Source organism: Lysinibacillus piscis (assembly GCF_026012395.1).
In the GTDB taxonomy this organism is placed as follows: domain Bacteria; phylum Bacillota; class Bacilli; order Bacillales_A; family Planococcaceae; genus Lysinibacillus; species Lysinibacillus piscis.
The window spans coordinates 115,344-173,014 of record NZ_BRZA01000005.1; the positions used below are offsets into that span (position 1 = coordinate 115,344).

At 35.1% G+C, this 57,671-nt stretch carries 53 protein-coding genes and 1 pseudogene (2 of these 54 cut by a window edge); 14 read left to right on the plus strand and 40 right to left on the minus strand.

What is annotated here, in order from left to right:
* From gnd to OPF91_RS16170, 3 genes are all read left to right on the plus strand, one after another.
* A protein-coding gene (gnd, locus tag OPF91_RS16160; RefSeq protein WP_264989965.1) for a decarboxylating NADP(+)-dependent phosphogluconate dehydrogenase crosses the window boundary here: on the plus strand, positions 1 to 573 show its 3' portion. The gene continues 828 nt to the left of window position 1, outside the view; the window shows 573 of its 1,401 coding nt (coding positions 829-1,401); the start codon falls outside the window, past its left edge; it ends in the stop codon at positions 571 to 573.
* A 120-nt stretch (positions 574 to 693) separates the two neighbouring features.
* The gene (locus OPF91_RS16165) at positions 694 to 1,200 is read left to right on the plus strand and encodes a sigma-70 family RNA polymerase sigma factor (protein WP_264989966.1); all 507 of its coding nucleotides are present in this window, start codon (positions 694 to 696) and stop codon (positions 1,198 to 1,200) included.
* Positions 1,197 to 2,507 (plus strand): DUF4179 domain-containing protein, encoded by a 1,311-nt coding sequence (locus OPF91_RS16170; protein WP_264989967.1) that lies wholly within the window; start codon positions 1,197 to 1,199, stop codon positions 2,505 to 2,507. The genes OPF91_RS16165 and OPF91_RS16170 overlap by 4 nt, the downstream gene beginning before the upstream one ends.
* 100 nt (positions 2,508 to 2,607) lie before the next feature.
* On the opposite strand, the gene yidA is transcribed toward OPF91_RS16170, so the two are convergent.
* Positions 2,608 to 3,417: a sugar-phosphatase gene (gene yidA, locus OPF91_RS16175; protein ID WP_264989968.1), complete on the minus strand. Its 810-nt coding sequence runs from the start codon at positions 3,415 to 3,417 to the stop codon at positions 2,608 to 2,610.
* A 136-nt stretch (positions 3,418 to 3,553) separates the two neighbouring features.
* The gene (locus tag OPF91_RS16180) at positions 3,554 to 4,144 is read right to left on the minus strand and encodes a TetR/AcrR family transcriptional regulator (protein ID WP_264989969.1); all 591 of its coding nucleotides are present in this window, start codon (positions 4,142 to 4,144) and stop codon (positions 3,554 to 3,556) included.
* Positions 4,145 to 4,354: 210 nt separating this feature from the next.
* On the opposite strand from OPF91_RS16180, the gene OPF91_RS16185 reads away from it, so the two are divergent.
* Positions 4,355 to 5,089, plus strand: a complete 735-nt coding sequence (locus tag OPF91_RS16185; RefSeq protein ID WP_264989970.1) for a glucose 1-dehydrogenase — start codon at positions 4,355 to 4,357, stop codon at positions 5,087 to 5,089.
* Positions 5,090 to 5,164: 75 nt separating this feature from the next.
* On the opposite strand, the gene OPF91_RS16190 is transcribed toward OPF91_RS16185, so the two are convergent.
* The 4 genes from OPF91_RS16190 to OPF91_RS16205 all read right to left on the minus strand — a co-directional run bounded on the left by OPF91_RS16190 (position 5,165) and on the right by OPF91_RS16205 (position 8,174).
* A complete protein-coding gene (locus OPF91_RS16190; RefSeq protein WP_264989971.1) occupies positions 5,165 to 5,644 on the minus strand; it encodes a methylated-DNA--[protein]-cysteine S-methyltransferase in 480 nt (159 codons plus the stop codon).
* Positions 5,628 to 6,524: a DNA-3-methyladenine glycosylase family protein gene (locus OPF91_RS16195; protein WP_264989972.1), complete on the minus strand. Its 897-nt coding sequence runs from the start codon at positions 6,522 to 6,524 to the stop codon at positions 5,628 to 5,630. Before OPF91_RS16195 ends, OPF91_RS16190 begins: the two co-directional genes overlap by 17 nt.
* A complete protein-coding gene (locus OPF91_RS16200) occupies positions 6,511 to 7,083 on the minus strand; it encodes a bifunctional transcriptional activator/DNA repair enzyme AdaA (RefSeq protein ID WP_264989973.1) in 573 nt (190 codons plus the stop codon). The genes OPF91_RS16195 and OPF91_RS16200 overlap by 14 nt, the downstream gene beginning before the upstream one ends.
* A gap of 137 nt (positions 7,084 to 7,220) precedes the next feature.
* Positions 7,221 to 8,174: a helix-turn-helix transcriptional regulator gene (locus tag OPF91_RS16205; protein ID WP_264989974.1), complete on the minus strand. Its 954-nt coding sequence runs from the start codon at positions 8,172 to 8,174 to the stop codon at positions 7,221 to 7,223.
* Between the two features lie 104 nt (positions 8,175 to 8,278).
* Between OPF91_RS16205 and OPF91_RS16210 the strand changes: the two genes are divergently transcribed.
* The 3 genes from OPF91_RS16210 to OPF91_RS16220 all read left to right on the plus strand — a co-directional run bounded on the left by OPF91_RS16210 (position 8,279) and on the right by OPF91_RS16220 (position 13,383).
* A complete protein-coding gene (locus OPF91_RS16210; protein WP_264989975.1) occupies positions 8,279 to 8,764 on the plus strand; it encodes a GyrI-like domain-containing protein in 486 nt (161 codons plus the stop codon).
* A 124-nt stretch (positions 8,765 to 8,888) separates the two neighbouring features.
* The gene (locus OPF91_RS16215) at positions 8,889 to 10,073 is read left to right on the plus strand and encodes a helix-turn-helix domain-containing protein (RefSeq protein ID WP_264989976.1); all 1,185 of its coding nucleotides are present in this window, start codon (positions 8,889 to 8,891) and stop codon (positions 10,071 to 10,073) included.
* Positions 10,074 to 10,404: 331 nt separating this feature from the next.
* Positions 10,405 to 13,383 carry an InlB B-repeat-containing protein gene (locus OPF91_RS16220; RefSeq protein WP_264989977.1) on the plus strand — a complete coding sequence of 993 codons (2,979 nt, stop codon included), beginning with the start codon at positions 10,405 to 10,407 and terminating at the stop codon, positions 13,381 to 13,383.
* Positions 13,384 to 13,537: 154 nt separating this feature from the next.
* Here the strand turns inward: OPF91_RS16220 and OPF91_RS16225 are convergent, their stop codons facing one another.
* The 4 genes and pseudogenes from OPF91_RS16225 to OPF91_RS16240 all read right to left on the minus strand — a co-directional run bounded on the left by OPF91_RS16225 (position 13,538) and on the right by OPF91_RS16240 (position 17,246).
* Positions 13,538 to 14,485, minus strand: coding sequence for an L-lactate dehydrogenase (locus tag OPF91_RS16225; RefSeq protein ID WP_264989978.1), 948 nt, complete (start codon positions 14,483 to 14,485; stop codon positions 13,538 to 13,540).
* Positions 14,486 to 14,776: 291 nt separating this feature from the next.
* A pseudogene (locus OPF91_RS16230) lies at positions 14,777 to 15,526 on the minus strand (class I SAM-dependent methyltransferase).
* Between the two features lie 21 nt (positions 15,527 to 15,547).
* A complete protein-coding gene (locus OPF91_RS16235) occupies positions 15,548 to 16,129 on the minus strand; it encodes an O-methyltransferase (RefSeq protein WP_264989979.1) in 582 nt (193 codons plus the stop codon).
* Between the two features lie 268 nt (positions 16,130 to 16,397).
* Complete coding sequence (locus OPF91_RS16240) at positions 16,398 to 17,246, minus strand: MBL fold metallo-hydrolase (protein ID WP_264989980.1); 849 nt, start codon at positions 17,244 to 17,246, stop codon at positions 16,398 to 16,400.
* A 348-nt stretch (positions 17,247 to 17,594) separates the two neighbouring features.
* Between OPF91_RS16240 and OPF91_RS16245 the strand changes: the two genes are divergently transcribed.
* Positions 17,595 to 18,776, plus strand: coding sequence for a NupC/NupG family nucleoside CNT transporter (locus tag OPF91_RS16245; protein ID WP_264989981.1), 1,182 nt, complete (start codon positions 17,595 to 17,597; stop codon positions 18,774 to 18,776).
* Between the two features lie 593 nt (positions 18,777 to 19,369).
* On the opposite strand, the gene OPF91_RS16250 is transcribed toward OPF91_RS16245, so the two are convergent.
* The 18 genes from OPF91_RS16250 to OPF91_RS16335 all read right to left on the minus strand — a co-directional run bounded on the left by OPF91_RS16250 (position 19,370) and on the right by OPF91_RS16335 (position 38,577).
* A complete protein-coding gene (locus OPF91_RS16250; protein WP_264989982.1) occupies positions 19,370 to 20,092 on the minus strand; it encodes a hypothetical protein in 723 nt (240 codons plus the stop codon).
* Positions 20,085 to 20,528 carry a hypothetical protein gene (locus OPF91_RS16255; RefSeq protein WP_264989983.1) on the minus strand — a complete coding sequence of 148 codons (444 nt, stop codon included), beginning with the start codon at positions 20,526 to 20,528 and terminating at the stop codon, positions 20,085 to 20,087. Before OPF91_RS16255 ends, OPF91_RS16250 begins: the two co-directional genes overlap by 8 nt.
* Positions 20,529 to 20,570: 42 nt before the next feature.
* Positions 20,571 to 21,110, minus strand: coding sequence for a hypothetical protein (locus OPF91_RS16260; protein ID WP_264989984.1), 540 nt, complete (start codon positions 21,108 to 21,110; stop codon positions 20,571 to 20,573).
* A gap of 392 nt (positions 21,111 to 21,502) precedes the next feature.
* Positions 21,503 to 22,426 (minus strand): hypothetical protein, encoded by a 924-nt coding sequence (locus OPF91_RS16265; protein WP_264989985.1) that lies wholly within the window; start codon positions 22,424 to 22,426, stop codon positions 21,503 to 21,505.
* Positions 22,427 to 22,459: 33 nt separating this feature from the next.
* Positions 22,460 to 22,729, minus strand: a complete 270-nt coding sequence (locus OPF91_RS16270) for a Mor transcription activator family protein (RefSeq protein WP_264989986.1) — start codon at positions 22,727 to 22,729, stop codon at positions 22,460 to 22,462.
* 213 nt (positions 22,730 to 22,942) lie between these two features.
* Positions 22,943 to 23,794 (minus strand): DUF6612 family protein, encoded by an 852-nt coding sequence (locus OPF91_RS16275; protein WP_264989987.1) that lies wholly within the window; start codon positions 23,792 to 23,794, stop codon positions 22,943 to 22,945.
* A gap of 156 nt (positions 23,795 to 23,950) precedes the next feature.
* The gene (locus OPF91_RS16280) at positions 23,951 to 24,415 is read right to left on the minus strand and encodes a hypothetical protein (RefSeq protein ID WP_264989988.1); all 465 of its coding nucleotides are present in this window, start codon (positions 24,413 to 24,415) and stop codon (positions 23,951 to 23,953) included.
* A 54-nt stretch (positions 24,416 to 24,469) separates the two neighbouring features.
* On the minus strand, positions 24,470 to 25,372 hold the full coding sequence (locus OPF91_RS16285; protein WP_264989989.1) for a hypothetical protein: 903 nt from the start codon (positions 25,370 to 25,372) through the stop codon (positions 24,470 to 24,472).
* On the minus strand, positions 25,369 to 28,470 hold the full coding sequence (locus OPF91_RS16290) for a sacsin N-terminal ATP-binding-like domain-containing protein (RefSeq protein WP_264989990.1): 3,102 nt from the start codon (positions 28,468 to 28,470) through the stop codon (positions 25,369 to 25,371). The genes OPF91_RS16285 and OPF91_RS16290 overlap by 4 nt, the downstream gene beginning before the upstream one ends.
* Positions 28,471 to 29,011: 541 nt before the next feature.
* Positions 29,012 to 29,491: a 23S rRNA (pseudouridine(1915)-N(3))-methyltransferase RlmH gene (rlmH, locus tag OPF91_RS16295; protein WP_264989991.1), complete on the minus strand. Its 480-nt coding sequence runs from the start codon at positions 29,489 to 29,491 to the stop codon at positions 29,012 to 29,014.
* A 90-nt stretch (positions 29,492 to 29,581) separates the two neighbouring features.
* Entirely contained in the window at positions 29,582 to 29,746 is a 165-nt protein-coding gene (locus OPF91_RS16300) for a CxxH/CxxC protein (RefSeq protein WP_264989992.1), read from the minus strand.
* 203 nt (positions 29,747 to 29,949) lie between these two features.
* Positions 29,950 to 31,233: a S1C family serine protease gene (locus OPF91_RS16305; protein WP_264989993.1), complete on the minus strand. Its 1,284-nt coding sequence runs from the start codon at positions 31,231 to 31,233 to the stop codon at positions 29,950 to 29,952.
* Between the two features lie 140 nt (positions 31,234 to 31,373).
* Positions 31,374 to 32,162: an MBL fold metallo-hydrolase gene (locus tag OPF91_RS16310; protein ID WP_264989994.1), complete on the minus strand. Its 789-nt coding sequence runs from the start codon at positions 32,160 to 32,162 to the stop codon at positions 31,374 to 31,376.
* Between the two features lie 3 nt (positions 32,163 to 32,165).
* Entirely contained in the window at positions 32,166 to 32,993 is an 828-nt protein-coding gene (locus OPF91_RS16315; protein ID WP_373877068.1) for a two-component system regulatory protein YycI, read from the minus strand.
* The gene (locus OPF91_RS16320) at positions 32,971 to 34,290 is read right to left on the minus strand and encodes a YycH family regulatory protein (RefSeq protein WP_264989996.1); all 1,320 of its coding nucleotides are present in this window, start codon (positions 34,288 to 34,290) and stop codon (positions 32,971 to 32,973) included. The genes OPF91_RS16315 and OPF91_RS16320 overlap by 23 nt, the downstream gene beginning before the upstream one ends.
* A complete protein-coding gene (gene walK, locus OPF91_RS16325; protein WP_264989997.1) occupies positions 34,287 to 36,155 on the minus strand; it encodes a cell wall metabolism sensor histidine kinase WalK in 1,869 nt (622 codons plus the stop codon). The genes OPF91_RS16320 and walK overlap by 4 nt, the downstream gene beginning before the upstream one ends.
* Before the next feature lie 5 nt (positions 36,156 to 36,160).
* Entirely contained in the window at positions 36,161 to 36,871 is a 711-nt protein-coding gene (yycF, locus tag OPF91_RS16330; RefSeq protein ID WP_264989998.1) for a response regulator YycF, read from the minus strand.
* 254 nt (positions 36,872 to 37,125) lie between these two features.
* Positions 37,126 to 38,577, minus strand: a complete 1,452-nt coding sequence (locus OPF91_RS16335; RefSeq protein WP_264989999.1) for a M23 family metallopeptidase — start codon at positions 38,575 to 38,577, stop codon at positions 37,126 to 37,128.
* Positions 38,578 to 38,913: 336 nt separating this feature from the next.
* Here OPF91_RS16335 and OPF91_RS16340 point away from each other — a divergent pair, with 336 nt between their 5' ends.
* The 5 genes from OPF91_RS16340 (at position 38,914) to OPF91_RS16360 (ending at position 45,482) form a co-directional block, all read left to right on the plus strand.
* Positions 38,914 to 39,726: a YitT family protein gene (locus tag OPF91_RS16340; RefSeq protein ID WP_264990000.1), complete on the plus strand. Its 813-nt coding sequence runs from the start codon at positions 38,914 to 38,916 to the stop codon at positions 39,724 to 39,726.
* 305 nt (positions 39,727 to 40,031) lie between these two features.
* On the plus strand, positions 40,032 to 41,909 hold the full coding sequence (locus OPF91_RS16345) for a beta-glucoside-specific PTS transporter subunit IIABC (RefSeq protein WP_264990001.1): 1,878 nt from the start codon (positions 40,032 to 40,034) through the stop codon (positions 41,907 to 41,909).
* 11 nt (positions 41,910 to 41,920) lie between these two features.
* Positions 41,921 to 43,324: a glycoside hydrolase family 1 protein gene (locus tag OPF91_RS16350; protein WP_264990002.1), complete on the plus strand. Its 1,404-nt coding sequence runs from the start codon at positions 41,921 to 41,923 to the stop codon at positions 43,322 to 43,324.
* A 69-nt stretch (positions 43,325 to 43,393) separates the two neighbouring features.
* Entirely contained in the window at positions 43,394 to 44,239 is an 846-nt protein-coding gene (locus tag OPF91_RS16355) for a PRD domain-containing protein (RefSeq protein WP_264990003.1), read from the plus strand.
* A gap of 76 nt (positions 44,240 to 44,315) precedes the next feature.
* Positions 44,316 to 45,482 (plus strand): MFS transporter, encoded by a 1,167-nt coding sequence (locus OPF91_RS16360; RefSeq protein WP_264990004.1) that lies wholly within the window; start codon positions 44,316 to 44,318, stop codon positions 45,480 to 45,482.
* A 24-nt stretch (positions 45,483 to 45,506) separates the two neighbouring features.
* On the opposite strand, the gene OPF91_RS16365 is transcribed toward OPF91_RS16360, so the two are convergent.
* The 10 genes from OPF91_RS16365 to rpsF all read right to left on the minus strand — a co-directional run bounded on the left by OPF91_RS16365 (position 45,507) and on the right by rpsF (position 55,480).
* Positions 45,507 to 46,796 carry an adenylosuccinate synthase gene (locus tag OPF91_RS16365; protein WP_264990005.1) on the minus strand — a complete coding sequence of 430 codons (1,290 nt, stop codon included), beginning with the start codon at positions 46,794 to 46,796 and terminating at the stop codon, positions 45,507 to 45,509.
* A gap of 174 nt (positions 46,797 to 46,970) precedes the next feature.
* Positions 46,971 to 48,332 (minus strand): replicative DNA helicase, encoded by a 1,362-nt coding sequence (gene dnaB, locus OPF91_RS16370; protein WP_264990006.1) that lies wholly within the window; start codon positions 48,330 to 48,332, stop codon positions 46,971 to 46,973.
* Between the two features lie 13 nt (positions 48,333 to 48,345).
* Positions 48,346 to 48,792 (minus strand): 50S ribosomal protein L9, encoded by a 447-nt coding sequence (rplI, locus tag OPF91_RS16375; protein ID WP_264990007.1) that lies wholly within the window; start codon positions 48,790 to 48,792, stop codon positions 48,346 to 48,348.
* On the minus strand, positions 48,792 to 50,762 hold the full coding sequence (locus tag OPF91_RS16380; RefSeq protein WP_264990008.1) for a DHH family phosphoesterase: 1,971 nt from the start codon (positions 50,760 to 50,762) through the stop codon (positions 48,792 to 48,794). Before OPF91_RS16380 ends, rplI begins: the two co-directional genes overlap by 1 nt.
* 12 nt (positions 50,763 to 50,774) lie before the next feature.
* Complete coding sequence (locus tag OPF91_RS16385) at positions 50,775 to 51,716, minus strand: YybS family protein (protein WP_264990009.1); 942 nt, start codon at positions 51,714 to 51,716, stop codon at positions 50,775 to 50,777.
* Between the two features lie 437 nt (positions 51,717 to 52,153).
* Positions 52,154 to 52,600, minus strand: coding sequence for a hypothetical protein (locus tag OPF91_RS16390; RefSeq protein WP_264990010.1), 447 nt, complete (start codon positions 52,598 to 52,600; stop codon positions 52,154 to 52,156).
* Positions 52,601 to 53,105: 505 nt separating this feature from the next.
* Positions 53,106 to 53,699: a VanZ family protein gene (locus OPF91_RS16395; protein ID WP_264990011.1), complete on the minus strand. Its 594-nt coding sequence runs from the start codon at positions 53,697 to 53,699 to the stop codon at positions 53,106 to 53,108.
* A 613-nt stretch (positions 53,700 to 54,312) separates the two neighbouring features.
* Positions 54,313 to 54,549, minus strand: a complete 237-nt coding sequence (rpsR, locus tag OPF91_RS16400; protein WP_264990012.1) for a 30S ribosomal protein S18 — start codon at positions 54,547 to 54,549, stop codon at positions 54,313 to 54,315.
* Positions 54,550 to 54,587: 38 nt separating this feature from the next.
* On the minus strand, positions 54,588 to 55,151 hold the full coding sequence (ssb, locus tag OPF91_RS16405; protein ID WP_264990013.1) for a single-stranded DNA-binding protein: 564 nt from the start codon (positions 55,149 to 55,151) through the stop codon (positions 54,588 to 54,590).
* A gap of 41 nt (positions 55,152 to 55,192) precedes the next feature.
* Positions 55,193 to 55,480 carry a 30S ribosomal protein S6 gene (rpsF, locus tag OPF91_RS16410; protein ID WP_264990014.1) on the minus strand — a complete coding sequence of 96 codons (288 nt, stop codon included), beginning with the start codon at positions 55,478 to 55,480 and terminating at the stop codon, positions 55,193 to 55,195.
* A 408-nt stretch (positions 55,481 to 55,888) separates the two neighbouring features.
* On the opposite strand from rpsF, the gene OPF91_RS16415 reads away from it, so the two are divergent.
* Positions 55,889 to 56,461, plus strand: coding sequence for a DUF3267 domain-containing protein (locus OPF91_RS16415; protein WP_264990015.1), 573 nt, complete (start codon positions 55,889 to 55,891; stop codon positions 56,459 to 56,461).
* Between the two features lie 56 nt (positions 56,462 to 56,517).
* Here OPF91_RS16415 and OPF91_RS16420 read toward each other — a convergent pair whose 3' ends face one another.
* Positions 56,518 to 57,378, minus strand: coding sequence for a Cof-type HAD-IIB family hydrolase (locus OPF91_RS16420; protein ID WP_264990016.1), 861 nt, complete (start codon positions 57,376 to 57,378; stop codon positions 56,518 to 56,520).
* 144 nt (positions 57,379 to 57,522) lie between these two features.
* Positions 57,523 to 57,671, minus strand: partial view of an HAD family hydrolase gene (locus tag OPF91_RS16425; protein ID WP_264990017.1) — the final stretch only. 511 nt of this gene lie beyond the right edge of the window; the window shows 149 of its 660 coding nt (coding positions 512-660); the start codon falls outside the window, past its right edge — the gene reads right to left on this strand; it ends in the stop codon at positions 57,523 to 57,525.

Consider the following 57,671-nt stretch of genomic DNA (forward strand, 5'->3'; position numbering starts at 1 on the left):
TCTATTATTACAGAGGCTCTTTTTGCACGTTATATTTCTGCATTAAAGGATGAGCGCACACAAGCACAAGCCATTTTAGCAGGACCTGCAAATCGTACACAAGCATTGGATAAAGAGCAATGGATTGAGCATGTACGCCAAGCGTTATATATGGCTAAAATTTGTGCCTATGCGCAAGGCTTTACACAATATAAAATGACATCTGAGCTTTATCAGTGGAACTTACCATTACAAAATATTGCGTTAATCTTCCGTAATGGCTGCATTATCCGTGCAGAGTTTTTAAATGTTATTAGTGATGCTTATGACAAACAAGCTGATTTAGCGAATTTATTAATTGCACCATATTTCGCTGACAAAACAGCTAGCTATCAACAAAGTTTACGTAATATTGTGTGTGAAGGCATTCAATCGGGTGTTGCCCTACCATGCTTAAGCTCATCATTAGCCTACTATGATAGCTACCGTACAGGTATATCGAATGCCAATATACTACAAGCCCAACGTGATTATTTTGGCGCTCACACTTATAAGCGTAATGATATGGAAGGAATATTCCATACAAATTGGTAATCAATCAAACAACATACATCTTCTGAACACTAGAAGATGTATGTTGTTTTTACTATACTGTTAAAAAAAAATGAACGAAATGCTTACATAATACATCTAATGACTAAAGGAGGCGTGCAAATGGATGAAATTGACCTTGCCAAACGTGCCATTAATGGAGATGAAACGGCTCAACTCCAACTCTTCGCTTTATATAAGGAATCGATGTATCGTGTTGCTTATAGCTATATGCGAAATGAGCATGATGCAAATGATGCACTTCAAGAAATGACCTATCAATGCTTGAAAAATATTCATAAGGTACAATCGCCACACTATTTTAAAACATGGCTAGTACGCATTGTCATTAATACTTGTTTAATGATGCAACGTCAGCAAAAGCGCATGGTGATTACCGATCAACTCATGGAGCAACCTCAGCATATGACAGAGCTATTTGAGCTAAATGACATTATTACGCAGCTTCCTACTGACCAACAGGAGCTAATTCATTTGAAATACTTTCAAGATTTAAAGAACAGTGATATTGCCGCATTACACAATATTCCTGAAGGTACAGTAAAATCTCGATTACATAAAACCTTAAAAAAGCTACGTCATTTATGGGGAGAGGGGGACATTTCATGAAATTAGTTGACCCAGAAAAATATACTGACTTACTGGATGCCATATCAGTAGACCAGCTCCACTCAGATGCTCAGCTACTTGCCTATCAACGCCTTAAAAAACAGAAGCTGCGCCAAAAACGATTTATACAACTAACATTAGCCGCTGCTTTTCTATTGCTTGTTATGATAGGCTCTATTCGTTTATCACCTGCTATTGCACAGGCTGTCGCACAAATTCCAGGATTAAAGCCCCTCGTTGAATTAATCGCCTACGATAAAGGCATGAAGGATATTGTCTATAATGAATACTTTGAACCGATGAATGAAAGTCAAACACGTAACGGTAAAACCCTTACCATTACGGGTGTTGTTGCTGATGAATCAGGTATGATGATTTCCTATAAACTTCATTCAAATGAAGATTTAGCAAATTTTAAATCGATTCTACCTGAAGTCAAACATAATGGGAAGCTTATCCAAGCAGCCGTTACAAGTAATTGGCCTGCTTACGACGAGGGCACATATGAAGTGGAAAATAAAATCGACGTTGTAGCAATCCAAGGCATGGATTATTCATCAAAGGACTTTGAACTACAGCTAACATTACATGAAGAACCAGAAACATTATTTGCTATTCCCTTTACCTTACAAAAGGATATTCAATCATCTAAGCACTACCCAATCAATAAACAGCTAATAGTAGATGGACAACGTTTTACCGTGCATGAGCTCATTATTTCACCATTGCGCTCTGAGCTAAAAATGTCCATTGATTCATCCAATTCTAAAAAAATCTTGAACTTTGGGGATATTCGTATTTATGATGAACAACAAGAGGAATGGGGGAAAATTCGCAACGGCATCGTCGGATTTGGACAATACGAGGATACACAGTTTAGCATTATGCTTGAAAGCAATTACTTCCGTACACCTAAAAATATGACGATTGAATTCCATAATATTGAAGCTATTAATAAAGAGGATGCATTTGTAATGATTGACTTTGATAAAAAGCAGGTCATTCATCAACCTACAACCATTCAACTAGACCTTGAAATTAAAGATCATTTTGAAATTCAATATAAAATGGCACCTTATCACAAAAAGGAACATACATTAGCATTTAATCATTTAATTGATGCAGAAGGCACACTTTATTATGCGAATCTATCCAGTATTTCTGAGGAAGAGAACTTTCTACTCATGTGGCAAGCATTCGATATCGACACTAACCAAAAACCTCCTGTTAGCCCCGTCAAATTAGAGATTGCACGCTATGGGCAGTATTTGCAGGGCGTTGGACGTATGCAGGTAGACCTTCAATAAACATGAAAATACTAGAATCACATATGCCTCTGTAAAATATGCATAAATTTAGCCATCTAGTAGCAATAAGAACTGCTACCAGATGGCTATTTTGTATATCTTATTTTAAAATCAATTCACGAATTGCATGTGCAACACCGTGTTCGTTATTAGAGATTGTCACATAATCTGCGACAGCCTTTACAGATTCAATTGCATTGCCCATTGCCACACCGCAACCTGCGTATTGAATCATGGATAAATCATTTTCATTATCCCCCATTGCCATGATCTCTTCACGTGCAATGCCTAATTTTTCAGCTAACTTTTGCACCGCTGTGCCTTTGCTTACCTCTTTATGAAGAATTTCTAAATAGAATGGTGCACTTTTGACAAGTGCATATTTTTCCTTCATAATCGCTGGCATACGCTCAATTGTCGCATCTAGCTTTGCAGGCTCATCAATAAACATGGCTTTCGGCATTTCAATATCTCGTGATACTTCATCAAATGTCGTATAACGGAAAGGTATTTTTGTGAGATATACCTCGTGTACGGTATAAGGGCTAATCAATTTATTTGTTGTATATAAACAGTTTTCATCAAAAAAGTGTAGTGGTGTTTGCAGCTCATAGCTTGTTTGATGGATTAACATTAAATCCTGATAATTTAAAAATTGCTTAAATAATATTTCATTTGTATAAGTACTTTGCACAATCGCTCCATTATTCACGATAACAAAGTCCTCTTCTCCATTCAATTGCAGCTCCTTTATGTATGATTGAACACCCGCTAGTGGTCTACCTGTACATAAAACAACCTTTACTCCCTTTGCACGTGCCTCCTGCAAAGCCTCTCGAACCTCTGCTGTCACTTCATGATTATTATTTAGTAATGTACCATCCATATCAATTGTTAATAATTTATACATAATCATTCTCCTTGTTATGTTAGCTTGTCTTTGTTTATTTTAACATACCTATAAGCCAAACGAGCGTATAAACATCAGAAAAATCAGATAACTACTAGTTTTCAACTCAGCATCGGATTTTATGAAAAACAGAGGCTTATGTCGATATATCAGAAACAACTTTCACTTCACCAAGAGGAGTCGTGTGTAAAAGTGCTAATCTTTCTGCCATTTCTTGAGGCGTACTTTGAAAACCCTGTTTAATCCAATAAATAAATAAGCCTAAAAATGCATATGTTTCATAACTATTTAAAATATCAATATCAAAGCCAATTTCTGCTTGTAAACTTAAATCTTTGCGACTAATACTCCCCATCGTATCACAAAAAATGTTTTGAGAGCCAGGAATCACCTCACCCATAAGCATAAGCGAAAATACAAATTGATTATTATAGACAAATTCAAAAATGGGGATGTTTGGTGTCGGATCAGCTAATGAAAACGACTCTTTTCCCTTATAGCTATCTCGGTAATATTGAGCAAGCTCCTCTAAATAGTCCTTAAAGATATCTGCCAATAGTTGCGTACTATTATCATAATGCGAATAAAATGTGACACGATTACAACCAGCTACCTTTGCAATCTCCGTTATAGAAATATCTTTAAACATTTTTTCCTTTAATAAGTCTAACATTGCACCTTTTAGTTTCTTGCGTGTTCGAATAATACGCCGATCTTCTGTTGCCATAGCTAAAGTCACCTAATTTCATACAAACTTTGTACAAAGTATAACACGACTTCAAAGCAGCTTAGCACAATAGCTATGATAAATATTCTGAAATAAGTGTTTTGAATTGACACCAGCTATTTAATTCTGTTAATTTACAATTGTAGTTTATTTCAATTCACCGTGTTGACTATCAACACTTCATCATTATATTTTAGGAGGAAACTCATTATGGCTCGTTTAGAAGGGAAAGTAGCGATTATTACAGGAGCTGCACAAGGTATGGGCGCTACCCATGCAAAATTATTCGTTGAAGAAGGTGCAAAGGTAATCATCACCGACTTAAATGAAGACAAAGGACAAGCATTAGCCACTGAATTAGGGACAAATGCTATCTTTGTAAAACAAAATGTGACAAGTGAGGAAGACTGGGCAACAGTCATTGCTAAAGCAGAAGAGGCTTTTGGTCCTGTCAATGTTTTAGTCAATAATGCTGGTATTACAATGGCAAAATCATTAATGCAAACAACTTTAGAAGAATACCGCCGCATTGTAGATATTAACCAAGTTTCTGTATTTTTAGGGATGAAAGCTGTGATTCCTTCTATGCAAAAAGCTAATGGTGGCTCAATTGTGAACATTTCCTCTCTAAATGGTTTAGTAGCAGGAGCAATTGGCTATACAGATACGAAATTTGCTGTACGTGGTATGACTAAAGCAGCCGCAATAGAAGCCGCACATTACAACATTCGTGTCAACTCTGTCCATCCAGGTGTTATTGCTACACCAATGGTTGTACAAGAAGATACAAAGGCAGCCGTAGAGGAATTTTCAAAACATATTCCATTACAACGTATTGCGCAACCAGAAGAAGTATCGAAAATGGTGCTATTTTTAGCATCTGATGATTCTAGTTACTCTACAGGGTCAGAATTCATTATTGACGGTGGTATTTCTGCAAGATAATCTATTCGGGCTGATATTCATTGGAAATCAGCCCTTCTTTTTGTATGATCTAATAGTAAAAAGAGTAGATCTCGTTTAAGACCTACTCTTTTTCATTGATTGCTCATGATTTAGTAACCACTCTTTTCGCCATAGACCGCCAGCATAACCAGTTAATGTGCCATTAGAGCCTATAATACGGTGACAAGGAACGATAATACTTAACTTATTTTTCCCATTTGCGCTCCCCACTGCCCGAATCGCTTTTTCATTATTAATAGCAATCGCTATGTCTTTATAGGATGCCGTTTCAGCATAACGTATAGTTGTTAACGTGCTCCATACCCTTTTCTGAAAATCTGTACCTTCCCACTGATAAGGAAACGTAAATTCGTGACGTAGCCCTTTAAAATACTCATCAAGTTGAGTAGAACATTCTATTAAAATGGGTGGTGCTGTCACCTGTTCTGCCTTTTCTTTGTCAGAAAATAATATCGAAATAATAGCCTTCTCTGTCCCCACTATTTCGATGATGCCAATGGGTGATTTGTAATCTAATTTATATGTTTTTTCCATATAATGACCTCCAAAGATAAAAGGTAGCGTATGCTTGCCACCCTTGCCAATTCACTGCATATGTTTCGATTTCATGGATTGTTGGTTTTTCTTCAAGGTTGAGTAAAACTTTTAACGCATTATGCAGACCGACATCTGTTATTGGAAATGCTGTACTTTGATGCAAGCAACGTAGCATCACGTAATTGGCTGTCCATGTGCCAATACCTCTTATGGAGACTAGTGATTTTTGAATATCCTGTGTTTCCAATAATTGCTCCTTTGAAAGGCTACCACACATCATTTCCTGCGCAATAAAAATAATATACTCAGCCTTTCTTGTTGTGAATTGCAAACATTTTAAATCCTCCACACTTAATCCTGCTATCTTTTCTACAGTTGGAAACATCCAAAATGCTTCTCCCTCAAAAATAACACACTCTCCAAACTGCTCAATAAATCGCTTTTTTAATGTGTACGCAAAAGTTAAATTAATTTGTTGTCCAACAATCGCCCAAACAAGCGCCTCAAATAAATCTGGAATACCGATAATTCTTAAACCATAGTAGCTATCAACAAGTGGCTTTAATACATCATCTTGGCTTGCCAGTTGATAAAAATCGTGTAAATCACTTTCTAAATCAAACCATTCCCAAATATATTGGGCTACATTTTGACGTACGATAGCTGGTGGATTCTCCGATACAAATTTCACCTGAATACAGGGATTCACATACGTCACTGTACATACAACACCTTGTATTACTTTATAGACAGCATCCTCTTTTATTTGATGAAGCACCTCTAAATTAGACCTGTCCAAAAAAAGTAAGCACTCTGCAAAGCTAAATTCCTTCGGTGGAAAAATCTCTATATAGTATTCATAATCATTCCACTGCATTTAGAAGCTCTCTCCTATATTCACTCGGTGAACAATTTTTTAAACTACGAAAGGCCTTATAAAAATTAGAGGTACTGTGAAAGCCCACTTCATAGCAAATTTCCAAATTCGTTAATGTTGTACTCTTCAAAAGATAGGCAGCTTTATCCACACGTATTTTTTCTAAGTATGTGCGTGGTGTTTCATTCGTTTCTTGTTTAAATAACCGTTCTAAATAATAAGGGCTCAAGCCAATTTGGTCGGCTATATCCTGTAACGTTAAACGTTGCTTATAGTGATTCACTAAAAACGTGATAATTTGAATCACCACCGCATCATGTGGCGAATGTTCAATTTCAGGCTGACATCTTTTACATGGACGAAATCCTGCCTTTTCAACAGCTTCCATATCATCATAAAAGGCTACATTGATTTTTTTCGGCTTCCTTGATTTGCAGGAAGGGCGACAATATATTTTTGTTGTTTTGACAGCTGTAAAAAATAAACCATCGTATTTGCGGTCACAAGCCATAATTTTCTCCCACATTTCTTCAAATGTAAGATTAATTTTGGTTACCATGTTACGCTCATCCTTTCTACATCAAGCTTGTAGTTCTCATTCTAGCAAGAAACACCACTCTATTTCGTCCTCATTCTTGCTGTTATGGTCGAGAAAAGAGTAGCTGAAATAACTTCCGACAGCCTTTGCCATTTTAGTTAACATTGACTTTGAATATACTGTGCTACTTTCTTCAAACCTTCTAAAACCTCTGCTGGCATTTCCTTTATCGTCATATCTTCACCTAAAAACAGCAACCAATTTATAATTTCCGTTACTTCCTCTGTATTTGCTGTATCAATAAAGATTCTTAAAATACCTGTCGTTTGGAATGGATTTGTATAAGAAAGAGAAAATTTTAAAGGATGGTATTTTTTAAATTGAGCAATTGCCTTTGGCGCTAATTCTAGCACAAGGTTGATCTCCTGCTGGTCACTAAGCTTTTGCAATACCTTCTTTTTATTCAGCCGTTTTTTCACCATAAAAGATGTGACATCTATTAGTTTATCGACAGCGAATATTCTCCTCTTTTCTTCCTTTAAATCCAAGCCTTCAATAAACCATACACCCTTTTCATGATAAAGATGGACAAGGTAAATTGAATATTGCCCCTCTTTTAGTGTGAGCAATAAATAACTGTCGACAAGAATGATTTGAATTAGCTTTTCTAGCATTGGATGTGGCAAATCAGATAGCTCAAGTAAATCAGGATTATGTGGATTTGTTCCTTCAAAAAGTAACATTTGATTTAACAATACAAGGTCATCTTGCTGCGTTTCCGAAATCAGACCTAGTAATTTTTCAGCTAATGATTGTCGACTCGTTAAATACGGTAGCTGCTGATTCCTCGTTGCCATAAAAGCAATAAAAAGCGCTTTAATTTCGTTATCAGTAAAGCGAACATTGGGTAAAATAGAATTATTCATCACAAAATAACCACCAGCTCGCCCAACCTCTGCGACAAGAGGCATCCCCATGGCTTCAATTTCTCGAATATCTCGAATCGCTGTCGCACGAGAAATATGAAATTCCCGCATGATTTCAGAAATGGTGAAATGGGAGCGATTATTGATATACCGCATAATGACATTAATCCGTTCGACTTTTTTCATGATGGACTCCTAAATAGTATCATTTTTTGATATGATTAAACGCTATTATAAACATATCAAATGAAAAGACAAGTCATTTGACTAAATCTAAAAAAAGGCAGGTTATGAGCATGAGCAATTATATTCTTGAAGAAAAAGAAGGTTTCACCGTATTAGGAATTGGTGTTGAATTAAAAAGTGATTACACAGATTTCGTTGGTATCAACAAAGAAAAATCTGATTTTTGGCAAGCAATCCAAGAGAATGGACAATTAGATACACTCAAAAATTTAGCAACAAATGATTATATTTTTGCTGTGAATGAAGCTGTGAATAACAAAATGATGCACTATGCGGGTGTTATGACAACAGCAACATTACCAGAGGCGACAAGAATCATTCAATTTCCTAAAGGTAAATATCTAGTTGTCAAAGGTGAAGCCAATACAGCCGAGGAATTAAGCAATCAGCTGACTGGTATTGCCTTTGGACAAGCTTTAGCAGAAGTAACGGATTATGCCTATGTTGGCGGTCCAAATACCACGGTGGAAATGGGCGAACGCAATGGTTTAGTATTTGGTGAAATGTGGATTCCTGTTGTGCAAAAATAAAAAAAGAGGGAAGGCAGATTACATAGCCTTCTCTCTTTTTTACCTTCTATCCTTCATTGTAATACGTCGTTTAAACGACTATAATTATGGTATAAAATTCTACTAAAAGAGGTGGTTCATCTATATGCAATACTTAACCACTGCCGAGATTGCTGAAAAATGGAGCGTTTCAATTAGACAAGTTCAACGATTGCTGGCTGAGGGACGGATACCAAATGCCCAAAAATACGGAAGGTCATGGATGATTCCATCTAATGCAGAAAAACCTACTAATCTAGGGAGAGAAAAAAGGCTACCCCAAGATTTATTTTCTTCCGACCTCCTCCATATGGTGGCTGCTACCTCTATCCCCATGCCTATACATAATCCTGATGCTATTCTAAATACTATAAATGATATCCAAGTACGATATGTCTATGAAGCCCATCTTGCTTATTTGCGAGGAAATTTCCAACAAACATTGGAATGCTACCATCAAACTAAAGGAGATGATGCAGCAAGATTATGTATCTCTTCAATAGCGATTGCAGCCGCTAATACTTTAGGCGATTATGCCACCTATATAGAAATCGAAACCTTTCTCAAAAGTTATATAAAGGATAGTACTAATGCCAGCGTTATTGCTATTGCAGAGCTTGCACTAAGTGTAAGTTCCATTACTTCAAATGTGGTACCTGACTGGATTAAGAAAGGCGCATTTGATGCTCTTCCATCTGGTCTCAAACCCTCGGCTCTCTATTTACGAGCAAGGTATTTTTATTCCATTAACCAGTTCGATGCCATGCTAGCTGTGGCACAAACTACATTGACACTAAACACTTCCAAGCAAGGAGTTACCTTCATGGATATCTATTTACGTTTAGCTTGTTCTATGGCATGTTATGCATCGAAGCAAGAGGAGGACGCCATACACTGGTTAGTGGATACTATGCACATCGCCTTACCTCACAGCTTTATTACACCGTTTGCAGATAGAGTAACAGCATTGGGAGGGTTATTGGAACGACATTTGTTACTCGAATTCCCTCAATCTTATGAGACCATCATTGCACAATGGAACTGTACATGGAAAAATTGGGTTATCTTCCACAATCGCTTTGCACAGGACAATCTTACGCTTATCCTATCTCGACGAGAACACCATATTGCCCAGCTTGTTGCACGCCGTGTTCCTTACACAAATATTGCAAAACAGCATAGTATTTCAGTGGGGAGATTGAAGAATATCGTATTGGAAATTTACGAAAAACTAGGTATATCTAACAGAGATGAACTTTCAAAATATGTTTTATGGAGCAAAAAAACGTGACTTTTTTAGAATGAAAAGTCACTACAAAAAATAGAGCTTTGCCCCTATGATGAGAATACATCGTCATAGGGGTTTTATAATTTCTAAATTTATGTATGAGGAGGTTTGAGTTAGAATATGAGCAATCTAGAAACGGCTATATACAGTAGTATTTTTACGATCATACTTGGCGTAATCTTTTATGTGAGATTATGGTGGGATGGTAATAATTTATCATGGAGATTTACTCGATGGTTTTTTGTTATTTTAGCTATTATTGTAGGCATTGTAGGGATATGTGTTTATTTAATGAGCTAATCTAATATTTTAAAAATTTAAAAGAAGGTGTTCTATGAAAGGGATTACTAGAGTTTTTTCACTTATAGTAGTGTTTTTTCTTATTTTGCAATTACTCTATACGAATCAAGTAAGTGCTCATACAAAAATACAAGTTGAGAACGATGCCATACCAAAATTTAGCTTTATTAATGATATGCCAAATGGAGTCACGACAACTAATAGCACGGTAACAGTACAAGTAAACAATCAGCTATCCGTTAATAATGTGATCTATGTCAAGAAAGATGCAACTGGGCAACATACTGGCGGTAGTTGGGAAGATGCCTTCACCGATTTACAATCAGCATTAGATATCGTCCAAAGTGGTCAACAAATATGGCTAGCAGCTGGGACCTATAAACCAACAATTAAAATAGACCCAGCAGACGAACGTACAGCTACCTTCCAGTTAAAAAATAATGTAGCGCTATATGGCGGTTTCAACGGGACAGAAACTGATTTAGCACAACGGAATTGGAGATTGAATGAAACTACTTTAAGTGGAGATATCGGGATAGAAGGCGATAATACAGATAATGTCTACCATGTACTTTATCATCCAGCCAGCTTACAGTTAGACGCTACAGCTATTTTAGATGGTGTGACGATTACAGCAGGAAATGCCAATGGTATTACTCCACATGAGATGGGGGGCGGCATGCTGAATGACGCAAGTAGTCCTACTCTAATAAATGTCACATTCCATGACAATTCAGCAATGGGCGGTGGTGGGATGATCAATATGAATAGTAGTAGTTCCTCTCTTACAAATGTATCGTTCCATGACAATTCAGCACAATTAGGCGGCGGGATAGTTAATTTTAATAGTAGTAGTCCCTCTCTTATGAATGTATCGTTCCATGACAATTCAGCAACAGATATTGGAGGTGGCATGCTCAATATAAATAGTAGTAACCCCTCTCTCATGAATGCAGTGTTCTATACCAATTCAGCAGATGGTGGTAGCGCTATAGCTAATGAACCTACGAGTAGCTTCACCTTAATAAATGCCACAATTAGCGACAATCAATCAAAAGATAGATTTTCACAAGGAATAAAATACCCTATTTATGGTGGTAGCGGTGTCATCCGAAACAGCCTTATCGTAGGTAATCATAATGAGCCTGCCCTTTTTAACTATACTGGGACAATTGAAAGTAGTTTATTGGACGTAGAGGACAATCACACAATACTAGCTAAATTCCACAAAACAAAAACAAATATAGAAACGACTATTTATAACTATGAAGATCTATTTACTAATGCAAGTACGTCCGATTATCGCCTAAAAGCACACTCACCAGCAATTAATAAAGGAGACAATAGACACAACAATACGCTAGTTGATCTTGCTGGTAAGACCCGTATTCAAGGGGGAATCATTGATTTAGGCGCATATGAAGCAGGTTTTTATACTGTCACATACAATAAAAATGAGGCGACAGATGGCGATGTGCCAGAGGATCATACAATTTATGAGGAAAATAATTCAGTAACCGTACATGCAAATAGTGGTAATTTAGGAAAAGCGGGCTATGCGTTTACTGGCTGGAATACACATGCCGATGGTAAAGGTACACATTATGCCGAAAATACAACGTTCCAAATGGGCACTAACAATATCACACTATACGCTCAATGGACGAAAAATCTAGCGAATGCCACAATCCTGTATGATGCAAACGGCGCAACAGGTGGACAAGTACCTCAAGATTATACAATATATGAGGAAAATGAAAGTGTCACAGTATTAAATAATAGTAGCAATCTCATAAAAGTAGGTTATACATTCAAAGGCTGGAACACACAAGCTGATGGCAAGGGTATAGCCTATATGCCAAATGATACATTCAAAATGGGTGCAACAAATGTCATACTCTATGCTCAATGGACAACAAATCCAACCTACCAAGTGCAATATGATGCAAATGGCGCACTACCACGGGACAATAAAAAATATGAGGAAAATGAAGTAGTAAAGGTTCAAGGCAATAGTGGTAATCTGATGCGAGCAGGTTATACATTTGCAGGCTGGAATACACAAGCTGATGGCAAAGGTATAGCGTATACGGAAAACGCAACATTTCCAATAGGTAAAGAGAATGTCACACTGTATGCGCAATGGATTGTAAGCTCGCCCCCAACAGGAGGTAATACTACACCACCAGCATCAAATGACAACAATATACCACCATCGAATGATTATTATTTTTCTCCTGTAGTACCTGTAAAAATTGCGTTTCACACAAATGATGGTACAGTGATACCACCAATTGAATTGACTTCTAATACAAAAATAAATAATTTACCTGTGCCGACAAAAGAAGGGTTCCGTTTTGCTGGCTGGTATCAAGATGCAGCTTTTACAAAACCATGGGTAGATGGCGCACTTGTAAAGGAGAGCTTAGCACTCTATGCGAAGTGGACACCATTACAAGTAGACGAGCCTATAACGCCACAAGAACCAACTGCTATTGTAAAATTCCAAGATTTACAGCAATATTGGGCAAAGGACATGATTGAGGAATTAGCAGCACAGGGCATTATTCGAGGTTATGAAGATGGCACTTTCCGTCCAGAGGAATCTATTAGTCGTATGCATGTTGCACTATTATTAACAAGAGCTTTCTCATTCGACAAAGTACGGACATCAGATGATTTTTCAGATGTCTCACCAACCCATCCTTATTATGATGCGATTAAGACATTGCAACAGGCTGGGATTATAGATGGTTCAAATGGAGCTTTCCTACCTACTGAAAACATGACTCGGGCACAATTAGCCAAAGTGCTTGTTGGTGTGCTTGGATTAACGCCTGAAAGTAAGAGCTCCTTTATGGATGTTGCTAGTGATCATTGGAGCACAGGCTATATTGCCGTGTTAGAGCATGAAGGAATTGCTCTTGGGGATAATGGTTATTTCCATCCGAATGCTCCTGTCACACGCGCACAGTTTGTAGCATTTTTGTATCGTATTATTCATAATAAGTAGAACCACAAGATGACTTTCAAGTTACTTAGCTAAAAAATGATTAAGGTATTGTATCTTGGTTCGACAGATTTTTTGCATCGAAAGCGAAGCGTCAAATACAGAAGACTTCACCTTCAATGCTCCTGAACCAAGATAAATCCCTTAATACTCCTTCTTAAATAACTGACTTCATCGTCTCTTTCAGTACTTGAATAGAATGACTGAATTGTTCTTTTTCTGTATCATTAAGTTCAATTTCAATTATTTCTTGAATCCCCGCACGATTTATCTTTGCTGGTACGCCGATATAGACATCGTTTTGTCCATATTCTCCATTTAGATAAGCGGATATAGTTAAAATGCTATTTTCATTATTAAGAATGGCCTTCGTAATTCGTACAAGGGACATGCCGATTCCATAATATGTTGCGCCCTTGCGTTCAATAATTTGATAAGCCGCATCACGAACATTAATGAAAATATCGTCCAAACATTCTTTTTTGAAATCTTCCTTGCGCTTTAAAAGTGTATCGAGATGCTCAATACCAATCATCGTATGACTCCAAACTGGAAGCTCTGTATCGCCATGTTCTCCAATGATTGCAGCATGGACATTTCTTGTGTCCACATTGAAGTATTGTCCCAATGCAAATCTGAGTCGTGCAGAGTCTAATACTGTTCCAGAGCCAATTACACGTTCCTTTGGTAGGCCTGATTCCTTCCATGTAACATATGTTAAAATATCTACTGGATTCGTTGCCACTAAAAATATGCCATCAAATCCACTTGCCATAATGTTTTTGACAATTTCTTTAAATATTTTTGTATTCTTTTCAACTAATTGTAAGCGAGTTTCCCCTGGTTTTTGTGCTAATCCAGCCGTAATAACAACCAAGTCTGCACTGCCACAATCTTGATAAGAGCCGCTCCAAACATGGACTGGTGAAGGCGCAAATGGCATACCATGATTAAGATCCATTGCCTCGCCCTCAGCTTTTGCTTCGTTCACATCAATTAGTACTAGTTCCTCAGCTACCCCCTGATTAATCAAGGAATACGCATAACTGCAGCCTACAGCTCCTGTCCCAACTAGCACAACTCGGTTTACTTTTTCTTTATTCATTATCGTCAATCTCCCTTCAGATGAAAAATTAAAGAACTAAATTAAGATTAGAATAGCCTCTTTATCGCTAGCTATCAAGCTGTTCAAATATTCTTCATTTTTCATACTATAAATTCCCAATCATCCCCTAACATCCTTTAAGAAAAAATTTTGAATACCATAATGAACTGCTTCCCCATGATTAGATGTGTCTAGCAATGGGGAAGCAGTTCATTACTCACGATATAACTCTACAATAGGTACAAACAAAAAGGAGCTTATTCGACAGCTCCCTGATAGTTTATCAATAATTTAAAACTTTTTAGATGCTTTTATGATAAAAGTTGCAGGAACCAATTGTGCCTTTTGGGTTGAATACCATTTTGAAGGATTTTCCGAGGGAGTGTCAGGCAAGGCAACCTCATCTATTACCTTTTCAATTATGAATCCAGCTTCTACTAGTGTATTTATATAGGTACTTAATTTTCTATGATAAATAATCACATTATGATGCCATGCTTCATTATACTCTGGTCCCTCAATATTATAAGATTTACTAAAATTAAATGATGACTGCTCATAGGATAAACGGTCATGAAGAGGGTGCTCCCAGCTAAATATAAAAATCCCACCTGGCTTTAAATAACTATATATATTTGATAATGTTTGTTGGAGGTCAACAGTCCACCCTAAAGCATAAATAGAATATACAATATCAAAATAACTATTTGGTATTCCTGGATTTACTTCCATAGGAGATTCAAATAAATTTACACTTGCTTGTTAATTTGATAATAAATGAGTAGCAGTTTCTATTTGTTTTGTTGAAAGGTCTAATCCCCATAACTCTTTTGCACCTTTATTCGCCATATATTCTAATGAGTGTCCACTACCACATCCAATATCCAAAACCCTTTTATCTGAAATATCATCAAATAAGTTAAGGTCATTTTCGCTTAAAGCAAAGGGGCCGTATTCAGGAAGTGCCGTTCTTCCGAAAAAACGTTCTGCGGATTTATCCCAGCCTTCCTTATTCATATTCAACATTTTAGCTACTTCCATAGATACACTTCCTATTCTAATTTACTTTATCTTTGTTGCCAGTATTGCAGCTGAATTTGGTGTTAAATAAATTTCTGTTGCTATTAATCCACTATGATTTAGCCAATATTCCCTAACTTTATCCGGCTTCCCTTTCCATTCATTTGGAAATTGTTCTTCTGGAGTAAAATCATCCATAAATAACATTCCCCCAACATTTAATGTATGAAATAATAGCTCTCCTTCAATCGTTTTTGCAGCTGCTGCATCGGCAAAAATAAATTGAAACGGTCCTTTAGCAATAACCTCTTTCCAATCACCATAAATAAATTCAGCCTGTTTATGTCTAATGTGGTGAGCAGTAGCATCAATTTTTTCTTTTGAATTATCCACCGTAATAAATTTTGCTGTTGGAGCAATAGAAGACAGTATCCAAGAACTCCCTACGCCAAAACCAGTGCCAACCTCAAGAATTTTCCCATGTGTTATTTGCCCAACGAGAACTGATAATAGTCTTTCAGCTTCATCTGAACAAGAGTTTTCAAAGTTATTCCTTTCAGCTAATAACTTGCTAGCTTGTACTAATTCTGGAATATATGTATTTGAGCAATATAAAGTAGACATTAGACTAACCACCTTCATTTTCTGCAACAAATCTGCTCATGAATTCATTAAATTCTATAAAAATAGACAATAATCCTTCTTGAATTATTGTCTTTAATGGTTTATAGGTTGTGATTAATTAGTGCTCTTAAATGAAGCTTAAGTAAGACAAATACAATCTCAACAGCTACTTAAAATGCAATTAAATTATATATCACTTCTAGATATTTTTTATTTAAATAAAAAATTGCATTCAAACCAGCTATTTCGTAATATAAAAACACATTTTTCAATAGCCATTAGTAAATTCATCTATTACCTCTAATTCATCATCAGTCAGTTCCCTATTCACATATTGCTTATAATTTTCTACTATTTTTTGTTTTTCACCTTTGAAAGTATCTGTATATGTTGCAATGGTTCTAAGCATTGTGATTTCTTGATTGAACTCCTCTTTTGAAATCGGTCTCCAATGGGAAAGAATATACGTTTCTGCGTCAAATGCTTCTAGTGTATCTAACAGTTGAAGCGTTTCATTAATTTTGTAATTCCTCTTTTCAGAAAAAATATCACAATAGATACAATCCCCTAAAAACAGAATCTTTTCTTCTTTGATATACACAACTACAGAATCTGAAGCATGACTTCCGCCAACATGTTGTACGATACAGGTCACTTCCCCAAGATCGATTTCCAGCTGTTTTTCAAAGATTACATCTGGTAATACAATTGTGATATTTCTTTGATGAGGAAATTCCTTTTTTATCGCATCTGCACAAAACTCAATCTCTGTTCCTTCTTTAACTCGTGCATCTAGAGCTTCATCAGACCATGAAAGATGTTGTAATTTTTCTATTGCCATCTTTGTTTCTTTTGAGGAAATGGATACTGCATTTGTTAGAGCTGAGAGTCCGAAAATATGATCCCAATGCCAATGTGTAAGGACAACCATATCTGGATTTGAAACGTTTCTTTTTAATAATTCATCTAGAAAATATTTGGCATGGTTTTCCGAGTTACCTGCATCAATCATTAATGTCTTATTTTTGCCAACAACCATTCCCAATATTGGCCGATCTGTCTCTGATATTGGTGTGATATACCAAAAACACTTACCTATTTGCTCTATAGAATGCATATAAAACACGCTCCTTTATGATTAACAAGCTGAATCACTCCATTTGATATAAATAAAATTTAGTGAAACGGTCTTTCTTTGTATTATTCAATCCAATACGGGCAACATAATGTCAGAAACAATATGTAATGAATTGAATTACACCTTAATTTTTGAAAATGTACATTTATAAATATACATCATCACATATTTCAATACGAACATTAAAATACTCACCGATACTTCTAGATAAAATGATTTCGTGCTTACTTATACTAAAATAATTATTATCAGCTTTTAATATTTGAAATTACCCCTTTCTATCTTTATAATTAGGCAGTTGTTTGTTTTTAAATTAGGAGGTTTCACGTGCATTACATTATTTCTATTTTAGGTATTTTTGTTGTATTGTTTTTGGCTTGGTTAGCAAGTACTAATCGAAAAGACATAAAATTCAAGCCAATTATAGCGATGATTGTTATTCAAATTCTTTTATCATTGTTGCTGTTAAATACAGAGGTTGGATTAATCATTATCAAGGGTATAGCTACTGTTTTTGGGACACTGCTTGAATTTGCGAATGAAGGGATTTCCTTTGTATTTGGAGGCTTAGCAAACGAGGGTGAATCACCTTTCTTTTTAAATGTCTTACTACCGATTGTCTTTATTTCTGCATTAATTGGTATTCTGCAGCATCTAAAAATCCTGCCATTCCTTATGAAAGGTATTGGGTTGTTATTAAGTAAAATAAATGGTCTGGGCAAGCTTGAATCGTATAATGCTGTTGCCTCACTAATGGTTGGACAGTCTGAGGTTTTCATCACATTAAAAAAACAACTCGGTCTACTTTCCAAACAGCGCTTGTATACTTTATGTGCTTCAGCGATGTCAACTGTATCAATGTCCATAGTTGGAGCGTACATGACGATGTTAGAGCCAAAATATGTTGTCACAGCTTTAGTGTTAAATTTATTTGGTGGCTTTATTATTGTTAGCATCATTAATCCGTACACAATTGGTCCAAGTGAGGATATTTTAGAAATCCAAGAGCATGAAAAGCAATCTTTTTTTGAAATGCTCGGTGAATATATTCTCGATGGTTTTAAGGTTGCCGTTATCGTTGGGGCTATGCTGATTGGTTTTATTGCATTAATGGCGGGATTCAATCATGTATTTGAGCTAATATTCAATATCTCTTTCCAGACGATACTAGGGTATGTATTTGCTCCAATTGCTCTAATTATGGGCATTCCTTTCTCAGAAGCGGTTAACGCTGGCTCCATTATGGCAACGAAACTGCTGACGAATGAATTCGTGGCAATGTTAGATTTGTCTGGAGGCAATCATCACTTTAGTGAACGTACAACAGGAATTCTTTCTGTCTTCCTCGTTTCCTTCGCCAACTTCTCCTCCATCGGCATTATCGTCGGAGCTGTCAAAAGCCTGAATGAAAAACAAGGAAATGTTGTCGCTCGTTTTGGACTAAAGCTTTTGTATGGTGCTACACTTGTGAGTATTCTTTCGAGTATTATTGTTAGTTTTGTTTTATAAATAGAAGTTTGAGGTTGGGACATAACTAAATGATTACTTCAAAAAGCCGAATGATAGTAGGCATAACTAATCTAAATTAAAGAGAAAAAGCCGCACTATGAAGGAACATTTCACAATTGTTTCTTCAATAGGTCGGCTTTTTGAGTGGCTAAAATACTTTTGTCTCAGTCTCTTTTGAGCTTTAGGGTTCTGTCTTAATAGTCTAAGTAGGGTTAACCAAACAAAATAATAGCATATTTAAATTATTAATTAGCGTACGAATAACGTATCTTATATTTTCAACGGCTAGAACGAAATATTATCGTGGAGCCAGTGTAAACCAATGTATCACCTCGTATAAAATAAGAGAAGGCTATAAAGATTTGACTTTTAATGATTTGGGTTATAACAAGGATTAAATAAAACCACTCAAAATATTGAAACATCAACGTTTTGAGTGGTCTTTTTAACAACTTCACTTATTTGTGATAAGGTTCTCCGTGATGGGGCTAAGTGCGGTTTGTGACACCCACCTACACGAAAACACCTCACTTACTTATGATACGGAGCACCGTAATATGGAAAATTACAGTTTTTTCTTTTTGTGCAATTTTCTATATAATCGCTTTAAATAAGGCGTCTTTAACTTTTAATTTCAATTCTGAAGTTTCCTTGTATAAAATAATATTTTTTGATTTTACATCAAAAGGTAATTCTTCACCAAATTTAGATATTAAAATTGTGTTTTTACCTAAAGCATGAGCAATTCCTAATTCATAAAACACATTTGGATTTCTACCATTTAGATTAACTATTATTATTCTTGCTTCCAACATTGATTTAATTATACTTGGTAATATTTCACCCTTAATATGTTTTTCATCGCCTCTTATACATTTTAAAGATAAATTGGAACATACATCTCTTACAGCCACAAAAGTTTCCCATTCTATATCTTGAAATGGCGTTAACATAAATACTAATTCAGAATTAAATTCTAAGGATTCTTCATCAATTCCCATATTTTTAATAAATGCCTTAGTATCAAAATACTTATTATTCATTAAAACATCTTGTTCATAATTCAATTTTTGTGCATCATATATTAAATGATTCATCTTATTCCATCTAATATTATCTTCTGAAAGTTTATAATTTATTTCATAAATTTTATTCTCCAGTTCCTGTCTCATTTGCTCTAATTCAATTTTTTTCAATATGTCATCATATCGCATTTTTTTTCTGTTACTTTGAATAGTGAAAATAGTTGTCATCATAACTAAGACCAAACTCATGATAGCGACCAATAAAGCCGCTAGTTCCTTATAATCAATCATTTAATTTCACCCCTGTAAGTAAAAATATAGTCGCTATGTATATTATGACAATAGAAATTATATATGAACACAATATCAAACCGCATAAAGAAACCCATTCTGTTACCTTCTTATTATCTAAACAGTATATATCAAAAGCTTTTTTAGATAGTGCAAAAGCAATTAGTGTCGCACAAAAGAATAATAGTAAACAAACTATAGCATTTAATAGTAATCCATTATCATATTTATTACTAATAACTAATATTGCACTAGTAATAAAAGAAATAGAAAGAATACTTATATCACCCGGTAACATAATCATTTCTTTTCCTAACCCTATCCATGTAAAATTGTGATTAACTATTAATTTAATCAACAATGTTAATATAACTACTAACATTGGTAATATTATATTTATTGTTTCATTAGATAGAATGTCCATTAAATCCCCCATATTAAATCTACTGATAACCTCTATTCATCAATTATAATACAACTAAAACCCCACAATATAATTCTTCTGAAGTTCACCCTTCATATAATATTCAATTACTACATGCCTTGCTATAAAGTTAATTTCATAATAAACACCAAGTTGGTAGCGACAAACATGTTGCGGAAATGTTTTTCCATCGTAGCTCCAAAGATTATCAAATGAATCTTTTGTGAGGGCAATTAACCTTTCTCTATCTTTATCTTTTTCTACTTTATTATTTGTAGATTTTTTCATCTCAATAGCAATTAAATTATCTTGCTTTATATTTTCCCCTCTACTATGCACTATAATGTCACATGTAATAGGAATAACTATCTCTTTACCATTCTTAATTGTTTTAAGTTTTCCTCCTTCATTTCTATTGTGCTCCACATCAACATGATATTTAGAAAAGTTGGTTTCACTTATTTCCCTTGCTAAATATTTCATTAACTCTCCACATAACGATCGTTCAGAAACACCACTCAAAATAAAGGTGCTCTGCTCTTGTAGAAAATTCCGACTTGCCTTCTCAAAGATTCTAACTATCTCCTGTATCATAAACACCCTCCAGTAACATATAAATTTAAACCTTTTTCACATAACGTGAAGTGCTTAAATGCTGATTTCAGCATTTATTATACTTAATCTGTTCTTGTCTCTTGGTTTCCTTTATTTTCCCATTATATTATCTTTCACCTGTTTGGACATAGATTGGAATTTAACCATATCACCTAATTCCAATCTTCCTTTCATCATGCCCCTTCCTATGAAAAAACCTTGAATAACAAACGTTATCCAAGGCTCCTCTTATTTAAGATCATTTTAATACTTTTCTTACCAATATCATCTTGAATAGCTCTTTTACATACTTCATAGCTCCAAAACTCAAACTTGCCTTTTCAAACTTTTCAAAGAATATATATTGCTTCTCTCTATCAATACATAGAAGGTTATTGATTAATCCATGACTTCCATTTCTTTTCAATTTCTTTAATATCGCCATAGGTTGCTAAAAATGCCTCTTTCTTTGAAAATGTATCACTTTCGTATACAACAAATTCAAAGTAAGTATCTTCGCCATAAGTTTCAATTAAAAAAGCATTGAAAAGCGTTGCCACATTCGTATTATAGTTAAAGTCAAAATCTCCATTGTTGAATACTAGCAATTTATTATTCTTTTTAATTTCACTCTTCCAATACTTAGCATAATCTTTGTAGGTATTAGAGGCTAAACGAGACTTATAATTAACAAAACCTGTGGCAAATTCACCTGCACCAGATGAACTATACCAACTTGGTTTAGAATTCATACTTTCATTAAATAAGACACTTCCAAGATTTAATCCTGAAGCAATGTATAAATTTTTAACATAAGCTGTATCATATTTAAACTTCCCATCATAAGAACAACATTGTCCTTTATATAAAGAAGCTACTAAAATCTTAATTTCTGTCTCCAACGCCCCTGTTTTCTTGTTGTGACTTGCACCTCCATTTACATAAGTAAATTCATAAGGGTCATCTGATTTATTCTTTAAATAAATATTGGTAGGAAAATCTGTTTGATTTGATAATATCGCTTCTAAATCAGGAACTTTGCTAGAATAAATTTCAAATGCTAGTTCTATCCCCTTATTAAAATTAGTGATAGCAAAGTTAATATCATCTTTCTGTGTATCCTTTGGTGCATGAAGCGTGTAATACTTACTTTTATAAACATATTCATTACCTACTAGCTTAGCTTTTGAGGTATAATCTGTTTGATTTTTGGTGCTACTTTGCTTATTATCTTTCTGAACAGCTACAGTATTAGCAAGCACGCCTGTTGAGAATAAACCCATCATCATAACTAACATTAAAACCTTCTTCCACATATATCTTCCTCCTATAAATGAAACCCTTGTAGATTATTTGTTGCAATGCTCCCTTTTCAATATCTTCATCACCCAACTATATGAATAGCCATATTTCTTCGCTAAAGCCTTCGCATTTGTTCCATCATATTCATTAACAATAGCTTCGTATAAATATTGTTCTGATAAGAATTTTTTAGGAAATGTTACATATTGACCAGCAAAATGATTATACACTAGCAAAGTATTTTTGTATCCAATTAATTCAATAAATTCCTTATATGAGCCATTAAAACAGGAACTATCTAACTTGCTATAATCCATCTTTATCTCCTTCCGCCTTTATTGTTTTAAATATGCCATTTTCCTATGTGAAAAACACTTCGCTTAAATAATGGATTATCCTAACAAAAATCCATTTTGAAATTTACAATTGCAGCTATCAAAACCGAAAAGAAGTAGGGAAGTCATACAAGATGATTCTCCTACTCCTAATTAACATATCATTTATTTCGTTAGGAAAAATATATGATTCACCTATTCTAAATTGGGTAAAGTAATCATTTCTACTTCATCGAAATTAGAATATCTCTTAATTGTTTCCACATCCATTTTCATTGTATGACCTTCAACTTCAAAGCTAAATCTCAGATGGATGTATGTTGATAATAAATTTTTATTCTCCTTATCAATTGTCATTTGAAGTTCATCCTCAAAGACAATTAAATTTTCCATTTTAAAAGATGATGCTTCTTTATGCACATCTCCAAAAAAGGTTTGATTCACCATATTTAATACATACGATTCAGGCATATTTCCTTCTATTAAATAATAGTCTTTTTCATCTGCTTTTTTAGATTCATAAGCTCCTACAGAAATATCGCCTTGAGCAATTAAATCATCTATTTTTGGCTCATTAGCAAATTCAAGATTTGCCAATACTCCTGTTTTTTCACCTGCCAGTATGGTAAATCCATCTAAGCTAACATAATTAAATTCTCCACCATCTATAGATTGGTAAATATCTGAATCCACCTTTATTTCCTCAATAGTAGTTGTTTCATTGTCTTTAACCAAATTCCCTGTTATTTTATAAGAATCATTCAATGTATGATAATCTACATTAAATATTTCTTTTGTTTGTACAGATTCGCTAGCAATAAATTTAGAAATATCCCCCTTTGAGTTAGATTCAGAATACATATGATAACTCTCAGAAGCTCTCAAATTACTAAAAGCTTCCGCTACCAACTCCTTGGCATCCAGCTCTTCAACATGACTAAAAGTTTCATTTCCCTTTTCCTCAAAGTAGATAAATATCATTGCAATAGCTGATATAATCAACATAAACCAAAAACAAATTTTCATAGCTTTCCAAATACAACCCATAAATTTCTCTCCTCAATAAATTATTTCTTAGGAAATTTTACATACTAGCCTACACGATATTTTTATATCTGATTAAATATGCCATTTTCCTATACGAAAAACACTTCGCTTTGATAATGATTTATCCTAATAAAAAGCCACTTTTGATACTTATAATTAGATAGCTATTAAAACAGAAAAAGGAGCAGAAGATTCATCCGAAGATGATTCCCCTGCTCCTAGTTGTAATGCCTCTAGCACTTCATTATTTAATTTAAGTTGAATGCTCTCGATTTTCCGTTCTTCATCAATTGTAATTTGATGAATGAGCAAATGTAACAAGCGTTTTCTTTGCTCCCTTGTAAGTGATTGCTGAAAAGCCTTTTGAAAGTTTTGTAGGACATTCTTAATCTGTTCAAAGGTCACTTCACTAGAAACGGTTGAACCTAGTTGTCCCTTTAATGGTATCAGTAATTCATTTAATGAGGAAATTTGTTCTTCAATACCTCTAACCTTCATTTGATAGATGCTTTTGGAAATCGTTTCTTCCATATAAGCATCTAACAGATTCGATTGCTTTTTTTCTAGGATAGCTAAGTCATTAACATATTGCTGGTATTCTCGTTGAATTGGAGCAATCAAGGATTCGTGCTTATAATTGATACTATTGATTAATTATAATAATACCACTTACATTTATTGTATTTTCACACATATATGATAAAGACAGGTAGTTTTTCCAGAACGATTATGGTTTGTTGTCATAAATCTTATATCAGAATATGGATACTCTTTATCAGCATTTATATCTGATGAAACAAGCATTACTGGATATTCATGTCTTTTAACATGAGCACAATACTTATCCCAAAAAGATCCAAAATCTTTAACTTTGACATATGATAAACATACATTAAATGCATTTCCTGCTGTATCATAGGAATATATTTTGTCAAGATGTATATTAAGATAACTTGTGTTCAAACTATCTAAATTAAGTGCTTCTATAATAGTAAATGGCATACCATTTCTTTCAATAAATATATCAACTTCGCCAGATGATTTTCCTGCAGCAGAACTTCCTCGCCGAGTTTGATCTTTTAGTCTATATCCATTTGTTTCTAATAAATCCGCAATAAAATCATTCCTCTCATCTTCAGTAGCATTCACATAAAGTTTTCGAGCTTGGAGTTTCATGCAAGCTAAGTAAAGATTATGAATAAATAACTCGGACTGTGATTCTATATCCTGCGTAGATTTAAAGAAAATTGTACTTGTAATCTTTTTTACTTTAATGGCATAAATATTTTTACCTTCAATAGTAAGCCACCCAAAATCTATAATTGGTGGCTCAGATAATAAACCAAGTGCCCGTTTAATAGGTTCATCTATCTTAAATCCAGTACTTATTCCATTAATCGAATAAGTACTTGTATTTTTGCTCGCCCCAATCACAATGTAACCATACTCTTCCGGTACGTTTGACAAAGCAGCGATAAACATAGCCAAATTTTGCGGTCTAAATTCTATGGGCCTACAAATAAGATTTTTTGACTCTGGGGATTGCAGTAATTGCAGCACCTCATTAATGTTAATCAATTCTCTCTTATGCTCCTTAAAGGAATTTTATTAACGCCTGTTAATTTCAATATTTTACCGAATGTTATTTTTTCTGGATTGCTTTTTCCATCTTCAACCCACAATTCACAATCTTTTTCGTAATCCAGAACATCTAGCTCAGAATCATAATATAGAATTATTTGACCATAATCAGATGGGCGAGCTATTAAGTAAATTTCTTTGTTGTGTTTTCTAATTACAAAAATAGTATCACTTATTTCCATAATATTGGAAACATCATATTCTGACTGCTCACTTAAAAAATCGATAATATTTTTCTTGGAACGCCCTAAAATATCTTTAACATAGCTAAACATTTCTAAACTACTTTTAGAATCATGGAGAAATTCGGCGTTAAGTATATTATTTGAAAGAGCCCGTTTTAGATCTCCTTCAGTTGAAATACCCCATTGTGCAAGAAGTTCTTTTGATAACTCTACCGTTGTACTTGAGTCACTTTCGATATCAGAGCGAGACAATATCTTTTCTAATTCTTGCACTCCAGAAACACCATATTTCTGTAACACATCGTTGTATTCTTCCACTTTAGACATATTTTCAGCAATATCATTGTCATTATAAAACCAATGTAAATTGGTTAACAAATCATTAAAGCAATTTTTAACTGTTTCATCAGATGATTTCTCTCTCAACCAAAGATATGTTTTTCTAAAAACTTCTTTTTCAACATCATTATTTTGACCTACACTGTTTTTATTCGCCTTCACATATTTTGTGATTTTCTCAGAAATGGTCTCTAGATATACAGTTCTATTTTTAGGTAACCTGAAAAAAATGTCTTTTAATAACAATGTTTCACGTACATCATATCCAGCATATTTGCATGCCTCTTTGAGAGTTTCTTCAATTTCTCCTGAATCGAGAGAAAGTTCTGCGCTTTTTTTGAAGACACCATATTGATTAGGCAATATACCAATATGATTTAATAAATGATCCTGTTCATATTTCACCAAAACTCCAACAAAATTCGATAGACAATCAATTGCCTCATGTTCATTAGCAAAACTAAAGTGAGAAGTAAACCTTTCAATGCATAGACACAAACTTATATCATTACTTATTTTTTCTCTCCAAAATTTCAATGCTGTTTTAAGAATCGTATTTGAATATTTTGAGACCTTATTTTTTTCCCACGAATAATCAAAATCCAAATTTTTAACGAGAATTAAAAAATCATCTTGTTCCTGGTTTTGCTCAGCTTGTAAGCAAATAATTTTTTGATAAAATTCATCTTCTTTTGGATGTGACCTCTGTAACTTCTTCTCAATCTCTGAAAAAACTTCTTCTAGTGTATATTCTTTTAAAACAGGTGGAAATTCAAACTTGATTTTCCTATCTAATAATTTGCTTTTGAAATCCAAATCTATGATTGTAGCTGTTGTTTTATAAATTTCATCAATACCACAATCGAGGAAAATTGAATCTACAGTACAAAATTCACCATGCTGATTTGGCAAAATACATGGATTTCTACCAAGGCGGTTAACAAAAGTCTCTTCTTTCATATAGAATAATACCAGTAGTTCATTTAGCCAATCAGTTACATCACCAATAATAATTTTTGATAATGCATCAACATTTTTAAACCCTTCTACTCTTTCGATTAAATCTAATATACTGTAATTGCGACACTCATCCCATAAAGAATTGTACCAAAGTTCTAATTCTTCGCGCTTTGTAATCATATCAGGAATAAGTTTACTTGATAGTGTCCATACCTTTTCTCTGATAGTTTCGTCTGAATCATTTGAAATAAGCACACATGTATCCCCCCATTCATCAAAGAGAGGCTTTTTCTCAGCACTATGTGTGTAAATAAGTGGGATTTCTTTAATGTGAGATTTTAGTGAATTAATTATTTCTTTCTCAACCCATGCTTTCGATAACCAATCTTTTTCTGACTGTTCAGGAATTTTAACAATGTTATAAAGTCCTTCATAATCTTTTTCTGAGAAATAGTCCAGCATCTTAATATAAAGCTGACGCGCTTCTATTAAACTTTCCTTGTTGCTTTCTATTTGTTCATGTTTTTTATCCGTTAAATGAATACCATTTCTTGGTTCTGTCGGGTTGAATAGTGGGTTATTTACCACTACAGGAAATGAAAAATCATTTGTCCCTAATAAAGGGAAATCACAAAAGATTCGAGGCAATTCATCATCATATTTAACAATAAATTCATTTCCCTTCGTTTTTTCTATTTCAGCTGCAAGTGATAAATCTTCAGTGCCAACAACAAAGATATGCTTATTTTTGCAGTTATGGTTCCCTCTATTTGTTGTTTCAACAATAACTTCTATTTCATATGCATTTTCAAGCTCATTATTAGTAATCATTTCGCCACGGCTTATTTTCCGTTTGAATGGACCACTTGTGACTGTTATAGAATTTATCTCTGGAACAAAAGCAAATACGTAAGGTGCAGAAATAAGTAGATTTTTCAGACCTTTTTTCGCAGTTAATACTCCTTCTTCATCCAAAATATAATTAAAACAAGTGTTGAAATTCTTTTCATTTATTGTTCTATCACTAGTTATAGTAGTGTTTTTATCTAACTGTGAGCAACTCTCCTGTATAGCATTTATTATTGACTGTTTATCCTTACCAGATCTGTCTAATGCAATACTAAAAGAACAAGGCAGTTCACCAACATCCTGCAAATATCCAATTACCTCCACTTTTTCTGAAAGTAAATGTGTAGTTAAGAACCCAGTTCCAAATTTCCCTGTAGTCTTCTTGTTTTTTGCATCGGTTACTGTGCGATCTTTTGTAGAAACTTGTTCTATAAGAAAAACAATATTTTCCGTTGAAAATAGTTTGCCATTATGTTTAAATTCAACAATTTTTTCATTTTCTTGAAAGTTGATAATAATATCAACCATACCGCTAGAGTTAACAACATCTTTTGCATTTTGAATAAGTTCCCAAACCCACCTACAAGAAGTTGTATCATCATTCTTTAATTTTAATTGAGTCAACATATCTATAATTTTATTTGCTGCTTGTGTTTCTTGAGCTTTATTCCGCAGTATTTGTATTTTTTGTGAAAACTCCATTTTTACCCTCCTAAATTCCCAAGTAACCTATGCCATTACTTCTAACAATGTAAAATTCATTATAAGTGCTCCTTCTATATTCTTCATCTTTTTTCCTCTATTCTACTTTATTAGTTATTTTTCGACATTCTATTAAAAATCCCTTTTGCTAAAGGAGTAAGTCAAGCATAGGTTAGTTTGTTGATATCTACGAAATAATAAATAAATTTTAAAATCAAATGATATTCCCCTAGGGTCGAATAATTAATTCTTTCTTCTTGTAGTTAATGGGATTCATAAAGCTATAATCTTCGATGGACTACGGAATATTGTCCAAGCATCCAAGATAGAGTATATCATTTAAGTATTGACAATCTCACAAACCTTTCTTATTTAGCAGTATCTTTAAATATCCTAATTGTGGTTAAAATATGGTTCACCATAATAAAACTAAGTAAGGCTTAATCATCACATCTATAGAAAACCGCACTTACTTATGATACGGTTCTCCGTAATATCTCTAAATGAGGTTTCCCACACTCTACCCACCGAAAAACCTCACCTACTTATGATACGGAGCATTATGAATAATCCTAAAACTCCGATAAACCTGCTCCACCAACACCAATTTCATCAACTGATGGGGCAAGGTCATTTTGCCAAAGGATTGCTGCTCATCTGCCCGTTTTAACACATCCTCATGCAACCCTAAAGAGCCACCAATCACAAAAGCAACTTTGCTTTTGCCATAAGTCATCAGTGATTCCAGATCGGCTGCCATTTGTTCGGAGGTTTTCATTTTGCCATTGATAGCTAAGGCGATGACATATGTATCGGGGCTAATTTTGGCGAGGATGCGTTCGCCTTCCTTTTTCTTCACGATCTCCATTTCGGCATCGCTTAATTGTTCGGGGGCTTTTTCGTCGGGCACCTCGATTAAATCCATTTTGGCATAGCTACCTAATCGTTTCACATATTCATCAATACCCATTTTTAAATACTTTTCCTTCAGCTTTCCGACTGAAACAATCATTATATTCACACGTTATCCACCTTTACAATACATTTACAAACAGTTTATCCACAAAAGTTATCAACATATCCACATATCTATCCTATATATTGTGTAAAGTTATTTACTTGATACAATATATTCTGCTGGTTGTTCACAGTAGCTACACTTTGTGGATAACTTTTCAGCCTCCTCAACTTTATTCATGATTGGGAAGATTTTTTGCTCCGCTACAAACATATCTAAAGCGTGGTCTATATGGTTTTCACAGCTATATTTCTCCATAATTACTCGTCTCCTTATTTTCCGAAATTTCCACAAACTTATTCACAATTCAATCATTGTTATCCACAATCTATTGTAACAAAGGTTCTAATCCTATAAAAGACACAGCATTATTTTTCTGTACATTCTTGGATTAGTTATCCACATACTAAAGAAAAAAGCGATAAGGATTTTGCAAGATCCTTACCGCTTTTACATCGATTTTACAATGCATTGCTATCTGTTAATGTTAATTTTAGTTCCACTAACTTTCCTTGGCGATACACTTTCATTGTTAATGTATCCCCAGTTTTCTTTTCATTGTATAAATGTTTGCGTAAATCAATGGCTGTTTCAATTTTTTGACCATCCATTTCCACAATCACATCATATTGTTGCGCACCTGCTTTTGATGCTGGTGAATTACCTTTTACATCTGTAATGACAACACCTGTTGTTACATCTTGTGGTAATTTCAATGTTTGCTGCTGATAAAATGCTGGTACATCTGTTAAATCTGTTAAAGAAATACCCATTGTTGGACGTTCCATTTTTCCGTTTTTCTCTAATTCCTCAATAATTGGAATCGCTGAGTTAATTGGAATAGAGAAGCCTAAACCTTCAACTTGAGATTCTGCAATTTTCATGGAATTAATACCAATCAGCTCTCCAGCTAAATTGACAAGTGCACCACCACTATTCCCTGGATTGATAGCTGCATCTGTTTGTAAAACCTCCTGTTGCCAATCAGATGTCCCATCACCATTTAAATCAACAGGTACAGAACGATCTTTACCAGAAACGACGCCTGTTGTTACAGAGCCATAAAAGTCTAGACCTAGTGGGTTACCAATGGCAATAACTGCTTCACCTTGTTTTAAAACATCTGAATTACCGAAAGCCGCTACCGTTTTGACATTTTTAGAACTGATTGAAATAACCGCTAAGTCTGTCCACATATCGTTACCGACTAATTTTGCCTCTTCCTTCGTACCATCTGGCATTGTAACCTCTAACTGCTTAGCTCCTTCAATTACGTGATTATTTGTCACGATAAAGGCTGTATCTCCTGCCACTTTATAAATAACGCCTGAGCCACTACCTGCTGTTTCATCCTTTGTAGTAGATGGGCTCCAAAAACCACCACTTGTCACAGTTTGAATATTGCTAATTCCAACAACAGCAGCTGATGCCTTATCCACCGCTTTGACCACATCTGTCGTTACTGCCGTAGCTGTTTGGTCAATTGTTGTTTCTGGCTTAGCTGTACTAGTCGTCTCTGTTGAACCAGGCATTTGATTGACAAGTCCAGGTAGCATAAGCCACACAAGTAAAGCACCAATAATGACTCCGACAAAGCCACTGAAGAAATAGCCTCCCTTTCCACCACCACTTTTCTTTTTCAAACGTTTCTCTTGTGTTTCACGCTCTTCTTTTTCCAATCGCTCCTGTAGAGGTGTTTTTGGTACTTCATCATTTTTATATTCATCATCGTGGAAATAACTCATTGTGCTCATCCTTTCATTTTTTCCTATTTGTTAGTTGTTACCCTTATACTACAATTCAAACATTAAAATTAGATGAAAATGAAATAAAATGGACATAAAAATAGCTGTTCAATTCCATGAAGAATTAAACAGCTACTCTATTAAACTGTCACAAGTGTCGTTGGATTTTCTGCATCCGTATCGAATAAATGAACATGCTCTCCTACTAAAATTCCGCAAGATTGCAATGTTTGTGTCACACTCATGCGTGCTAGCTCTTTCATATTATTATCTTTACTTAAATGGGCTAGATAGATATTCGTTGGTTTATCAAATACCACATCACTCATCGCTATCGCTGCATCCTCATTCGATACATGCCCCACATCACTTAAAATGCGTCGCTTTGTAGACCATGGATAACGCCCCATTTGTAGCATACCTACATCATGATTACTTTCAAAAACAAAGGCATCTGCACCACGAATGATACCTTTCATGCGGTCACTTACATAACCTGTATCCGTAATAACAACCAATTTACGGTCATTTTCGTGGAATGTATAAAACATCGGGTCCGCAGCATCATGGGACACAGCAAAGGATTCAATCGCTAGCGAACCAAAATGCTTCACAGTTTCCATTTCAAACTCAAATCGCTGCGCAGATGGAATATCTCCAATATTGCCATCCATCGCCTGCCACGTTTTCGCATTAGCGTAAATCGGCACATTGTATTTTCGTGCCAATACACCAATCCCTTTAATATGGTCAATATGCTCATGTGTCACTAAAATGCCACTTAGCTGTTTCATATTGCGATCGATTTTACTAAATAGTTGCTCCATCCTTTTGCCACTTAATCCTGCATCTACAATAAAGGCATGTTCATCATTTTCTACATAAATAGAATTACCTGTACTTCCACTTGCCAAAACACTAAATCGCATCATTTAACTCTCCAAATCCTCTTCCTGCATATCTACTTGAATTTCGATCATTTTTCCATCCACAGCATTTACGAAATATTCTTCGACATTGCCATCCGATAATTTTACTTGCACTTCCCATGTTGGTACTAATACCTGTGTTTGTGTTAAATAGACCAGTGCAGAGTAGCCTAATCGCACCTGTGTAATATGAGAATCTTGCTTTAATATCCCTTTGACATACAATGCTTGAAGAATTTGTAGTGGTGGCAGTACATTTTCCTGCTGCTCCATTTCCTCAATATTATCAACCATCGTCTGTTCATACATCGTGATTTCATTTTCAGCGTTCCAATATACTTTTAATAACCCTCTTTTATTATAGTAAAACATACGGTTATTTGCCTTTTGGAAGAAAATCGCTACACGCTCCTCATGATCAATTGTCCAAAGTGCATAGGAGGCACCCTCATAAACATTTGTTTTCAGAAATTCCGTAAAGCTCAACTCTGTATTGATATTTGGTAATTTCAATGGCTCTGCAAATGTGACAACAGCATGTACATCATCCTTAATCGTCACCTGTTGATTGTTATTTGTAAAATCCTTATCTGTAAAATGATGAACTTTCGCTGAAATATATGTCGCTGATTCAATATTACTTGGCAATACACCATATGTAATATTATCATCTTTTAAACGAGCCTCGATTGTTTTTTCCCCAAGTATTTGTGTTTCTACATTTTGTGCCTCTGTGTAACGATTCAAATACAGCATATATAAAAAGATATTTAAAATTAAAAATACGGCGATAAAAATTGTTTTTGTTTTATTCCAATCCAAGTTTGACACCTCCAAATAGTTCAGGTGTCACTCTTGTCCATTTCCCATTACGTGACATTAACCAGCATGGCTCCAATGTAAAGATATGCAGGCTTTGGTTTTGCGTTAAATAATAACCAATCGTCAACTCATCAATATCTGAGACCATAATATTATCCATTTGATGAATTTTATCAATAATTTCTACTCCTGAAGGCAGCTCTTTAATCTCCTTCTCAGACGGAATATCGATATCTAAAGAAAAATAGGGACGTTTATAATGGAAAATTCGATTATCTCCCCAAATCGTTGACATGCGATATATCAGTTGATCACTGTATACAGGCAGACCTTGTAAAAATAGCTGATAATCAATTTGATTTTGATTCATACCTAATGAAATATAGCGATAGTCAGCCGTAAAGCCACCATGCTCATTAATAAATTCAAAACTATCCTTCAATAGTTTCGATGGCTCGATACTGACACTGCTTTCAGCTGCTGGATATACATAATTTAATGATTTAAAATTCGTATCTACAGTCATTTCAGACATACCATCTGTATATTTTTCTATTGGGCTTTCCATATTACTACGTACAATGTTTGGCTCTGTAAACAGCACATTTTTAAAAAGCTCTGGCGATAAATCATTGATAAAATATGTGTACTTCACCGATTCAATCGTATCTTTTGCAATATACAATGATGTTGCATTCTCTCGCTCAATCTCTTGGAAAGCACCATATTTTTCAGCGGGCTCTATAATATTTTTCATAAATTGATGTGCATTTTGGATACTAACGTGTGCACGCATCGATGTAGCACTACTATTGCTAACAAAAAACACTTGCAACTCTCGATTTGCGTAATGACTCCAATCAATAATCATTCGATTAAAGGTTGTCTCAGGTAACTCTTTATCTGTAAATTGGAAAGTTGTACTTAACACAGAAAAGGGAATCTCCCCTGTGAAAAAAACGGTCATTCGCTTATCAGTACGAATCATTTCATTCATGTAATTGGCTGACAAATTACTATCAATGCGCAAATCAAATACATTCCAGCCTCTCCACATCTTCATCAAATCTTTCATGACACTATTGGATACTGTACCTGTAAAGCCGTTTTCAAAACGGTAAACCGCCTTATATGGGCGAATTAGATCTTCAAAATTTTTCTGTGAACCAACTAAAATTTCTTTACTTTCAACTTGTTCAATATAGCGATAATCAGGTGTGTATGTCCAAATCGTAAAAGTCAATGCGATGCTTAGCATGACGAGTAGAAATAGGACAATAGATTTCACTGGCTCTATATATTTCATGCCCACTCATCACCTGCTTCATCAAAGTCTTCTAAATCATATGGTAATGTGAAGAAAATGGTTGTTCCATGTCCCTCTTCACTTTCAGCCCAAATCTTCCCACCATGTGCCTCTACCATTTCTCTTGCAATGGCCAAACCTAGACCTGTACCACCCATAGATCTTGCACGCGCACGGTCTACACGATAAAAACGCTCAAAAATACGCCCGACATTTTCTTTTGGAATGCCCATCCCATCATCGGAAATCATTACTTTCAACATATTATCATGCACAGTAAATCCAAAACGAACATTCCCACCATCTGGAGAATATTTAATTGCATTCGATATAATATTATCTAATACTTGTGTTATTTTATCCGTATCAATTTCAATATAATGTGATACCTCTGAAAATAAGCGGACAAAATTCACATGATCGGATTTCGACATTTCAAATCGATCAATAATACGAGTAAAGAAAGAAGTAAAATTCACAATATCCTTATTCATTTCATAATCTGCACTATCCATTCGAGAAAGCTGTAATAGGTCATTAACTAGACGAATCATACGCTCTGTTTCCGTTTGTGTTACATGTAAAAATGATGGTGCAATATTTTCATCCTGCCACGCCCCATCAGCTAATGCCTCTAAATAACTCCTCATCGTTGTCAGCGGTGTTCGTAGCTCATGTGATACATTAGATACAAACTCTCGGCGATCCATTTCAATCTTTTCTTGCTCTGTGATATCATGTAACACAGTAATGAGACCATTAATGAAGCCTGTTTCCTTTTGAATAACAGAAAAATTTGCACGTAAAATATACGGTGTATCACCTGTACTGAAATCTAAGTTCACGGCTTCATTCATGTGGATTAAATCCTCAAAACCATATTCTTGTTCAATGCCTAAAACAGAAGCAATTGGACGCCCTACTGTCACGTCCCTCATCACATGTAGTAACTCTAAAGCAGGATCATTAATCAAAATAATGCGCCCTTTACGATCTGTAGCAATCACACCATCCGTCATATTACTCAACACGGAATCTAATTTTCGACGCTCTGCATCCGTTGTAGACTGTGCCTCCTGCAAACGATTCGTTAAATGATTAAAGGTTGTCGCCAGTTGTCCAATTTCATCTTTTCCATAGACATGTACTTTTCTTGAATAATTCCCCTTCGCCATTGCCTGTGCTTGTTTACGCATTTCTGAAATCGGCTTTGTAATGGTACGAGCAACCAAAATACCGAGGAAAATGGTGATAACTAAGGACATTGCCGTACCACCCAAGAAAATCTGATTAATATCACTCATCTGCTCAAAGACGGATTCGATATTTGTTTCAATATAAATAACACCAATAATCTCATTATCTGGGCCTGCGCCATTCCGAATCGGTGTTGCCAATACCCAAACACGATTTTTCGTTTTATTATCTAATTTAATCGTATCAAATATTGTTTCTGCTGAAATGGCATGCCGTACAATATCTATATTGGAACGTTGGCCAATTAAACTTTGATTGTTTATTTCAGACGTAGCTAATATACGTTGTCTATTATCAATTACACGAATTTCTAAAATATCACCATTTGAGACATCTTTTAAGCCTGTGGAAAATTCCATCACAATCTTTTTCAAGCTTTCCTCAAGCTTTGGCATACTCTCATCACGTTCTTTTAACATCTCTTCCCGAAGACTATACTGCATTAAATCCACACGTTGAAAAATGGACTCTCGAAAATTAGTTTTTAAGTTTTGCTCTAACTCACGTGAAAAATAAATTCCTATGATTTGTAATGCCAATAAGATTAATAAAATATAAATCAGAACTAATTTCACATGAATAGATTGAAAGAAACCGACCTTCTGCATACTGTTTACTCCTGTTCAGGATTTCGTAAATAATAACCTACACCCCGACGTGTCACAATCCACACAGGATGGCTTGGATTATCCTCAATTTTTTCACGCAAGCGACGAATCGTCACATCGACTGTACGCACATCTCCAAAATAATCATAACCCCAAACCGTTTGGAGTAAATGTTCACGTGTCATTACTTGACCGATATGCTTTCCTAAGTAATGCAATAGCTCAAATTCTCGATGTGTTAATTCAATCGCTTCATCTCGTTTTAACACTAAATAAGCATCTGGTTGAATAATTAATGAGCCAACTATGATTTCGTTTGACTCTTCCTCTACTACTTCCACAGCAGGAGTAACTTGTAAGCGTCGCATATTTGCCTTTACTCGAGCAATCAGCTCCCGTGTGCTGAAAGGCTTTGTGACATAGTCATCTGCACCCATTTCTAGCCCCAATACTTTATCGATTTCGGAGCCTTTTGCTGTCAGCATAATAATCGGAAAATCGTATTTTTTACGTACCTCTCTACACACTTCCATACCATCACGTTTCGGCAGCATAATATCAAGCAACATTAAATCTGGCTGCTCTTCCTCAATTTTTTGTAATGCTTCATCGCCATCATATGCACAAATAACTTTATAGCCTTCTTTTATCAAATTAAATTGCAAAATATCTGCAATTGGTTTTTCATCATCCACAACTAAAATTGTTTTATTCATTTATATTTTCCCCTTTCACAGTGGGTATTATAGTAAAGTCACTACCCTTAACTCTACCACGCTTTTCACTTCTCTGCATTATTTCAAACATTGATTATTGCTTGGGAAATAATAGAGTATGTGAAATTATCAATTATGTCTCAGCCTAATTACATCTAGATTTTTGAGTTTACCCAAAAAAATCCATAACAATTGCTGAACCAAGATAAACAAAAGATGATGCTACCATTAAACCGATAACATCATCTTTATAATTAACGCCCTACATATGCTAATGGATTGACTAATGAGCCACCTTTTTCTACTTCAAAATGTAAATGCGTACCTGTTGAATTACCTGTTGAACCCATAATACCAATTAATGAACCTTTTTCTACCACTTGACCTACTTCAACTTTAATAGAAGAAAGATGTCCATATAATGTTGTATAGCCATTATTATGATTAATAACAATACGATTACCATAACTACCTGAGAAACCTGCTGCCACAACAACACCATTGTCTGCAGCTAAAATATTGTAATTACTTGGACGAGCAATATCAATTCCTCGATGCTGAGTACCCCAACGATAACCCATTGTACTTGAAATATAACCACCTACCGTTGGCCATACAAATTCACCTGTACCACGTGATGATATTACTTTTGTGCCAATTACTTCAATTTGATCAACAGGTTGCTGTAAAATCTCTTCATTCAATGCCACTTTTGATGTGCGTGTGCCATTTTCAGATGTTAAAAGATATGTTGTTTCTTTCTTACCATCAACCCCTTGTTGCTTAACTACTTTCTCGTTCTTATACATTGTTGGATCTTCTTCAGTGATTTTTTTAAACGGAACTGTATCCATCACTTTTTTCTCTTGCTTTACCTCAAGTGTCACAAATGGTTTAGCCACTGTTACATTTAGTGGTTGTCCAATTTGTAGCACTGTATCTACTGTTATATCAGGATTTAATGCGACTAATTCAGCTGTTGTTAAACCATGTTTCTTTGCCACTGAACCTAAAACATCTCCAGATTGAATTTCATACTTTTCTTGTACAAGCGCACCTGTCATTAAGTATTGAACGGCCTCTTGAGGTGTTACAATCACTTCTGGTGATACTGTTTGCGTAACTCCTGATACCTCTTGTTTGAATGTGATATTTAAAAGACGAGATTCTCCTGATTGTAAAGTCGCTGCCTGGGGTACTGCTGGTAAGCTATCTAATTCTTGCTGTGACACATATTGTAGCTTTAATAAACGAATTGTTTCGTCATATGCTTGTGCGTCTTTTAAGGAAATCACTGGCTGATTATTCACAAACAAAGTAAAGGCTGGTGATTGCGCAACTAACGTTTGCTTCAATAGCTCTATTGTTTCATCATCTTTTGTTTCATTAGTAAATACTTGCTCTGGGATTATTTTAATTGTTGAATCTATATCTATTGTTACAGAGCTATATTTTTGCTGTGCTTCTTTTTCCTTAGCCGCAACTAAATCTTGTACAACTTGTTCATTCGATACAGCACCAATATATTTATCACCAACATACACATGGTAGATTTTATTTACATGTTCTTTTGGATTTTCTTTTGCAAAACCAGCATTTATTGTTAAACTCGTTGCGATAACGGCAACAATGGATATCTTTTTTATTGAAGAAAACATTGAAAGCTGTTGCTTGCCTTCTTCTTTTTTATATCCAAATGAATTCATTAGTAAAGCCCCTTCCATCTTCCTTATTATAGGATTAATTACCTATAATTTTTATGCACCACTATAATGTATCATAAAGAAAATAAGATTTGAATGCTTTCTACCTAATTGTAATAAAACTGTATTATTGGACTAAGAATTGTTACATCTTCACAATTCAGAACTTTCCGCTTATATTTTTCTTGCTAAAAGCTATATTTTTTTACATATATGCTAGTTAAGCACTATAATTAAAGATGATACATTGACAGATTGGGGCTGGTTATATTGGGTGACAGACAGAAAATACAGAAAAATAGGAAACAACGAATTTATCAACTATTTACAAGGACATTCATGATTATAGTTGGTGCCATTGTTATGGCAGTTGGGCTTGATTTATTTTTAGTGCCAAATCAAATTATGGATGGCGGCATCGTAGGCGTCTCTATTATTACCTCGCATTTATTACATTTACCTCTTGGAATTTTTATCTTTCTACTAAACGTACCTTTTGTTTTTTTAGGCTACAAACAAATTGGAAAAACCTTTGCCCTATCTACAGGACTTGGGATTACTACGCTTTCTCTAACAACGTTTTTTTTACATAATATCCAACCCTTCACAAAGGATACCCTCTTAGCGACTGTTTTCGGTGGCATTATTTTAGGTATTGGTGTCGGTCTAGTTATACGCTATGGTGGTTCTTTAGACGGCACAGAAATTTTAGCTATTTTATTTAATCGAAAAACGCCTTTTTCTGTGGGCGAAATTATTATGTTTTTTAATGTCCTTATTTTTATCGTAGCAGGATTTGTTTTTACGTGGGAGCAAGCGATGTATTCTGTATTAGCATATTATATTGCCTATAAAATGATTGATATTGTCATTCAAGGAATGGAAGAATCAAAATCTGTTTATATTATTAGTAATGATATTGATGAAATCGGGCAAGCTATTATCGATCGGCTTGGACGTGGTGTGACTTATCTTCATGGCGAAGGCGCTTACACCGGTGATGATAAAAAAGTCATTTTTACAGTTATTACACGTTTAGAAGAGTCGAAACTGAAATCAATTGTCGCTGAATTTGATGATAATGCCTTTTTAGCTATTGGTAATATTGCTGAAGTTCGAGGTGGACGCTTCAAAAAGAAAGACATCCACTAAATATTGGATGAATTTTCTGAAAAAAAGGACTAGTATTTTTTATGAAAGCGTGTTAAATTAAAAACAATCTAAAAGACAGATACACTTTGACGTGTTACTGGTAATGCAGGCAAGATCAAATGTATTTAAATGATTCGTGTAGTGAAGGCTTATAGTGTCTTCTTACAGGATTATTTAAGTGCGTTTGATCTTTTTTTGCTTCAATTTCTGTCTATCGTTGGCCAACGAATAAAAGATTACTTTACTGTGCAATATGTATTGCGAAATTACTTATAGTGAATAATTATTGAAGGAGCGTGGCTACTATGAATCATCAACAAATCGCACAAGATATTCTGAAAAACGTTGGTGGCAAAGAAAATGTATCCGCTTTAACACATTGTTATACGCGTTTACGTTTTGTTTTGAAAGATTCCAAGAAGGCAGATAAAGAACAATTATTAAAACTTGAGGGCGTTATGTCTGTTGTTGAAAATAGCGGCCAATACCAAGTTGTTATTGGCAATGAGGTAGCAAAAGTTTATGACCAAATCATTCCTGTACTAGGAGAACTAAGTAGTGATGACAAGAAAGAAGATAATCTTTCTTTTGGTAATAAATTATTAGCTACTGTTACAGCGATTTTCACACCTGTTATCCCTGCAATTGCTGCTTCGGGGATGCTAAAGGGAATTTTAGCACTTGCAGTCATGATTGCAGCATCTAGAGGTATCGATATTAAGGGCTATAATTCGTATATCATCCTTAATGCAGCATCCAATGCACTATTTTATTTCTTCCCTATCATTTTAGGGGTTTCTGCTGCGAAAGTATTTAAAACAAATCAATATATCGCGCTTATTCTAGCAGCTACACTTTGCTATCCTGATATTGTCACATTGATGACAGGGGAAAATGCAGTCACATTATTTGGTCTTCCTGTCACAAAAGCAAATTATACATCATCGGTTATTCCAATTATTATCGCTGTCTTTGTCTTGTCTTATGTACAACGATTCTTTGAAAGAACAATTCCTGAAATATTGAAAATCATTATGGTACCAACGATGTCATTGCTCGTTATCGTACCAGCTACATTGCTGATTTTTGGTCCAATCGGTATTTACATTGGTAATGGTGTGAACTGGGTTTATTATTTCATCATGGATGTTAGTCCAATTTTATTAGGGGCATTTATCGGTGGTATTTGGTGTGTGCTAGTTATTTTTGGTGCACATAAAGCCATCGTTCCTATTGGTATTAATGACGTTGCACAAACTGGTAAGCAAAACCTACTAGCATTTGCAGGTGCAGCTAACTTTTCACAGGCGGGCGCTGCATTAGGTGTTTTCTTTAAAACAAAAAACAAAACATTAAAAACAGTTGCAGCATCAGCAAGTATTACAGCACTTTTTGGTATTACTGAGCCAGCTATTTATGGTGTCAACCTTCGTTTAAAAAAGCCTATGATTTATGCCGTCATTAGCGGTACACTTGGGGGCGCTTTAATGGGATGGGGTGGATCTTACGGAACAGCCTTTGCCAACCAAGGTGTATTGACAATCCCTGTTTATATGGAAGCTGGTACAAAGGCCTTCCTATGTTACTTGATTGGTATTGCCATTGCATTCTTTGGTGCATGTGTTATGACAATGCTTCTAGGCTTTGAGGATGTACCAACTGAAGATAAGGAGACTAAAAAAACAGCCTCTGAAGCAGATTTATCACCAACACTTGCTGTAGCAGATGCAAATATTGCGATTCCTTCACCTATTAAAGGAATTGTCGTACCTATGCAAAAGGTCAATGATGAAGTATTTGCTTCAGCTGCACTAGGGAATGGTGTCGCAGTGTATCCAGAAGTCGGTGAGGTTGTTGCACCAATGGATTGTACAGTATCTGTGTTATACCCAACACTACATGCAATTGGGCTACAGCTTAATAATGGTGTGGAAATGCTTATTCATATTGGTCTTGATACAGTACAGCTGAACGGTGAAGGCTTTAAAGCACATGTAAATGTCGGTGACCATATTAAACAAGGCACAAAAATCGTGTCATTTGATATTTCAAGTATTAAAAGCAAGGGCTATGATTTAGTAACACCCATTATCGTAACAAATACATCACAATATAACACAGTTTCTTATGTAAATAATGAACAAGTTGCTTACAAAGATAATTTATTACTGATTAAAAACTAGGAGTGTTAAACATGAAGAACTTTTTTAAAGATGATTTTTTATGGGGAGCATCATCTTCCGCATTTCAAATTGAAGGTGCATGGGACAAAGACGGCAAAGGCATGACAGTGGCTGATTTTAATTCCTTTAAAAAATCGGCTGTGCAAGCAGATTCTAAAATCGCAAGTGACTTCTACCATCATTTCAAGGAAGATATTGCATTAATGAAAGAGCTTGGCTTAAAGACGTACCGCTTTTCCCTTTCTTGGGCACGTATTATTCCAGACGGTGATGGTGAAGTCAACCCACAAGGAATCGACTTCTACAATCAAGTAATTGACGAGCTGATAGCAAATGATATTCTACCATTTATCACACTGTATCACTTTGATTTACCGTTTGCACTTGTTGAAAAATACAATGGCTGGGAAAGTCGAGAATGTGTAGATGCCTTTGAACGCTATGCCAAAGTTTGCTTTGAAGCCTTTGGTGACCGTGTGAAAGATTGGCAAGTAAATAATGAGCAAAATTTAATGATTCGTGTCAATGAACGTATGAATATGTACCATGTAGCACCTGAAGATGCTGAAAGAGTACGTGCACAAATGGATTATCATATGTTTGTTGCACATGCACTCGCAACAAATGCTTGTCATGAAATGATTCCAAATAGCAAAATTGGACCTGCTGTTTCATCAACAATGACATACCCTAGCTCCAATCGTCCTGAAGACGTTTGGGCTGCCCGTATGAATGATAATTTTAAAACAAACTATGCTTTAGAAATGTACTGCTTTGGTGCATATCCTGGCTACTATCAGCAATACTTAAATCAATGTGGAATCTATCCTGTAACGCAGCCTGAAGATGATGGCATTTTAAAAGCAGCCAAACCTGATTTTATTGCATTGAATTATTATCGTACCTTGGTAGCGAGTTACCTTCCTGTTGATACAGAACATCCATTTGGCACGAAGGTAAATGATATTGATTTTGACTTATATGGCTACTTTAAAATTGAGAAAAACCCTAATTTACAAGCTACTGAATATGGTGCTCAAATCGATCCAATGGGTTTAAGACTTGTATTGAATGATTATTATGAAAAATATCGTCTACCATTAATCATTACGGAAAATGGATTAGGGACAGCTGATCAATTAACTGGAGATGGTTGTATTCACGATGATTATCGTATCGACTATTTAAAAAATCACATCGCTGCTTGTAATGATGCGATTGCAGATGGTGTGGAGTTATTTGGCTATTGCCCATGGTCTGTTATTGATTTATTAAGCTCACATCAAGGCTTTAAGAAACGTTATGGCTTTGTTTACATCAACCGTGAGGATCATGATTTAAAGGATATGCGCCGTATTAAAAAAGATAGCTTCTATTGGTATCAAGAAGTCATTCACAACAACGGTTTAAAATAACCCTGTCGAATCAATTACACTTCGGTGTAATTGATTTCGGTATATCAAAATTAAGTAAGGATAATGCATATGCAGATACTAAAAGTGATGAATAATTCCTTAGTATTAGCGATTGATGATTCAGGAAACGAATGTATTTTAATGGGGAAAGGCATTGGCTATAAAAAATCATTAGGCAGTGATGTTTTACCATCTGAAATTGAAAAAACCTTTATTTTAAAAGATAAAGCGATGCTGAAAAATTTTGTGCAACTAGCCAGTGAACTAGATGATATTTATTTTAATATCGTGAAAGAAACCATTGAATATGCTAGCCAGCAATATGATATGGAAGTAATGGATTACTTATATCTATCCCTATCTGACCATATTGCCTTTGCTATTAGTCGAATCCATGAAGGTCATGTCGGTGAAAATTTCAACTATATTGAAGTTGTGAAATTTCATAAAAATGAATATGAAGTAGGTAAATATGCTGTTCAATTAATTAACAAGAAGCTAAATGTTCAATTACCTGACAGTGAGGCTTCTGCTATTGGTCTACATTTTGTCAATGCTCGCCTTAATTCAAAGTCGTATAACAAAGAAATTGAAGTTGTCAAACTTGTACGTGATATCGAGGCTATTGTTGCAAGAAAGTCCAATACTATTTTTGATAAAGAAAGCTTTTTCTACTCTCGATTTATTACACATTTACGGTATTTTGCTGACCGAATTATTGATAATCAAATCTTTGAAGATAAAGAATCAGATACTCTTTATGACCAGTTAAACCAAAATATGAAGCAAGAAACTGAGATTATTAATAGCATTAGTCAATTTATAAAGCATAAATATGACGTTCAGCTTACGAATCAAGAAAAAACATATTTAATTATTCACATTCATCGAATTGTCAGTGAAAAAAGTAATTAAAAAACATGATATAGCGTAAAAATCCGTTGAAAACACAACGGATTTTTATATTCCATGATAAAAGGAATGTTTCGACATGCAAAAAATAAACATTAAACAGACTTCTCTCGTTTCTGTTATTGTGATACTTTTTTGGCTTTCACAATATATTTATGTACCGCATCAAACACTTTATTTAAATGTTGTTCATGTTTCGAGTCAGTTCATTGGCATTATTATAGGTGCCTATGGTATTTCACAACTACTGCTCCGATTACCAATGGGAATAATGGCCGATTTGAGCAATAACCATAAATTATTTATTATATTAGGAACTTTATGTGCTAGCATGGCTTCACTTTTCCGAATTCTCTCTCCCAATGAAGTTGGTTTTTTAGTTGGTAATATTTTGTCGGGTGCAGCTAGCTCTACTTGGATTTCCTTTATGATTTTATATATGAGCTATTATTCAAGTGCAAAACAAATAGTTGCAACAAGCCAAATTATTTTAGCTAATAATATTGGGATATTACTAGGTTTTGTACTGAGCACTTTTTTATATGATTTGATGGGGATGCGTTGGCTTTGCGCTATAAGCCTTATAGCGGGATTGATTGGCTGTATTTTGTCATTCTTTATTCATTCCGTAGAGCGTAAACAGGAACCGAATATGACCATTTTGAATTTGCTGACCGTTTTTAAAAATAAGGAGTTGCTTATTTTTTCTCTATTGGCATTAATTCAGCAAGGTATTCAAATGGCATCTACTATGTCCTTTACAAATCAAATTCTTGAAAATCTTGGCGCAACTACTACGATTATTGGATTATCCTCTATTATTTATATGTTATCCGCAGTATTCTTTGCTAGAATGACCTCTACACATATGCTGGGCAAGATGTCGAAAAAAAATTGGATTTATAGCATTTTTATGTGTCTTAGTACATATTGTGTGCTTGTTTCTCATACATCTTCTATTACCGTGATTTGTTTCTTACAGCTCATTCCTGGAATAGCTACAGGTACTTTATTTTCTCTATTAACCTCTGAAGCTATGCGAACGATTGAGCCACAGAAAAAATCAACAGCAATGGGTCTATTTCAAGCCGTTTATGCTATTGGCATGACTGTTTTCCCTATTATCAGTGGCGTTTTGTATGAGCAAATTTCGATACAAGCAGCTTATTATTTCCTTGCCTGCTCTGGGCTTGTAGCGATTGGTCTTGCTTTTCTTTATTTTAAAATGAAACAAGCACAAACCTAAAATTCAAGGTTTGTGCTTGTTGTACTATGCTTCCCAAATATCAATTAATACATTCGTTTGCTCACGTGCTGGACCTACAGAGAATGTTGCAATTTGAATGCCTGTTAATTCGCTCACACGCTCTACATAGCGACGAGCATTTTCAGGTAGTTCTTCTAATGTACGGCATTCTGTAATGTCCTCTGCCCAGCCTGGTAGCTCCTCATAAATTGGCTCACATTGCTCAATGATATGAAGATTTGCTGGATATTCCGTAATCGTTTCACCCTTATAGTTATAGGCTGTACAAATTTTTACTGTTTCTAAGCCTGATAATACATCAATAGAATTCAATGAAAGATGTGTAATCCCACTTACACGACGAGAATGACGAACTACTACTGTGTCAAACCAACCAACACGGCGTGGACGACCAGTTGTTGTGCCATATTCACGACCAACTTCACGAATTTGTTGACCAATTTCATCAAATAATTCTGTTGGGAATGGACCGTCTCCTACACGTGATGTATAAGCTTTACATACACCAATAACACTTGATACACGTGATGGGCCAACTCCTGCACCAATCGCTACTCCACCTGCTACAGGGTTAGAAGAAGTAACGAAAGGATATGTTCCTTGGTCAACATCTAGTAAAACACCTTGCGCACCTTCGAATAGTACTTTTCCACCCTCATCCAATATATCATTTAAAATTTTTGATGTATCCGTTACATATTGGGCAATCTCTTGTCCATATGCATAGTATTCTTCAAAAATTTCTTCAAATGTAATACCTTCTACTTCATAAAATTTCTCAAATAATTTATTTTTCAGTGCGACATTATAACGTAACTTCTCTTCAAATACTTCTTTATCCAATAAATCAGCCATACGGATACCGATACGTGCTACTTTATCTTGATAGCAAGGGCCGATTCCTTTATTTGTTGTGCCAATTTTTTGGTCGCCACGGCTTGCCTCATCTGCGATATCTTGCTTAATATGATATGGCAAAATGACATGAGCACGATTCGAAATGCGAAGATTATCTGTATTAATGCCTCGCTCCTGTAAGCCTCTAAGCTCCGTTACTAATGATTTAGGATTAACCACTAATCCATTACCAATAACAGATGTTTTATCTTGATAGAAAATACCTGATGGGATTAAATGCAATTTGTATGTTTCACCATCAAATTTAATGGTATGCCCTGCATTGTCACCACCTGCAAAACGAGCGATAGCATCCGCCTTTTTTGACAGAAAATCTGTAATTTTCCCTTTACCTTCGTCTCCCCACTGCGTTCCTACAACTACTACTGATGTCATTCATCAGCACCTCCGTTAGATACAATATGCATCTCAATTTTCATGACTAAATTATTGTAACAGCGAAAAACCTACCTAGTCAACTAAAAACACGAACGTATATTATATTAAATAATTTAACGTTCGTGTTTTATAATGAATTTATATGAATATCATCTCAATTTGAAATGAATTTTAATCTCTAGGTGGCGGTGGTGGCATTTGCGACCAGTCCACATTAATGAATTTATTGAATTCCTTTTTAAAAGCCAATGTTACCGTACCTGTTGGACCATTACGTTGCTTAGCAATAATAATTTCAATCATATTTTTGCTTTCTGACTCTTTATCATAATAATCATCACGGTATAAGAAGGCAACAATATCGGCATCTTGCTCAATACTTCCTGATTCACGCAAATCACTCATCATTGGTCGTTTATCCTGACGTTGCTCTACACCACGAGATAACTGTGATAATGCAATAACAGGTACTTTTAATTCACGTGCTAAGCCCTTTAATGAACGGGAAATTTCAGAAACCTCTTGCTGACGATTCTCTCCTGGTTTACCGCTCCCTTGAATCAGCTGTAAATAATCGATTAAAATCATACCAAGCCCATGCTCCTGCGCTAGACGACGACATTTTGCTCGAATTTCATTAATACGAACACCAGGTGTATCATCAATAAATATACCCGAATTTGATAAACTACCCATCGCCATCGTTAGTTTACCCCAATCCTCTGTCGTTAAAGCACCTGTCCGTAAAACTTGTGCATCAATATTACCCTCTGCACAAAGCATACGCATAACAAGCTGCTCTGCGCCCATCTCTAGAGAAAAGATAGCCACGTTTTCCCTTGCTTGTACAGCAACACTCTGAGCCACATTCAACGCAAAGGCCGTTTTCCCTACAGAAGGACGTGCAGCTACAATAATTAAATCATTACGCTGGAAGCCTGCTGTAATATTGTCCAAATCGCGGAAGCCTGTTGGGATACCTGTTACATCACCTTTTTGTGACTGTAATCGTTCAATATTATCAAAGGTCTCTACTAAAACATCCTTTACATGTTTGAAGTCACCCGCATTTTTGCGATTAGCAACCTCCATCATTTTCTTTTCTGCTTCGCCAAGTAGAGCCTCTACTTCATCCTCACGTGTGTAGCCATCCTCCACAATTTTCGTCGCTACACGAATTAAACGGCGCAATAAAGCCTTCTCTTCTACGATTTTCGCATAATGTGCAACGTTAGCAGCCGTAGGAACAGCATTGGCGAGCTCTAATAAATACGATAGCCCGCCAACATCCTCAATTTCTTTTTTTGCTGATAATTCCTCTGTAACAGTTACGACATCAATAGCTTTTCCTTGGTCACTCAAGCGTAGCATCGTTTCAAAAATTTTCTTATGTGCAGTTTGATAAAAATCATCAACTAATAAGATTTCTGAAGCGGTAATTAGCGCCTGTGGTTCAAGGAAAATTGCACCGAGTACCGATTGCTCTGCTTCTCGGTTATGTGGTGGCACGCGTTCCATCATCGGTTCGCTCATGGGTTGTCGCTCCTTATTCTTCTGTTACATGTACTTTCAATGTTGCTGTTACGTCATGATGTAATTTCACAGGTACATTTGTAAAGCCTAAAGCACGAATACCATCAGGTAATGTCATTTTACGTTTGTCTAGCTTAATGCCATGTACCTTTTGTAAAGACTCTGCAATTTGTTTTGTCGATACAGAACCAAATAAACGTCCACCATCGCCTGATTTTGCTTTTAATGTCACTGTTAATGCTTCTACTTTTTCTTTCAATGCTTGTGCTTCTGCTAGCTCAGCTGCCGCATTTTTAGCTTCTAATTTCTTTTGTCCTTCTAATTGGCTCATTGCTTGTGCATTTGCCTCAGCAGCATAACCATTTTTAATTAAGAAATTTTGAGCATAGCCATCTGCTACATTTTTAATTTCTCCTTTTTTCCCTTTACCTTTAACATCTTTCAAAAATACAACTTTCATTATTCCGAACTCCCTTCAAGTACCTTATCAATGGCCTCTTTTAATTGTTTTTTCACTTGTTCAATAGAATGCTCATCAACTTGACAAGCTGCATTTGTTAAATGTCCACCACCGCCAAGCTTTTCCATTATTAACTGGACATTTACTTCACCTAGCGATCTAGCACTAATGCCAATTTTCCCATCAGCTCGACGTGCAATAACAAAAGACGCACTGACATCTTTCATGGTTAATAAAATATCGGCTGTTTGTGCAATAAGCACAGAGTCATATACGATGGATTCTTCGCCTACAGCAACGGCGATGCCTGGTTGTAAAAATTGTACAGTTTGCACGATTTTTGAACGTTGAATATATGTGTCTACATCTTCCTTTAATAAGCGTTGCACAAGGACCGTATCTGCTCCATTTGTGCGTAAATACGAAGCTGCTTCAAATGTCCTCGCACCTGTACGAAGCGTAAAGCTTTTCGTATCAACAACAATGCCTGCTAATAAGGCTGTCGCTTCCAACGTATTGATCTTTACCTTTTTTGGCTGATAATCGAGTAGCTCTGTAATAAGCTCTGCTGTCGATGAAGCATATGGCTCCATATAAACCAATGTCGGATTCGTAATAAAATCCTCACTACGACGATGATGGTCAATGACAACCACTTTATCTGCTTTATTTAGTAAGTCTATATCAATTACCAAATCAGGCTTATGGGTATCAACAATGACCAACAATGATTTTTCCGTCATTTTAGCTGTTGCTTCTTCTGGTGTAAGGAAATATTCGTAGAAATCAGATTTACTCTCGATTTCATTCATTAAACGTGTCACACTACCATTTAATTCATTGAAATTAACGATAATGTAACCACTGATATCATTCATCTGTGCCATTTTACGAACACCGATAGCAGCACCAATAGAGTCCATATCAGGATTGCGATGCCCCATCACAAACACTTTATCACTGTCTTGGATTAAATCTCGTAAAGCATGGGAAATCACTCGTGCTCTCACACGTGTACGCTTTTCCACAGGATTCGTTTTCCCACCATAAAACTTTAGCTTTCCTGTTGGCTGCTTGATAGCCACTTGATCTCCCCCACGACCTAATACAAGGTCTAAGCTCGATTGTGCTAATTCACCTAATTCCACTAAAGACGATGATCCTGCACCAACCCCTATACTAAAGGTTAACGAAAGATTTTTATGTGCTGTCTTTTCTCGCAGTGTATCCAAAATCGCAAATTTTTTCTTTTCAAGCTCGATTAAAATAGATTCATTCAATACAGCTAAAAATCGATCTGAGGATATTCTTTTCGCAAAAATCCCATGTTCCGCTGACCATTCATTAACAATCGATGTGACAAGCGAATTCGTTAAACTACGTGATTGGTCATCCATGGCTTGCGTAATTTCATCATAATTATCGATAAACAAAATCGCAATGACAGTTTGATCTGCAAAGTACTGCTTTTCAATCGCAATCTGCTCTGTAATATCAAAGAAGTACAATAAATGCTCCTCTTTTTTATAATAAACACGGTATTTACGTTCACGTAATGTCACCGTTGCCTCATGTGCTTCCTCTGTTTTCATTAATACATAAATGTCATCAGAAACATTCATAATGCTTTCACCTATTAAGTTATCCATCTTGAGCACACTGGTCATATATGGATTAGACCATTCAATTTCATAATGCTCATTGACAAGTAAAATTCCAATTGGCATTTCAAGTAATGCTTCTTCTCCAACCTTTTTCATCCGAAAAGAGAGAGATTCAATGTGTTTTTCTGTTTCCTTAAACGTTGTTTGCTCGACTTTCCAAGCATATAGCATTAACAAAGCAAAGCCTATACCATAACCAATCCCTAGTCCAATACTCCATGTACAGAGGATAATGAACGTCATAATACCGAAAATAGAAAGAATGAAAAGTGGGTAGCGAATTGGTCGTTTTCTAAAAATCCCCATTACATCAACCCCTTATTTTTTATGCTTTCCTTTCACTAATGAGCGTACATCAAAACCTAAGTCCACAATACCAAGTAAAATCATAAAGGATGATAGTGGTAAGACAAGCAATGTGGTAAGCCATTTTAAAGCATTTGGTATGCCTCGTTTAGCAAAAACATAATGGATAAAGGACACCCCTTGTAGGATTAACAGCATCCATAAAATGACGGAAATATTCAAGATAACCATATCCAAAGTTGAACCAGCTTCAGGACGTATGAATAAATTAATACATAAAATAATCATATAATACCATAAAATAGCTCTTGGTAAACGCATATCCTGAAATGGTGGGAATGTTGGCACTTCCAGCCTTAGCCTACGTAAAATAGGTAAATTTAAGCTAACAATCAGAAACGCAATGAAAAATGAACTGATTGTCACCGTTGACGGCACAGATAACTCCATCATTTGAATGGTTGCATCCATTTTCTCTTGGCTTACTTGCGCTTGCCCAAAGAGTTCTTCATTTTGTGCTATTGTTTGCTCATAATTTTTTTTAGCCTCATCTAAGCCTAATTCAATCATATTAATATCAGCTATACGCACATATAGCAAAAATATGACTGCCGTTGATAAAAGAACAGCAAGCCCTGTTGACATAAATATATGTAGCTTACTTTTCCCTGTACGAATCGTGTATCCCATAACAACGCCCACAACCGCAAAAATCATAGCGAATGGTAGCATTATAAAGCCACAGGTTAGCATCGTTAACATACAGCCTAATAGTGCTATAACGATGGAAAAAGATGATTTATATTTCGCACTGTACCAAGCAAATGGTAATGGTGTAAATAATACAACGAGGAGAAAAGCAAGCGGAATATATCTTGAGAGCATCATCATCATTGTAAAAATCACCAGCATGGCTGAACCATGTACAAGTGCCTTTGTTTGATTATTCGGCATTGAAAACCTTCCTTTTTTACTCAAACTTATTAACCACCATTGTACCATTTTTTTATGTGCTTGAACAAAAAACAACCATTTGAACTACTTTTTACGGCAAAAAAATAGCATATGCCAATACAAACATCGACATATGCTGGTTCTATAGATTTTACTCAATATCATTAATACTTTTTTAAGAAAATAACAGTTCTATTAAAGGTTAAAATCTAATTTATGCGACACTAACGAAAAATATTAATAATTAGAATGATCAAACCTGCTATACCAACGAATACTGCCATAAAACTATAATCTAAAGACATGAGGGTTCAAGCCGTTCAATGTTTTTGTTATTTCCACTGTCTACTTAACAGGGCGCAGTTCAGGATTAATACCTTTATTTATTATATTCCAAGGTGAAAGTTAAATATTTTCTTTTGTCATGTGTAGTTTTATTAGAAATTGTTAAATCCTTTAAGAACTTCTCCGTTTGTATATGTTATTTCAATATTATCTTCGTTTATTTCCGCATTTTCTGTTTTAGAAACAGTTTTAATAATATCTTCTACTATCTGTTCAATTACGACATCATCGATTTTAGATTCCTTCGGTACTGCTATGGAGCAAGTTATTTCGCGATTACCGTTAACGTTAGAAGAACCTAACATTATTACAACTGATTCCTTATCAACTGCTGCTTTTTCTGTAATTCGATATAATAATTCATCCATAACAACATTATTTAATATAGCTTCAGTTCCATTCGATTCTAATAAATCAGCTTCCTTCTCGTTTCCTTCTGATACCTCTGCTGGAACTTTAGCTTCTTTTTGCTCTTCATTACAACCAACTAAAATAATAGAACTAAAAATAACACCTGAAATAACAACCTTCTTAAACACTTCATAACACTCCCTCTTACAATTATTATTTCCTTCTCTAAGTCGGACGGTAATATTTCGCATATGTTTCTTAGTCTTTATATTTTGTTTTATTTAAAAGGTTAACTTCTCCTTTTTTTAGTCCATCTGAATATTAATTGGGATGGAACTTTCTTTTTCTCTTTTTAATATTGGAACCATACATTTTCTTATTAAAAAGCTTTATTAAATTATAATTTGATAGAATAAATATAAGAGGCTGTCCCAAAAGGGGTATTTGAGCCTAAATATAAAATGCCGAAACGTTGATTTTACAGCGTTTCGGCATTTTAAATTCAAGTGATTTTGTTATAAAAGAGACTTATTAGACAGCCCCTCAGTACATAGAAAAATTCAAGAATCGTTTGAATTGGAATACTTTATCTATTCAATAAGTTCTTAAAAATAAAGATTTATGCTATGCAGTATTTCTCTACTACATATAAGAGTTACTCCACAAATTTGCCCGATTGTCGAATAAATATGTTTATATTTTATTCAACAATTTTTGGTTGTTTAATTTATATGAGTGAATATAATTTACTGCATAATTTACTAAAATTATTCCTAAGATCCCACCCAAAACATTAAATAATAAATAGATAATATCCGTATTACCAAAGTTCCTTATAGTAAAACCAGACCACCCAAGTACAAGACGAGCGGCAGCTATCACTACACAACTTACAATAACAATAAAAACTGCTTTTTTGTTACTTTTTAAATTGAAAAGGAGTAATAAGAAAATCCCAAACGGCACAAATAAAATAACATTATAAAATAAAGCTGAATAACTCCAAATAGAAATATTAAAGTACATCATATCAAATATTCCAAACCAGTCATTCGTTGAAATAAAGCTTCTACTATGGTCTGCTGGATTTTGAGGAAGCGTAAATCCACCCAATTTAATTTGAACTAAGCTTATTACGTAAAAAATAGAACTATATAATATAACTCGTTTCTTAGCACTTTTTTCTACTTTTCTAAAATAATCAAGTAATACATCAATAAAAATATATACTAGTAAAATTAAGAATGCTAAGGGAACAATATTGTAAAGAACATATATTGAATGCATAATTAACATCTCCTATTATTTTTAACATTTTATGGTCAATATTCATTTTACTAATTTTCACATTATAAAACAAATCAAAATAAGAATAATCAAATTTACCCTTTGTTACCCCTACTTGTTCTCATTATATATAACGTGTATGTTTACACTTTTTATTCTGAATTACCAAATTGCAATTAAGTGAAATAAAGAGCATTCGTAATAAGTAGTGAATTGCCCATTATTTTTCTTGCTAAACAATTTGAATATTATCAAGGGCTAATTTTAAAAAAGATAGAAAAATTAAAGGGTTCCACATATTAGATAAATATTGTGCAGTAGAAGGAAGATAGTGAAATGCCACAGCACATTGTCTATGAATCGGTTCTTGTTCCATCAAAGATAAAGGGTAGCATTATTTAAACGGTGGTGAAGAGATTGAAAAACTGCAAAAAGAGCGTGATATGTGGAAGAGAGAAGCTAAATCATGGTAGTTACCTGATTAAGCATAATTTTTTCAAATATATAGTGAAATATAATTTTTAAATATTAGTTTCTACTACTTGTTACAAATAGCCAAAATAAAAAAGCACAACACAGGTTAACTAAACCTCGTTGTGCTCTTTTTATAATCTTATTTATCTTCTGCTACGAATGGAAGTAATCCCATGATACGAGATACTTTGATAGCTGAAGTTAATTTACGTTGGTACTTAGCGCTAGTGCCAGTTACGCGACGTGGTAAAATTTTACCGCGCTCAGAGATGAATTTTTTTAATAAATCTACATCTTTATAGTCGATATGCGTAATGCTGTTAGCAGTGAAATAGCAAACTTTACGGCGTTTGCGGCCTCCGCGACGTGGTGCCATAGTGTGTCTCCTCCTTATCGTTTTTTATGTGAGAAGTATTAGAACGGAAGATCGTCCTCAGATACTTCAATCGGTCCTTTGCTATTTGCAAATGGATCTTCATCTACACGTGTATAATTTGGCTGATTCATAGGTGGTTGATTTTGCTGATAAGAGTCGTTACCGTACGAACCCTGATTTGGCATTGGATTATTATACTGTGGTTGACCACCACCATATGCTGGTGCTTGATTATTGTAAGTTTGTCCACCATACTGTGGCGCTGGAGCACCACCTGTATTATTACGAGGCTCTAAAAACTGTACGCTATCAGCTACAACATCCGTTGTATATACTCTTTTACCATCTTGTCCTTCATAGCTACCTGTTTGGATACGACCTTCAACACCAACTAAACTTCCTTTACGCATGAAGTTCGCTAGGTTTTCAGCCTGTTTACGCCAAGCAACACAGCTAATGAAATCCGCTTCACGTTCACCTTGCTGGTTTGAGAATGTACGATTCACAGCAATTGTAAATCGAGTAGACGCAACACCATTTGGCGTATAGCGAAGCTCAGGGTCTTTTGTTAGTCTTCCAACTAATACGACACGATTTATCATCAGAATACAACCTCCTTTTTCAGCATTTTGTTAAAAATTAATTATGCTTCTTCACGTACTGCAATGTGACGAATGATATCTTCGCTGATGTTAGCAAGACGTGTGTATTCGTTGATTGCTTCTGAAGTAGCGTTTACTTTTACGATTTGGTAGTAACCTTCACGGAAGTCGTGAATTTCATAAGCTAAGCGGCGTTTGCCCCACTCTTTTGATTCGATGACTTCTGCACCGTTAGAAGTTAACATTTCGTTGAAACGTTCAACTAAAGCTTTCTTCGCTTCGTCTTCAATGTTTGGACGTACGATGTACATTAATTCGTATTTTCTCATCTGTTTACACCTCCTTATGGACTTAGGCTCTCCTATTATTTAGGGAGCAAGGAGCAAGTAATATTTATTACTCACATCGATAAATTGTAGCATACGTCTCTCTATATTTCAAGTAGTAAATATAAATGGGATTCGTTATACTGACAATAATCTGTTATCATTATAACACAAAAGAACGTATGTGCGCAAAATAAATAATTAAAATTTAAGGTCAACACCAAAATCTGTACTTGCAATTTTGATAGACTACATATGGAGTAGAGAGTGGCGACTCCAGCAGGAACATCACGAGCTGAAAATCCATTTATTTCGGTGTTAGTCGAAATAAATTAGTTGAAGCCGTGCCTGCAGAAAGCGTCCACTCGTAACGGAATATATAGTCAAGAGCCAAAATTTAAGGAGCGTTTTATGTTAAAGGAACAACAACCTATTATCATTGAGTTAAACCTAAAAAAAATGATGCGAGATAACATGATAGCGACCATTTTACTTTCCGTATTATTCGTTGCTATCCAATATCTTTACCTGAAAGATTTTACTTTTTCGATTTGGTCAGCCATCAGTGGCATTCTATTATTTATTGTGCTCAATATTATATTAATTATTTTACATGAAGCTTTTCATCTCATTGGCTTTATGGTTTTTGGCAAAGCATCCCTGCAATCATTGAGCTACGGTGTTGATGTCAAAGCTGGAATTGCCTATGCCACGACTGAACAGCCATTGCCTAATTATGCTATGCGAAAGGCATTATTACTGCCATTTTGGGCAACAGGTGTACTTCCAGTAATAGTCGGCTTCTATTTCAATAGTACGGCGACAGTGTTAGCGGGCGCTTGTTTAATGGCTGGAGCAGTTGGTGATTTTGCCATGTACAAGGAGCTACGTAAGCATCCTAAACATGCCATCATTAAGGATGATCCAAAGCTGCCAAAGTTATATGTCTATGCAACTTTGGATAACAATCAAGAGAATGTCTAAAACATAAATATGGCTTATTATCACCAAACATTAAGGTGACAATAAGCCATTCACAATTATTTAACATCTAGAATATATTTTTCAATAGCGTGTGCGACTCCGTTTTCATCATTTGATAATGTCACTATATTACTATATTTTTTAACTTCCTCTTCAGCATTGTCCATCGCAATGGCTAAGCCTGCCATTTGGAACATTGGAATATCATTTTTTTCATCCCCTAAAGCAACTGTATCTTCTAGTGGAATGCCAAAATGCTCTGCCATTCGTCGCAAACCATTACCCTTATGTCCATCTATATGTGTAACCTCAATATTAAAAGGTGATGAAGAAGCAATTTGTAGCTGTTCAATTTGTGCAAAAGCTCGCTCCAGCCTCTCCTTCTGCTCTGGATCTAACGCCACATTAGATGCTTTTAAAATAGTAAAGTCATCATCTTGAATTATATTTGCTAATTGATCTGTTAATGTATGCCCGTATACAGTAGGGTGTGTTGTAAACATTTTATAATGCGAATTTTCAAAATAATGTTGTGGAATGCGTCCTGATGACAACATGTTATCTAATCGTTCCCCCCAATTGCTAGGAGCAAAACTTCCTTTATGCGTTGTAAAATTAAAGGGAACACCTTCCTCCTCCAACGCTTGATGGATTCGTTGTGCCTGCAAGCGAGTTAATGATGTCATCTCAATTAACTGTCCGTCCACATATAAAATTGTGCCATTACTTGCGCCAATAGGACATTGTAAGTCGTATTTCTCAAGCTCTGCACGAATTGATTTTACTGTACGTCCAGATAACACCATCACAATGTGTCCAGCCTGCTGTGCCTTTCTTATCGCTTGCACTGTTTCCTCAGTTATTTCTTTTTGTGAATTCAATGTTGTACCATCTAAATCAAGCGCAATTAACTTCATCCAATCTCTTCCCTTCTAAATCCTAGAAACCTATTATATTTCTATATTAACGCACTACTTCTGCAATAGCCAATCGTCCTTCCAACAGCTTCTTTAATAAAAGTAAAGTAGCCAACTGACATTTTTGTCCATCGGCTACTCAATCTATTTATTAGTGACTTGCTGAATGATAGCATGTAAAGGCATATCTGTCATGGACTTTAGTTGACCATCCATCCCAGTAAATGTCATATGTGAGGTAAGGAAATTTGGCACAACAACACAAAGAAGCCCTGCCGCTTTAGCTGCCTGTA

Coding starts and splice junctions, on each gene's coding strand:
- OPF91_RS16380 (WP_264990008.1), bottom strand. CDS start 50,762: ATGGGGATTTTTAGAAAACGACCAATTCGCTACCCACTTTTCATTCTT.
- OPF91_RS16240 (WP_264989980.1), bottom strand. CDS start 17,246: ATGCATTCTATAGAGCAAATAGGTAAGTGTTTTTGGTATATCACACCA.
- OPF91_RS16200 (WP_264989973.1), bottom strand. CDS start 7,083: ATGGTAACCAAAATTAATCTTACATTTGAAGAAATGTGGGAGAAAATT.
- OPF91_RS16190 (WP_264989971.1), bottom strand. CDS start 5,644: ATGGAAAAAACATATAAATTAGATTACAAATCACCCATTGGCATCATC.
- OPF91_RS16275 (WP_264989987.1), bottom strand. CDS start 23,794: ATGGGTTGTATTTGGAAAGCTATGAAAATTTGTTTTTGGTTTATGTTG.
- yidA (WP_264989968.1), bottom strand. CDS start 3,417: ATGTATAAATTATTAACAATTGATATGGATGGTACATTACTAAATAAT.
- OPF91_RS16205 (WP_264989974.1), bottom strand. CDS start 8,174: ATGAAAAAAGTCGAACGGATTAATGTCATTATGCGGTATATCAATAAT.
- OPF91_RS16255 (WP_264989983.1), bottom strand. CDS start 20,528: ATGGGGGATTTAATGGACATTCTATCTAATGAAACAATAAATATAATA.
- OPF91_RS16365 (WP_264990005.1), bottom strand. CDS start 46,796: ATGACATCAGTAGTAGTTGTAGGAACGCAGTGGGGAGACGAAGGTAAA.
- rpsF (WP_264990014.1), bottom strand. CDS start 55,480: ATGAGAAAATACGAATTAATGTACATCGTACGTCCAAACATTGAAGAC.
- OPF91_RS16385 (WP_264990009.1), bottom strand. CDS start 51,716: ATGCCGAATAATCAAACAAAGGCACTTGTACATGGTTCAGCCATGCTG.
- ssb (WP_264990013.1), bottom strand. CDS start 55,151: ATGATAAATCGTGTCGTATTAGTTGGAAGACTAACAAAAGACCCTGAG.
- OPF91_RS16415 (WP_264990015.1), top strand. CDS start 55,889: ATGTTAAAGGAACAACAACCTATTATCATTGAGTTAAACCTAAAAAAA.
- OPF91_RS16165 (WP_264989966.1), top strand. CDS start 694: ATGGATGAAATTGACCTTGCCAAACGTGCCATTAATGGAGATGAAACG.
- OPF91_RS16320 (WP_264989996.1), bottom strand. CDS start 34,290: ATGAAATATATAGAGCCAGTGAAATCTATTGTCCTATTTCTACTCGTC.
- OPF91_RS16195 (WP_264989972.1), bottom strand. CDS start 6,524: ATGCAGTGGAATGATTATGAATACTATATAGAGATTTTTCCACCGAAG.
- OPF91_RS16290 (WP_264989990.1), bottom strand. CDS start 28,470: ATGGAGTTTTCACAAAAAATACAAATACTGCGGAATAAAGCTCAAGAA.
- OPF91_RS16350 (WP_264990002.1), top strand. CDS start 41,921: ATGAAGAACTTTTTTAAAGATGATTTTTTATGGGGAGCATCATCTTCC.
- OPF91_RS16270 (WP_264989986.1), bottom strand. CDS start 22,729: ATGGATTATAGCAAGTTAGATAGTTCCTGTTTTAATGGCTCATATAAG.
- yycF (WP_264989998.1), bottom strand. CDS start 36,871: ATGAATAAAACAATTTTAGTTGTGGATGATGAAAAACCAATTGCAGAT.
- OPF91_RS16235 (WP_264989979.1), bottom strand. CDS start 16,129: ATGTCTACTTTATATTGCTCAAATACATATATTCCAGAATTAGTACAA.
- OPF91_RS16185 (WP_264989970.1), top strand. CDS start 4,355: ATGGCTCGTTTAGAAGGGAAAGTAGCGATTATTACAGGAGCTGCACAA.
- OPF91_RS16345 (WP_264990001.1), top strand. CDS start 40,032: ATGAATCATCAACAAATCGCACAAGATATTCTGAAAAACGTTGGTGGC.
- OPF91_RS16355 (WP_264990003.1), top strand. CDS start 43,394: ATGCAGATACTAAAAGTGATGAATAATTCCTTAGTATTAGCGATTGAT.
- OPF91_RS16215 (WP_264989976.1), top strand. CDS start 8,889: ATGCAATACTTAACCACTGCCGAGATTGCTGAAAAATGGAGCGTTTCA.
- OPF91_RS16360 (WP_264990004.1), top strand. CDS start 44,316: ATGCAAAAAATAAACATTAAACAGACTTCTCTCGTTTCTGTTATTGTG.
- dnaB (WP_264990006.1), bottom strand. CDS start 48,332: ATGAGCGAACCGATGATGGAACGCGTGCCACCACATAACCGAGAAGCA.
- OPF91_RS16300 (WP_264989992.1), bottom strand. CDS start 29,746: ATGGAGAAATATAGCTGTGAAAACCATATAGACCACGCTTTAGATATG.
- OPF91_RS16225 (WP_264989978.1), bottom strand. CDS start 14,485: ATGAATAAAGAAAAAGTAAACCGAGTTGTGCTAGTTGGGACAGGAGCT.
- rpsR (WP_264990012.1), bottom strand. CDS start 54,549: ATGGCACCACGTCGCGGAGGCCGCAAACGCCGTAAAGTTTGCTATTTC.
- OPF91_RS16310 (WP_264989994.1), bottom strand. CDS start 32,162: ATGCGATTTAGTGTTTTGGCAAGTGGAAGTACAGGTAATTCTATTTAT.
- OPF91_RS16305 (WP_264989993.1), bottom strand. CDS start 31,233: ATGAGTTATTTCCACGATGATGAATATAAAAATGATGAAGTACCAAAA.
- OPF91_RS16420 (WP_264990016.1), bottom strand. CDS start 57,378: ATGAAGTTAATTGCGCTTGATTTAGATGGTACAACATTGAATTCACAA.
- OPF91_RS16260 (WP_264989984.1), bottom strand. CDS start 21,110: ATGATACAGGAGATAGTTAGAATCTTTGAGAAGGCAAGTCGGAATTTT.
- OPF91_RS16210 (WP_264989975.1), top strand. CDS start 8,279: ATGAGCATGAGCAATTATATTCTTGAAGAAAAAGAAGGTTTCACCGTA.
- OPF91_RS16265 (WP_264989985.1), bottom strand. CDS start 22,426: ATGTGGAAGAAGGTTTTAATGTTAGTTATGATGATGGGTTTATTCTCA.
- OPF91_RS16395 (WP_264990011.1), bottom strand. CDS start 53,699: ATGCATTCAATATATGTTCTTTACAATATTGTTCCCTTAGCATTCTTA.
- OPF91_RS16335 (WP_264989999.1), bottom strand. CDS start 38,577: ATGAATTCATTTGGATATAAAAAAGAAGAAGGCAAGCAACAGCTTTCA.
- OPF91_RS16250 (WP_264989982.1), bottom strand. CDS start 20,092: ATGATTGATTATAAGGAACTAGCGGCTTTATTGGTCGCTATCATGAGT.
- OPF91_RS16220 (WP_264989977.1), top strand. CDS start 10,405: ATGAAAGGGATTACTAGAGTTTTTTCACTTATAGTAGTGTTTTTTCTT.
- rplI (WP_264990007.1), bottom strand. CDS start 48,792: ATGAAAGTTGTATTTTTGAAAGATGTTAAAGGTAAAGGGAAAAAAGGA.
- OPF91_RS16340 (WP_264990000.1), top strand. CDS start 38,914: ATGATTATAGTTGGTGCCATTGTTATGGCAGTTGGGCTTGATTTATTT.
- walK (WP_264989997.1), bottom strand. CDS start 36,155: ATGCAGAAGGTCGGTTTCTTTCAATCTATTCATGTGAAATTAGTTCTG.
- OPF91_RS16180 (WP_264989969.1), bottom strand. CDS start 4,144: ATGGCAACAGAAGATCGGCGTATTATTCGAACACGCAAGAAACTAAAA.
- OPF91_RS16170 (WP_264989967.1), top strand. CDS start 1,197: ATGAAATTAGTTGACCCAGAAAAATATACTGACTTACTGGATGCCATA.